The 56,512-nt window shown below is 62.0% G+C and carries 58 protein-coding genes; 44 read left to right on the top strand and 14 right to left on the bottom strand.

What is annotated here, in order from left to right; translation table 11 throughout:
* The first annotated feature begins 28 nt into the window (after window positions 1-28).
* From ICM05_RS06245 to miaA, 9 genes are all read left to right on the top strand, one after another.
* On the top strand, window positions 29-2,896 hold the full coding sequence (locus ICM05_RS06245) for a DNA translocase FtsK (protein WP_188023730.1): 2,868 nt from the start codon (window positions 29-31) through the stop codon (window positions 2,894-2,896).
* Between the two features lie 19 nt (window positions 2,897-2,915).
* Window positions 2,916-3,512 carry a CDP-diacylglycerol--glycerol-3-phosphate 3-phosphatidyltransferase gene (pgsA, locus tag ICM05_RS06240; RefSeq protein ID WP_188023729.1) on the top strand — a complete coding sequence of 199 codons (597 nt, stop codon included), beginning with the start codon at window positions 2,916-2,918 and terminating at the stop codon, window positions 3,510-3,512.
* 8 nt (window positions 3,513-3,520) lie between these two features.
* A complete protein-coding gene (locus ICM05_RS06235; protein WP_188023728.1) occupies window positions 3,521-4,027 on the top strand; it encodes a CinA family protein in 507 nt (168 codons plus the stop codon).
* A 184-nt stretch (window positions 4,028-4,211) separates the two neighbouring features.
* Window positions 4,212-4,535, top strand: a complete 324-nt coding sequence (locus ICM05_RS06230; RefSeq protein ID WP_188023727.1) for a helix-turn-helix domain-containing protein — start codon at window positions 4,212-4,214, stop codon at window positions 4,533-4,535.
* Between the two features lie 14 nt (window positions 4,536-4,549).
* A complete protein-coding gene (locus tag ICM05_RS06225; protein ID WP_353055834.1) occupies window positions 4,550-4,768 on the top strand; it encodes a DUF3046 domain-containing protein in 219 nt (72 codons plus the stop codon).
* Window positions 4,769-5,080: 312 nt separating this feature from the next.
* Window positions 5,081-6,211 (top strand): recombinase RecA, encoded by a 1,131-nt coding sequence (recA, locus tag ICM05_RS06220; protein WP_188023725.1) that lies wholly within the window; start codon window positions 5,081-5,083, stop codon window positions 6,209-6,211.
* A gap of 5 nt (window positions 6,212-6,216) precedes the next feature.
* Window positions 6,217-7,170: a regulatory protein RecX gene (locus ICM05_RS06215; protein ID WP_188023724.1), complete on the top strand. Its 954-nt coding sequence runs from the start codon at window positions 6,217-6,219 to the stop codon at window positions 7,168-7,170.
* Between the two features lie 24 nt (window positions 7,171-7,194).
* Entirely contained in the window at window positions 7,195-8,754 is a 1,560-nt protein-coding gene (gene miaB / locus ICM05_RS06210) for a tRNA (N6-isopentenyl adenosine(37)-C2)-methylthiotransferase MiaB (RefSeq protein ID WP_188023723.1), read from the top strand.
* 11 nt (window positions 8,755-8,765) lie between these two features.
* Window positions 8,766-9,686: a tRNA (adenosine(37)-N6)-dimethylallyltransferase MiaA gene (gene miaA / locus ICM05_RS06205; protein ID WP_188023722.1), complete on the top strand. Its 921-nt coding sequence runs from the start codon at window positions 8,766-8,768 to the stop codon at window positions 9,684-9,686.
* Window positions 9,687-9,697: 11 nt separating this feature from the next.
* Here the strand turns inward: miaA and ICM05_RS06200 are convergent, their stop codons facing one another.
* The 3 genes from ICM05_RS06200 to ICM05_RS06190 form a co-directional block, all read right to left on the bottom strand.
* Window positions 9,698-10,849: a permease prefix domain 1-containing protein gene (locus ICM05_RS06200; protein WP_188023721.1), complete on the bottom strand. Its 1,152-nt coding sequence runs from the start codon at window positions 10,847-10,849 to the stop codon at window positions 9,698-9,700.
* A complete protein-coding gene (locus tag ICM05_RS06195) occupies window positions 10,846-11,190 on the bottom strand; it encodes a PadR family transcriptional regulator (RefSeq protein WP_188023720.1) in 345 nt (114 codons plus the stop codon). Before ICM05_RS06195 ends, ICM05_RS06200 begins: the two co-directional genes overlap by 4 nt.
* Window positions 11,191-11,422: 232 nt before the next feature.
* Complete coding sequence (locus ICM05_RS06190; protein ID WP_188023719.1) at window positions 11,423-12,040, bottom strand: methyltransferase; 618 nt, start codon at window positions 12,038-12,040, stop codon at window positions 11,423-11,425.
* 83 nt (window positions 12,041-12,123) lie between these two features.
* Between ICM05_RS06190 and hflX the strand changes: the two genes are divergently transcribed.
* The 4 genes from hflX to ICM05_RS06170 all read left to right on the top strand — a co-directional run bounded on the left by hflX (window position 12,124) and on the right by ICM05_RS06170 (window position 18,392).
* The gene (gene hflX / locus ICM05_RS06185) at window positions 12,124-13,758 is read left to right on the top strand and encodes a GTPase HflX (RefSeq protein WP_188023718.1); all 1,635 of its coding nucleotides are present in this window, start codon (window positions 12,124-12,126) and stop codon (window positions 13,756-13,758) included.
* Between the two features lie 209 nt (window positions 13,759-13,967).
* On the top strand, window positions 13,968-16,283 hold the full coding sequence (gene metE / locus ICM05_RS06180) for a 5-methyltetrahydropteroyltriglutamate--homocysteine S-methyltransferase (protein WP_188023717.1): 2,316 nt from the start codon (window positions 13,968-13,970) through the stop codon (window positions 16,281-16,283).
* Between the two features lies 1 nt (window position 16,284).
* Window positions 16,285-17,481 carry a hypothetical protein gene (locus ICM05_RS06175; RefSeq protein ID WP_188023716.1) on the top strand — a complete coding sequence of 399 codons (1,197 nt, stop codon included), beginning with the start codon at window positions 16,285-16,287 and terminating at the stop codon, window positions 17,479-17,481.
* Entirely contained in the window at window positions 17,478-18,392 is a 915-nt protein-coding gene (locus ICM05_RS06170; protein ID WP_188023715.1) for a methylenetetrahydrofolate reductase, read from the top strand. The genes ICM05_RS06175 and ICM05_RS06170 overlap by 4 nt, the downstream gene beginning before the upstream one ends.
* Before the next feature lie 80 nt (window positions 18,393-18,472).
* Here the strand turns inward: ICM05_RS06170 and lexA are convergent, their stop codons facing one another.
* Window positions 18,473-19,132, bottom strand: a complete 660-nt coding sequence (gene lexA / locus ICM05_RS06165) for a transcriptional repressor LexA (RefSeq protein ID WP_188023714.1) — start codon at window positions 19,130-19,132, stop codon at window positions 18,473-18,475.
* 282 nt (window positions 19,133-19,414) lie between these two features.
* Here lexA and ICM05_RS06160 point away from each other — a divergent pair, with 282 nt between their 5' ends.
* From ICM05_RS06160 to ICM05_RS06115, 10 genes are all read left to right on the top strand, one after another.
* A complete protein-coding gene (locus tag ICM05_RS06160; RefSeq protein WP_353055833.1) occupies window positions 19,415-19,846 on the top strand; it encodes a LysM peptidoglycan-binding domain-containing protein in 432 nt (143 codons plus the stop codon).
* Window positions 19,847-19,904: 58 nt separating this feature from the next.
* A complete protein-coding gene (locus ICM05_RS06155; RefSeq protein WP_188023713.1) occupies window positions 19,905-20,996 on the top strand; it encodes a histidinol-phosphate transaminase in 1,092 nt (363 codons plus the stop codon).
* Window positions 20,996-21,760, top strand: a complete 765-nt coding sequence (locus tag ICM05_RS06150) for a DsbA family protein (protein WP_188023712.1) — start codon at window positions 20,996-20,998, stop codon at window positions 21,758-21,760. Before ICM05_RS06155 ends, ICM05_RS06150 begins: the two co-directional genes overlap by 1 nt.
* Before the next feature lie 6 nt (window positions 21,761-21,766).
* Window positions 21,767-22,609, top strand: a complete 843-nt coding sequence (locus ICM05_RS06145; protein ID WP_215401752.1) for a cytochrome c biogenesis CcdA family protein — start codon at window positions 21,767-21,769, stop codon at window positions 22,607-22,609.
* A gap of 18 nt (window positions 22,610-22,627) precedes the next feature.
* Window positions 22,628-23,239 (top strand): imidazoleglycerol-phosphate dehydratase HisB, encoded by a 612-nt coding sequence (gene hisB, locus ICM05_RS06140; RefSeq protein ID WP_188023711.1) that lies wholly within the window; start codon window positions 22,628-22,630, stop codon window positions 23,237-23,239.
* Window positions 23,236-23,874, top strand: coding sequence for an imidazole glycerol phosphate synthase subunit HisH (gene hisH / locus ICM05_RS06135; RefSeq protein WP_188023710.1), 639 nt, complete (start codon window positions 23,236-23,238; stop codon window positions 23,872-23,874). The genes hisB and hisH overlap by 4 nt, the downstream gene beginning before the upstream one ends.
* A 37-nt stretch (window positions 23,875-23,911) precedes the next feature.
* On the top strand, window positions 23,912-24,658 hold the full coding sequence (gene priA / locus ICM05_RS06130) for a bifunctional 1-(5-phosphoribosyl)-5-((5-phosphoribosylamino)methylideneamino)imidazole-4-carboxamide isomerase/phosphoribosylanthranilate isomerase PriA (protein ID WP_188023709.1): 747 nt from the start codon (window positions 23,912-23,914) through the stop codon (window positions 24,656-24,658).
* A gap of 55 nt (window positions 24,659-24,713) precedes the next feature.
* Entirely contained in the window at window positions 24,714-25,601 is an 888-nt protein-coding gene (locus ICM05_RS06125) for an SseB family protein (RefSeq protein WP_188023708.1), read from the top strand.
* An 88-nt stretch (window positions 25,602-25,689) separates the two neighbouring features.
* Entirely contained in the window at window positions 25,690-27,288 is a 1,599-nt protein-coding gene (locus ICM05_RS06120; RefSeq protein ID WP_188023707.1) for a sodium-dependent transporter, read from the top strand.
* On the top strand, window positions 27,285-27,461 hold the full coding sequence (locus ICM05_RS06115; RefSeq protein WP_188023706.1) for a MetS family NSS transporter small subunit: 177 nt from the start codon (window positions 27,285-27,287) through the stop codon (window positions 27,459-27,461). Before ICM05_RS06120 ends, ICM05_RS06115 begins: the two co-directional genes overlap by 4 nt.
* Window positions 27,462-27,512: 51 nt before the next feature.
* On the opposite strand, the gene ICM05_RS06110 is transcribed toward ICM05_RS06115, so the two are convergent.
* Complete coding sequence (locus ICM05_RS06110) at window positions 27,513-27,842, bottom strand: branched-chain amino acid transporter permease (protein WP_188023705.1); 330 nt, start codon at window positions 27,840-27,842, stop codon at window positions 27,513-27,515.
* Entirely contained in the window at window positions 27,839-28,669 is an 831-nt protein-coding gene (locus tag ICM05_RS06105; RefSeq protein WP_251364543.1) for an AzlC family ABC transporter permease, read from the bottom strand. Before ICM05_RS06105 ends, ICM05_RS06110 begins: the two co-directional genes overlap by 4 nt.
* Window positions 28,670-28,749: 80 nt before the next feature.
* Between ICM05_RS06105 and ICM05_RS06100 the strand changes: the two genes are divergently transcribed.
* A complete protein-coding gene (locus tag ICM05_RS06100) occupies window positions 28,750-29,205 on the top strand; it encodes an Lrp/AsnC family transcriptional regulator (protein WP_188023704.1) in 456 nt (151 codons plus the stop codon).
* Window positions 29,206-29,619: 414 nt separating this feature from the next.
* Here ICM05_RS06100 and ICM05_RS06095 read toward each other — a convergent pair whose 3' ends face one another.
* Window positions 29,620-29,994: a DUF1844 domain-containing protein gene (locus tag ICM05_RS06095; protein ID WP_188023703.1), complete on the bottom strand. Its 375-nt coding sequence runs from the start codon at window positions 29,992-29,994 to the stop codon at window positions 29,620-29,622.
* Window positions 29,995-30,244: 250 nt separating this feature from the next.
* Here ICM05_RS06095 and infC point away from each other — a divergent pair, with 250 nt between their 5' ends.
* From infC to ICM05_RS06075, 4 genes are all read left to right on the top strand, one after another.
* Window positions 30,245-30,850: a translation initiation factor IF-3 gene (infC, locus tag ICM05_RS06090; protein WP_188023961.1), complete on the top strand. Its 606-nt coding sequence runs from the start codon at window positions 30,245-30,247 to the stop codon at window positions 30,848-30,850.
* Between the two features lie 76 nt (window positions 30,851-30,926).
* Window positions 30,927-31,121 carry a 50S ribosomal protein L35 gene (gene rpmI / locus ICM05_RS06085; RefSeq protein WP_188023702.1) on the top strand — a complete coding sequence of 65 codons (195 nt, stop codon included), beginning with the start codon at window positions 30,927-30,929 and terminating at the stop codon, window positions 31,119-31,121.
* Between the two features lie 41 nt (window positions 31,122-31,162).
* Window positions 31,163-31,546: a 50S ribosomal protein L20 gene (gene rplT, locus ICM05_RS06080; RefSeq protein ID WP_188023701.1), complete on the top strand. Its 384-nt coding sequence runs from the start codon at window positions 31,163-31,165 to the stop codon at window positions 31,544-31,546.
* A gap of 76 nt (window positions 31,547-31,622) precedes the next feature.
* Entirely contained in the window at window positions 31,623-32,432 is an 810-nt protein-coding gene (locus tag ICM05_RS06075) for an RNA methyltransferase (RefSeq protein WP_188023700.1), read from the top strand.
* A gap of 84 nt (window positions 32,433-32,516) precedes the next feature.
* Here the strand turns inward: ICM05_RS06075 and ICM05_RS06070 are convergent, their stop codons facing one another.
* Window positions 32,517-33,824, bottom strand: a complete 1,308-nt coding sequence (locus tag ICM05_RS06070; protein WP_188023699.1) for a Dyp-type peroxidase — start codon at window positions 33,822-33,824, stop codon at window positions 32,517-32,519.
* Between the two features lie 6 nt (window positions 33,825-33,830).
* Entirely contained in the window at window positions 33,831-34,484 is a 654-nt protein-coding gene (locus ICM05_RS06065) for a copper resistance protein CopC (RefSeq protein ID WP_188023698.1), read from the bottom strand.
* A gap of 159 nt (window positions 34,485-34,643) precedes the next feature.
* Between ICM05_RS06065 and pheS the strand changes: the two genes are divergently transcribed.
* Window positions 34,644-35,684, top strand: coding sequence for a phenylalanine--tRNA ligase subunit alpha (gene pheS / locus ICM05_RS06060; protein WP_188023697.1), 1,041 nt, complete (start codon window positions 34,644-34,646; stop codon window positions 35,682-35,684).
* Complete coding sequence (pheT, locus tag ICM05_RS06055) at window positions 35,684-38,260, top strand: phenylalanine--tRNA ligase subunit beta (protein WP_188023696.1); 2,577 nt, start codon at window positions 35,684-35,686, stop codon at window positions 38,258-38,260. Before pheS ends, pheT begins: the two co-directional genes overlap by 1 nt.
* A gap of 60 nt (window positions 38,261-38,320) precedes the next feature.
* Here the strand turns inward: pheT and ICM05_RS06050 are convergent, their stop codons facing one another.
* Window positions 38,321-39,277, bottom strand: a complete 957-nt coding sequence (locus ICM05_RS06050; protein ID WP_188023695.1) for a LysR family transcriptional regulator — start codon at window positions 39,275-39,277, stop codon at window positions 38,321-38,323.
* Window positions 39,278-39,409: 132 nt separating this feature from the next.
* Here ICM05_RS06050 and ICM05_RS06045 point away from each other — a divergent pair, with 132 nt between their 5' ends.
* The 12 genes from ICM05_RS06045 to ICM05_RS05990 all read left to right on the top strand — a co-directional run bounded on the left by ICM05_RS06045 (window position 39,410) and on the right by ICM05_RS05990 (window position 51,359).
* On the top strand, window positions 39,410-40,744 hold the full coding sequence (locus ICM05_RS06045; protein WP_188023694.1) for an MFS transporter: 1,335 nt from the start codon (window positions 39,410-39,412) through the stop codon (window positions 40,742-40,744).
* Window positions 40,741-42,444: an FAD-dependent monooxygenase gene (locus ICM05_RS06040; protein WP_188023693.1), complete on the top strand. Its 1,704-nt coding sequence runs from the start codon at window positions 40,741-40,743 to the stop codon at window positions 42,442-42,444. Before ICM05_RS06045 ends, ICM05_RS06040 begins: the two co-directional genes overlap by 4 nt.
* A gap of 154 nt (window positions 42,445-42,598) precedes the next feature.
* Window positions 42,599-43,339 carry an SDR family oxidoreductase gene (locus ICM05_RS06035; protein WP_188023692.1) on the top strand — a complete coding sequence of 247 codons (741 nt, stop codon included), beginning with the start codon at window positions 42,599-42,601 and terminating at the stop codon, window positions 43,337-43,339.
* Between the two features lie 31 nt (window positions 43,340-43,370).
* Window positions 43,371-44,300: a VOC family protein gene (locus ICM05_RS06030; RefSeq protein ID WP_188023691.1), complete on the top strand. Its 930-nt coding sequence runs from the start codon at window positions 43,371-43,373 to the stop codon at window positions 44,298-44,300.
* An 18-nt stretch (window positions 44,301-44,318) separates the two neighbouring features.
* Window positions 44,319-45,095 (top strand): enoyl-CoA hydratase-related protein, encoded by a 777-nt coding sequence (locus tag ICM05_RS06025; protein WP_188023690.1) that lies wholly within the window; start codon window positions 44,319-44,321, stop codon window positions 45,093-45,095.
* A 98-nt stretch (window positions 45,096-45,193) separates the two neighbouring features.
* Window positions 45,194-46,246, top strand: a complete 1,053-nt coding sequence (argC, locus tag ICM05_RS06020; RefSeq protein WP_188023689.1) for an N-acetyl-gamma-glutamyl-phosphate reductase — start codon at window positions 45,194-45,196, stop codon at window positions 46,244-46,246.
* An 89-nt stretch (window positions 46,247-46,335) separates the two neighbouring features.
* A complete protein-coding gene (gene argJ / locus ICM05_RS06015; RefSeq protein ID WP_188023688.1) occupies window positions 46,336-47,499 on the top strand; it encodes a bifunctional glutamate N-acetyltransferase/amino-acid acetyltransferase ArgJ in 1,164 nt (387 codons plus the stop codon).
* A gap of 9 nt (window positions 47,500-47,508) precedes the next feature.
* Window positions 47,509-48,417 carry an acetylglutamate kinase gene (gene argB, locus ICM05_RS06010; RefSeq protein ID WP_188023687.1) on the top strand — a complete coding sequence of 303 codons (909 nt, stop codon included), beginning with the start codon at window positions 47,509-47,511 and terminating at the stop codon, window positions 48,415-48,417.
* Window positions 48,386-49,084, top strand: coding sequence for a prepilin peptidase (locus ICM05_RS06005; protein ID WP_188023686.1), 699 nt, complete (start codon window positions 48,386-48,388; stop codon window positions 49,082-49,084). The genes argB and ICM05_RS06005 overlap by 32 nt, the downstream gene beginning before the upstream one ends.
* A 37-nt stretch (window positions 49,085-49,121) precedes the next feature.
* Window positions 49,122-49,439: a ferredoxin gene (fdxA, locus tag ICM05_RS06000; RefSeq protein ID WP_188023685.1), complete on the top strand. Its 318-nt coding sequence runs from the start codon at window positions 49,122-49,124 to the stop codon at window positions 49,437-49,439.
* A gap of 283 nt (window positions 49,440-49,722) precedes the next feature.
* On the top strand, window positions 49,723-51,015 hold the full coding sequence (locus ICM05_RS05995; RefSeq protein ID WP_188023684.1) for a citrate synthase: 1,293 nt from the start codon (window positions 49,723-49,725) through the stop codon (window positions 51,013-51,015).
* A 173-nt stretch (window positions 51,016-51,188) separates the two neighbouring features.
* Window positions 51,189-51,359 carry a DUF3117 domain-containing protein gene (locus ICM05_RS05990; protein ID WP_188023683.1) on the top strand — a complete coding sequence of 57 codons (171 nt, stop codon included), beginning with the start codon at window positions 51,189-51,191 and terminating at the stop codon, window positions 51,357-51,359.
* A gap of 84 nt (window positions 51,360-51,443) precedes the next feature.
* On the opposite strand, the gene ICM05_RS05985 is transcribed toward ICM05_RS05990, so the two are convergent.
* Window positions 51,444-52,076, bottom strand: a complete 633-nt coding sequence (locus tag ICM05_RS05985) for an O-methyltransferase (protein ID WP_188023682.1) — start codon at window positions 52,074-52,076, stop codon at window positions 51,444-51,446.
* A 126-nt stretch (window positions 52,077-52,202) separates the two neighbouring features.
* On the opposite strand from ICM05_RS05985, the gene ICM05_RS05980 reads away from it, so the two are divergent.
* A complete protein-coding gene (locus tag ICM05_RS05980; protein WP_188023681.1) occupies window positions 52,203-52,559 on the top strand; it encodes a twin-arginine translocase TatA/TatE family subunit in 357 nt (118 codons plus the stop codon).
* Between the two features lie 29 nt (window positions 52,560-52,588).
* Here ICM05_RS05980 and ICM05_RS05975 read toward each other — a convergent pair whose 3' ends face one another.
* The 3 genes from ICM05_RS05975 to ICM05_RS05965 are packed head-to-tail and all read right to left on the bottom strand — an operon-like array spanning window position 52,589 to window position 55,642.
* On the bottom strand, window positions 52,589-53,758 hold the full coding sequence (locus ICM05_RS05975) for a P-loop NTPase (RefSeq protein ID WP_188023960.1): 1,170 nt from the start codon (window positions 53,756-53,758) through the stop codon (window positions 52,589-52,591).
* A gap of 25 nt (window positions 53,759-53,783) precedes the next feature.
* Window positions 53,784-54,356, bottom strand: a complete 573-nt coding sequence (locus ICM05_RS05970; RefSeq protein WP_188023680.1) for a DUF1003 domain-containing protein — start codon at window positions 54,354-54,356, stop codon at window positions 53,784-53,786.
* On the bottom strand, window positions 54,356-55,642 hold the full coding sequence (locus ICM05_RS05965; protein WP_188023679.1) for a magnesium transporter MgtE N-terminal domain-containing protein: 1,287 nt from the start codon (window positions 55,640-55,642) through the stop codon (window positions 54,356-54,358). The genes ICM05_RS05970 and ICM05_RS05965 overlap by 1 nt, the downstream gene beginning before the upstream one ends.
* Window positions 55,643-55,751: 109 nt before the next feature.
* On the opposite strand from ICM05_RS05965, the gene ICM05_RS05960 reads away from it, so the two are divergent.
* The gene (locus ICM05_RS05960; protein WP_188023678.1) at window positions 55,752-56,258 is read left to right on the top strand and encodes a general stress protein; all 507 of its coding nucleotides are present in this window, start codon (window positions 55,752-55,754) and stop codon (window positions 56,256-56,258) included.
* Window positions 56,259-56,512: the final 254 nt, after the last annotated feature.

The raw sequence follows: 56,512 nt of genomic DNA, 5'->3' as shown, positions 1-56,512 counted from the left end.
TGTCGGTGGTGCCTTGTACCGTATTCACATGGCCAAAAACTCGTCAGCGAACGGCAAAGCCGGGAAAACATCCGCGAAGAGTCGTAACTCTTCCGGGTCTCAGGCGACCGCGCGCACCCGAGTGCTCATGGAAGCTGAGCCAAGCTCCCCGTTCATTGTTCGTGTTTGGGAGAGCATTGCGCACGCAGTCGGTGGTGCTGCTCGCACATTCCGTGCGGAGCCGCTTGACGCGGCAGATCGTCGCGATGGTTTCCCGCTGTTCCTCGTCGTGCTTGCGCTCATAGGCGCGATCCTTGAATGGTTTGCAATTGGCAGTGATGTGGCGTCGCAGATCACTGCTTATACCTTTGGCGGCCTGGTTGGGCGTATCGCCTTCGGTCTTCCGATCATTATGTTCTGCTTTGCGTTGTGGCTGTTCAACCATCCACTGAGTGTGAATGACAATCGCCGCATCGCGATCGGACTCTTCCTCGCAGTTGCGAGTGCGTCTGGCCTCACCCATCTCTACGGCAACGAACCTCAGCCCAGCCAGGGAATGCCAGCGCTTTCTGCAGCCGGAGGCCTTCTGGGCTGGCTGGTTGGCACGCCGCTTGGCGCGTTGACCAAGTGGTTTGCTGTGCCTGTCCTCTCGCTCCTCCTGATTTTCGCGGTACTCATCGTGACGAAGACCCCGCCAGGCCGTATTGTGCGACGTATCCGTGAAGGGTACGCATATTTGTTCGGAGAACAGGTGCCCGCGGCGCCTGAGGCTGCACCGCGCAATTCGCGTGCGCGCGCTCAGAACGACGAATCTGATGCCGAACTCTTCGACCATGACTCTCCTGAATCGTTGCCCTGGTGGCGCCGTAACTCAACCGGGCGCGAGGAAGATCCTGACTTTGTACAGGCTGCAGAAGCGCTTGACGATGTGCTCCCAGCTGAAGATAGCGGGCGGGGCGCATTTGAGTCTGCGTTTGCTACCGATGACGCGGTCACCGCAGTTGTCGGCGCGTCTGACGAGACAGCGGCGATCGCTACCGGTGATCCGTTCGCTGATCTTGGTCTCGGTACTGACTTCCTGAGCGCAGAAGTGAGCGGAGCACGGGGCGGCTCTGGTCTTGGCGATGATTCGCCCGAAGTGGAAACCCGAATTCTCGACCTCGACGATTTTGGCGCCGATGACGGTGAAGCTCCGGCATTCGAGGTTGCGCCGCTGCACGACCCCGCAGCCGGCACGTCCTACGACCTCCCTGATGCGCGCATCCTGTCTGAGGGATCCACGCCGAAAACCCACACCGATGCGAATGACCAAATCATGGCAGCAATCGGTCGCGTGTTCGAAGAGTTTAAGGTTGATGCGCAGGTCACTGGCTTCTCCCGTGGCCCCACGGTGACGCAGTATGAAGTTGAGCTCGGTCCCGGCGTAAAGGTCGAGAAGGTTACTGCGCTTTCACGCAACCTGTCATACGCGGTCGCCTCAAACGAGGTGCGAATCCTCTCGCCAATCCCTGGCAAGAGTGCCATCGGTATCGAGATCCCGAATACGGACCGCGAGAATGTCGCGCTCGGTGACGTGCTTCGTTCTGCGAAGGCACAGCGATCGACGCACCCGATGACCATCGGCGTCGGTAAAGACGTCAAGGGTGGCTTCGTGATCGCCAACCTTGCAAAGATGCCTCACCTGCTGGTTGCCGGCGCAACCGGCTCAGGTAAATCGAGCTTTATCAACTCGATGATCACGAGCATTTTGATGCGCTCGAAGCCTGAAGAGGTGCGCATGGTGCTCGTCGATCCGAAACGTGTTGAGCTCACGGTGTACCAGGGTGTTCCTCACTTGATCACCCCCATCATCACTAACCCGAAGAAAGCTGCTGAAGCGCTCCAGTGGGTCGTGAAAGAGATGGACATGAGGTACGACGACCTCGCAAGCTTCGGCTTCCGACACATTGACGATTTCAATGCCGCGATTCGCGAGGGGAAAATCATCCTGCCCGAGGGCAGCGAACGGAAGCTCAAGCCGTATCCCTACCTGCTCGTTGTCGTCGATGAGCTCGCAGACCTCATGCTGGTTGCGCCGCGCGACGTTGAAGACTCAATTCAGCGCATCACGCAGCTCGCACGTGCCGCAGGCATTCATCTGGTGCTTGCGACTCAGCGGCCCTCGGTCAACGTGGTCACTGGCGTGATCAAGTCAAACGTTCCAAGTCGCTACGCGTTTGCCGTGGCATCGGGTACTGACTCTCGAGTCATCCTTGATGAGGTCGGCGCTGAGCGTCTGATCGGTCAGGGTGACGGCCTGCTGCTCTTGAACGGTGAATCCAGTCCGATGCGCGTGCAAGGCGCGTGGGTAAACGAGGCTGAGATTGCTCGTGTCGTCGAGCACGTAAAGACACAGGCGCTCCCTGAGTACCGTGCAGACGTTGCTCAGGTCGTCGAGAAGAAGGAAATCGACGCAGACATCGGCGACGACCTGGAAGTGCTTATCGCCGCAATCGACCTTGTGGTGACGTCACAGTTCGGGTCGACGTCCATGCTGCAGCGCAAGCTGCGTGTGGGCTTCGCAAAGGCCGGCCGTCTTATGGACCTGATGGAGTCGCGAGAAATCGTCGGCCCCTCTGAGGGATCAAAGGCTCGCGACGTGCTTGTCTCGCCTGAACAGCTTCCCGAGATTCTCGCGCGCATTAATGGCACGCCTACCCCGTCCGTTACTCCGGCAACACCGCCTGCGATGCCCGCAGCACCAGCGGCCGCAGCAGCGGTTTCCGAACCTGCTGATCAGTTCTCGAACAGCAGTCTGACGCCAGCTGCCGATGGGTACTCAGACGATCGCTACAACGATCCGCTGTTGAACTCGTCAGTTACTGATGACGACGATGAACCTGACGAAGATGCCTGGCAACTCACTGGCCGGGACTAACGAATACGAGATGAGTTCCATGACGAACGCACCCGCAGCACGCCAGAGTAACTGGAATGCGCCCAACATCATTACCGGCGCCCGCATTCTTGCGACTCCACTGTTTGTGTGGTTGATTCTCGCGAGTGGCGATTCAGCGGCCATGCGTTGGGGGGCAACGGCCTTCTTCGTAGTGGCAATCGCGACCGATGCGCTCGACGGTTACTTGGCTCGTTCGAAAGGTTTGATTACCGATCTCGGTAAGCTCCTAGACCCGATCGCAGACAAGGTACTGACTGGTGCGGCACTGGTCTGCCTCTCGATCATTGCTGAGCTGCCGTGGTGGGTGACCATCATTGTGCTCGTTCGTGAGGTTGGCATCACGATCCACCGCCTGATGATCGTCAGCGACGTTGTGGTTGCCGCGGCCTGGATGGGGAAGCTCAAGACCGTTGCACAGTCGATTGCGATCGCCCTCGCATTGACGCCGCTATCGCAGCTCGACGGGGTAGCCGGCACGATCTTCGAGTGGGTGAACATCATTACGATGAGTATTGCCGTGTTCCTCACTATCGCGAGTGGCATCGATTACATCATCGCGTACGTTCGTAGTCAGCGCGTTGCGCAGGGTAAGTAGCGGTCCCTATGAGCGACACCGCTGCAGTCATTGAACGCTGTGCGGAATTGGGCGTGCGGGTTGCGGTCGCTGAGTCTTTGACCGGCGGGATGCTCTGCGCCACGCTAGTGAGTGTTCCCGGTGCTTCTCGGGTGGTATCAGGGGGAGTAGTCGCCTACGACACTGCCATTAAGGCATCGCTGCTCGGTGTCTCCCAAGCGCGACTCGACGCTTATGGGCCTGTTGATGCTGAAGTGGCAAAGCAAATGGCTGCCGGCGTCCGGCGCGCATGCGCAGTGGCAGGAGTTCCAGCGCAGCTCGGCATCTCGACGACCGGGGTCGCTGGGCCTGATCCGGATCCGCAGACCGGCCAGCCGGTTGGCACCGTGTGGGTGGGGCTGAGCTATGGGGAGATAACGAAGGCAATTTTGCTTGATGTTACGCCCGGGAGTAGACAGCACATTCGTGAAGCAACGGTTCACGCTGCGATCAACGCGATCCAAGAGCTGCTCACAAGTCCCGACTTTTCTTCGTAATTGCTGGGAGAAAACCGAAAACCTGAGTGGAGTTCACTCAGGTTTGGAAAATTTTGGGAATAGATCAAGTAGGGTCGAAGTTGTATTCGATGACCGGCAATTGTGTCGAGGTGAGTGCGAGAATCGCATAAGCCGGATATTCTTACAAAAATGGCCGACGGCCACTGCGAAGGGGAGGTAACCGATGGTACTGATGCGTCAGGAGCTCGGAGACGTTCTGCGTGATTTCCGACAGCAGAAGGGTCGCACCCTGCGTCAGGTTGCGGGCGACGCGAGTGTTGCGCTTGGCTACCTGAGCGAAGTGGAACGCGGTCAGAAGGAAGCTTCGAGTGAGATTCTCGCGGCGGTTGCTGATGCGCTTGATACTCCGCTCTCGGTAATCCTCGGCGAAGTGAGCGAACGACTCGCGCTTGTTGAAGGAATTTCGATGCCGCTTTCGTCGCGCTTCCCGGACACTGTTCCCGATGAACTGGTGACTGACTTCAGCTCGTCGCTCGTCGCTGGCTAGACCACCCGATGCGCATGCGCGCGCTGCGAACCGCGGCCGCAGAAGAGTTTGGCGCTGCCCATGCGGGAGTGCTGTTCCGTGACTACTGGGTCACGAATCTGGCGGGAACGCCAGACGAAGCCCTAGCGCGCGGCGTGGAGCCGCGTGCCGTATGGGTTGCGCTCTGTGAGGAGTTTGACGTCCCGGAGTCACGGCGCCACGGTCGCGGCCTCGCGGATCCGCGTAAAGACTGATTTTCGAACAATGCCCCGTCAGAAATGACGGGGCATTGTTGTGTCCAGGGAGGGGCTGCGGGAGTTTTTGGCGACACGCCAAATCTTTGTTCGAATGTGTGTTCGAAGCTTGTTACTGTCGTTCTCGAAGGTCTGATCGGACAAATATCCACAACTCAACTGCTGAATCTTGAAATGTCAGTGGTTGGTTCTAGATTCTGAAGTGAAGACATTCAAGCCTTGTCGGCCCCACTCTGGGGTAGCGATAGTCGGTAGGCAGCAAATCAGCTGGCACTCACCTGAGTCCAGCCCGAGAACACCAGGAGCATGAACATGGCCGCACCCAAAGATCGTGAAAAAGCACTTGAATCTGCACTCGCGCAGATTGACCGTCAATTTGGTAAGGGCGCGATCATGCGCATGGGCAGCGAAGAGCGCCCTCCCGTAGAAGTCATCCCAACCGGTTCGGTTGCGCTTGACGTCGCGCTCGGAATTGGCGGCCTTCCCCGTGGCCGAATCGTGGAGATCTACGGCCCGGAGTCGTCGGGTAAGACAACGCTCACGCTGCACGCAATTGCCAATGCTCAGAAGCAGGGAGGCATCGCCGCCTTCATCGACGCTGAGCACGCACTCGATCCCGACTACGCACAGAAGCTGGGTGTTGACATTGACGCGCTACTGGTCGCGCAGCCCGACACCGGTGAGCAGGCGCTCGAGATCGCAGACATGCTGATCCGCTCCGGCTCGGTCGATCTCGTTGTCATTGACTCTGTTGCCGCACTTGTGCCGAAGGCCGAGATCGATGGCGAGATGGGTGACAGTCACGTGGGTCTTCAGGCCCGCCTTATGTCGCAGGCGCTCCGTAAGATCACGGGCAGCCTCAATGCGACGAAGACCACCGCAATCTTCATTAACCAGCTTCGTGAGAAGGTCGGCGTCTTCTTCGGCAGTCCGGAGACGACCTCAGGCGGTAAGGCGCTGAAGTTCTACGCCTCGGTTCGCCTCGATATTCGCCGTATCCAGACGCTGAAGGACGGCACCGACGCGGTTGGTAACCGTACTCGTGTGAAGGTCGTCAAGAACAAGATGGCTCCTCCCTTCAAGCAGGCAGAGTTCGACATTCTCTACGGCCACGGCATCTCGCGCGAGGGCTCGCTTATTGACTACGGTGTCGAGCACAACTTCATCAAGAAGAGTGGCGCTTGGTACACCTATGAGGGTGATCAGCTTGGCCAGGGCATGGAGAATGCTCGTCGCTTCCTTATTGAGCACGCTGATGTTGCGCTTGAGATCGAAGAGAAGATTCTCACCAAGCTTGGTGTGAATGGTCGTAAGGAAGAGCCTGCACCCGAGGCGAAGGCGGTTGATGCCGCTCCGGCCGCAGCAGACGCGACGAAGGGTGCCGCAACAAAGGCGCCAGCAGCCGCTGCGAAGACCCCCGCTGCTGCGAAGAAGAGCGCGTAAGTTCCATGGTCGTACGGTTTCTGCCGGTTCCCGATGGGGAACCGGCACCGGCGCGGCCAGACCGCGAAAACTTTGCTGAGGTAGTCGAGCTCCGCGCGCGCTTCAGCTCCAGCTGGGCCACCCCTGCACAGGATGATGATGCTTTCGGAGAATCATCAGTGGAAGACGCGGTTGACGCGCCTTCCATGCTCCAGGCAGGGCGCCTCGTATCGGCAGCTAGCCTGCGCGGTGATGCAAGTTCTCATCCAGCCGCTGAGCGGGAAGACGCAGACAACGGCGTGGTGTCGCTTGCCTCTCATCGGAAGCGTAAGTCTTCCCCTCACGCAGATGCAATGCCAGGGTCAGAGGCGAATGCATCTGTGGCTGCTACACCTGAGCCTGCGGCCCCAAAACGTCAACGTGCTGCAAGTCGTCGTGTTGCTGAGGACGAAACCGAAGACGTTGCAGAAGCGCCACTCAACGACATCGATGAAGACGTGGTCCGCCTCATGGCGAAGAAGGCACGTTCGAGCGGTGAGCTCCAACGAGAACTTGTGCTCCTCGGGCATCTCGAGTTCGACGCTGAAGACGCGGTGGCTCGTGCCGTAGAAGCGCTGTACGTCGATGATGAAGGCCTTGCGCGCGCGGTCTGTACGAAGCTTCGGGACGGCAAAGGCGCGAGTCGTAGCCAGATTCGTCAGAAGCTTCGCGACCGCAAGCTCCCAGACTCGGCGATCGAACTTGTCCTTGATGAGCTTGATGAAGAAGACGAAGACGCGCTGCTACGCGAGACCGCGTTTGAACGTGCCCGCAAGATGGGTTCGCTTGATCGTGCGACTGCAGAGCGACGCCTCCTCGGCTTCCTGGCGCGACGCGGTTGGGGCGGCGAAGCTGCTCGTCGTGCGGTACGTGACGCGCTCGACGGCGGTGTCCAACGCCGTGGTGGGAGTGGACGCTCGGGCGGTGTGCGCTTCCAGTAAGACTCCTCGGTAGAATTGTGAGTTATGACCGCACCAGTTTCTGACCCCGTAACGATCGAGCTGTCTCCGGCCGCGCTCCGCCCTGACGGCAGCGCCCGAAGCTACACCGTTCGAACGCTCGGGTGCCAGATGAACGTGCACGATTCAGAGCGCATGTCTGGCTCGCTCGAAGCAGCTGGATACGTTCCCGCAGAAGACCCGAATCTCGCGGACGTCGTGGTGATTAACACCTGCGCCGTCCGCGAGAACGCGGCGACCAAGCTCTATGGTCAGCTGGGCACACTGAATCGCACCAAACTCGGCCGTCAGGGCATGCAGATTGCCGTCGGCGGTTGCCTGGCGCAGAAAGACCAGAGCGCCATCGTCGAAACCGCACCCTGGGTCGATGTCGTGTTCGGTACCCACAATGTGGGTTCGCTTCCGCAGCTGCTTGAGCGAGCTCGGCACAACGCAGAAGCGCAGGTGGAGATTCTTGAATCCCTCGAACGTTTCCCATCGACGCTCCCCACGAAGCGTGACTCCGCCTCAAGCGGCTGGGTATCGATTTCCGTTGGCTGCAACAACACCTGCACCTTCTGCATCGTTCCCTCGCTCCGCGGGAAAGAGAAGGACCGCCGTCCAGGCGACATCCTTGCCGAGGTGCAGGCGCTCGTGGACGACGGCGCGATCGAGGTCACGCTCCTGGGTCAGAACGTGAACACCTACGGCGTTGAGTTCGGCGACCGGCAGGCATTTAGCAAGCTGCTCCGATCCATGGGGGAGATCGAAGGCCTTGAGCGCGTGCGCTTCACAAGCCCGCACCCGGCCGCGTTCACTGAAGACGTGATTGCCGCGATGGCGGAGACCCATAACGTCATGCCGCAACTGCACATGCCGCTACAGTCGGGGTCCGATACCGTGCTCAAAGCAATGCGACGCTCATACCGCTCGAAGAAGTTCCTTGGAATTCTTGATTCGGTACGCGAACAGATCCCCGGAGCGGCGATCACGACAGACCTCATCGTGGGCTTCCCCGGCGAAACCGAGGAAGATTTCGAAGATACGCTCCGCGTCGTCGAGGCTTCGCGCTTCTCAAACGCGTTCACCTTCCAGTACTCGATTCGCCCAGGTACGCCTGCCGCCGAGATGGAAGACCAGATTCCCAAAGAGATCGTGCAGGCACGTTACGAACGACTCATTGCTTTGCAAGATCGCGTTGCAGAAGAAGAGAACCGCAAACTCATCGGCACGTCCGTCGAGATTCTCGTTTCTGCCGGCGCGAGCCGAAAAGGAGAGGCGACGCACCGCCTCCACGGTCGCTCAGCAGACAACCGTCTCGTGCACTTCTCGGTCCCTGAGGGTGCAGAAACGCCACGTCCCGGAGACATGGTCACTGCGCGTGTGAGCGATGCCGCTCCGTACTTCCTCATCGCAGACGACACCGAAACCTACGCGGTCCGCCGCACTCGTGCCGGCGACGCATGGGACCGCCGGCAGGCTGACAGCTGCGGCGTGCCGGCGACCCCTGGTGCGTCTGCTTCGGCGGCAGGTGCTGCGGTGAATCTCGGTCTGCCGACCCTCCGCGTCGGCGCGCCAACGATGTGAACGAGCCTGAGATGACTGACTCCGCTGCCCCTGAACGCAAGCCCCACCTGTGGGCCGTCGTTGGTGCAACCGGCACGGGTAAAACCGCGCTGTCGCTCGACCTTGCGACCCGCCTCCAAGCTGAGCACGGAGTCGCCGCTGAGATCATCAACGTCGACGCGATGCAGTTCTATCGCGGAATGAACATTGGCACCGCAAAGCTGCCCGAAGCTGAACGACAGGGCATCCCGCACCACCTCTTCGAAGCGCTCGATCCGCGTGAGGAAGCGACCGTTGCCTGGTACCAGCCGACCGCGCGCGCACTCATCGAAGCGATTCACGCGCGCGGCAACGACGCGATTCTGATTGGCGGATCAGGCCTCTACGTTTCGAGCGTCATCTTTGATTTCCAGTTCCCGCCGCGAGATGAGGCGATCCGCGCCCGACTTGAAGCCGAGTGCGAACGGGATGGAATCCCGCCCCTGCTCGCAAGGCTTGCAGCGTTGTCGCCCGAGACGGCCGCGGCGGTGGACGCACGGAATCCGCGTCGAGTAATCCGTGCGCTCGAAGTTGCCGAAATGGGCGGAGACGCGCAGGTGACGTTGCCGACAGCGCCGGTGTACTGGTATCAGCCCACGCGCATCCTCGGCGTACACTGCGAGCGTGCGGAGCTCGTTGAACGGCTTGATCGCCGCGTCGAGCAGATGTGGGCTGACGGTCTCATTGCTGAGGTCGAGGCACTGCTCCCAAACGGCCTCGAAGAGGGGCCGACCGCGAGCCGTGCGATTGGGTATGCGCAGGCGATCGCACAGATTCGCGGGGAGAAAACGCAGGAAGAAGCGATTGCTGAAACGCAGTTCCTTACGCGGCGCTACGCCCGCCGCCAGGTGAGCTGGTTCAAGCGCTACGCCGACGTGACCTGGTTGTCGCCGGGGGAGCCGGCACCGCTGTAGCGCGGCGTAACCTAACGGTTTCGTGCCTTGCGGTAGGCAGTCACCGATCCGATGCCGGCAGCGATTGCGCCGAAGAGAAGTCCGGCAATCGGGAAGATCAGCCAAGAGATGTTCCACGCGTCGCCGATGAAGCTCCACAGCAGGTATGCGATCACAACGAACGGCCAGTAGAAGGACGCGATGACACCGACGATTCCACCGTCTGCCTGCTCGGTGCTCACGAGGTGAGTCGCCACCGGGCTGTGTGCGCTGAGAATCTGCGACACTGATCGAGCCCAAGAAGCCGAAACGAGGGTCGCAATGCCGATGGCGACCATGATCAGGGTGATCGCGACGCCGGCCAGTAGCCAGGCTCCGCGCGAGGGCTCCTGCGTCAGCAGTGCCAGCAGCACCAGTGGGAGTGGGGCGAACACCCAGCACATCACTGCGAGCTGTAGCGCGCGTACGCGGCGCTGTTCATGAGTCTCGGCAACCGCCTCGACCCAGACCGTTACGGAATGGTCGGGGGTGAACTGCAGTTCGCGGATCCGCCGATGCGGGCCCATCGTGCGCGTCACATCGATCATGAAGAACACCCCTACGGCGATGAATACGAACTGCGCAACGAGGCCGACCGCCAGTGCCGTACTTGTCGTGACGGTGTGCGGGGACGCGTTGTGCCACGCAAGCAGCAGAATCACGATCACGGGTGAGGTGACAAACAGGGCAACGGCGCTCGCGAGGCGGCCATTCACCTGGCGTCGTGCGTTCGAGTAGGCCTGTGCTTCTTCGAGGGTGACGGCAGGGTGCGACTGAGACACCCGTGCCGCGGCGAGGGACGCAGACGATGCGGGAGGGGTGGCCGGTGCGGCATAGGCGGCCGGTGCGCCGGATGTAGCCGATGCGCCAGCGGACTGGTCGGTGCCGTGGGGACCTGGGGCAGGCATCGCGTCGGCGCTCGACTGGATCTCGGCGGAGATGCCGAGCGTCGGAGCGATCTCGTCGATGTTGCCGAACTCGGAGATCACGCCTCCGATGGCTTCGTTCTCAGACATGCCGGCCGCGATGAAGCCCTGGTAGGCGTCCTCCATCATGGTGCGCAGCTCTGCTTTTGCCTCAAGAAGCTTGGGCGTCTGCGGGTAGGCGCCGAACATGGTTTCGAGGTAGGCGATGATCGTGTTCATGCTGCGGTTCCTTCGATGAATCGGTCGACGACGGTCTTGGTCTGTTGCCACTCCGCGACCTTTTCGCGGAGATGAGCTTCGCCCTCAGGCGTGATTTTGTAGTAGGTTCGCGCTTTGCCTGTCGCGGACTCGCCTGGATACGAACTCACCAGCGCCGCCTGTTCAAGCCGCTTCACCGCCGTGTAGAGCGTGGTCTGCTTGATGCTGTAGCTGCCAGCGCTCGTTTCGCCGATTCGCTGCACGAGCTCGTAGGCATATGACGGTCCAGAGCGCAGCAGTGAAAGCACCATGAGATCGACATATCCGCGGATCGCGTCAGCACTAATGAGCTGCTGGTTCATCGCGCCTCCTTATCTTCATTGCACTCACCGTACTACGACAGTCGTAGTACGTCAAGCGTGTGTGGCTCGCGAGATCTCGCGAGGCCTTCGCCAACCCCGCCAACCCCGCCAACCCTTCCCGCTGCGCGAAAAGGGCCCCTTCTCCCGAAGCGGATCGTTTCTTGCGTCAGAAACGAGCGTTTTCGAGAGAAGGGGCCCTTTTCGAGGGTTTGAGGGCTAGGAAGACAGGAACCTAGTCGCGCAGTGCCTCAATGATGTGGAAGCCCTTGCTTCGCGCGATGCGCTCAACGCTCAGGTCCGAGAACGAAGCGTCAATCCACTTTTGCAGTGAGTCTGCGCCGAGGTGCTTCGCGACGACAAGGTAGGCCGATCCGCCTGGCATGAGTCGGGGGAGCCACGTCGACAGAATCTCGTGCAGCACTTCTTTGCCCACGCGAATCGGCGGGTTTGAACGGATCTGTGCAAACTGCAGATCAGCAGGTGCCTCTTCTGGCGCGGCCACATGCACGTTGGTGAGGCCGAGTCGGGCTGCATTGGCGGCAGTGAGCTCGCGCGAGCGCGCATTGACATCGACGGCCCAGACGGGGATCGAAGGGTTTTCAAGTGCGGCATCGAGTGCGATGGGACCCCAACCGCACCCAATGTCGAGAATCGGGCCAGCGTCGCCGACGCCGTTGGCCTCAACGTCGATGAGGGTATCGAGCAAGATCTCCGTACCGCGGTCGAGGTGCTCGGGGCTGAAGACGCCACCGGCCGTTGACACGGTGCGCGGCTCGCCCGCAAGGACGACCTCGATGTCGCGCAGGCGCATCTCGCCGGCGGGGGTTTCGGAGAAGTAGTGCTGATTCACCCCTCAAGTATCTCAGGACAGGCGTGCGCTTGCGGTGAACAGGGCTGTCAGATCGCCCGCGCGCGGCGTAGACTGGAGGCCAGATGACGAAGAACAACGATTTCGATGCGCCCGAGTTTGACGAGTTCGAAGATGAGTTCGGCAGCGATGCGGCCGCAGACGACACCGGTTTTGATGCGGCGGATCCGCTCGCGCGCCTGCTTGCCCGCGCAGATCGCGAGCAGGCCCATGTGACCCGCGACCTTGGCGAGGAACCGCTGCGCCGTTTTGGCAGCGGCCAGGCTCAGGCGCTTGGCGATGATGCGCACGATGCTGAGCATGACGTGTACGACTCAATTCGCATGGAGCGTGATGACCGTGCGGCGCTCACGCGTATCTCTGGTCTCTCGACTGAGCTTGAGGATGTCACCGAGGTTGAGTACCGCCAGCTCCGCCTGGAGAATGTCATTCTCATTGGCATTTACTCGTCAAAGAGCTCGGAGGACGCGGAGAACTCGCTCCGCGAGCTCGCCGCGCTCGCGGAGACCGCCGGCGCAAACGTGCTTGACGGACTGCTGCAGCGCCGCCCGAACCCTGACCCCGCGACGTATCTCGGCAAGGGCAAGGCTCGCGAGCTGGCTGACTTGGTTGCCGCAACCGGCGCCGACACCGTTATCGCAGACACCGAACTCGCACCGAGCCAGCGCCGTGCGCTCGAGGACGTCGTCAAGGTGAAGGTCATTGACCGCACCACGGTGATTCTTGACATTTTCAGCCAGCATGCAAAGAGCCGTGAGGGCAAGGCGCAGGTTGAGCTTGCGCAGCTCGAATACCTCATGCCCCGCCTGCGTGGCTGGGGTGAATCGATGTCGCGCCAGGCTGGCGGTCAGGTCGGTGCCGGTGGCGCTGGCGGCGCGGGTATGGGCTCGCGTGGTCCCGGCGAGACGAAGATTGAGCTTGACCGCCGCCGGATTCGCACCCGCATGGCCAAGCTGCGTAAGCAGATCGCCGGTTTCGCGCCAGCGCGTGAGGCGAAGCGCGCGAACCGCAAGCGTGGCGAGGTACCGTCGGTCGCGATCGCTGGCTACACGAACGCTGGCAAGTCGAGCCTGGTCAACCGCCTGACCTCGACCCAGGAACTCGTGCAGAATCAGCTGTTTGCGACCCTGGATACGGCGGTGCGCGGATCGGAAACCACCGATGGTCGTACGTTCACGTACACCGATACCGTTGGCTTCGTACGAAACCTGCCGCATCAGCTCGTTGAGGCATTCCGCTCAACGTTTGAAGAGGTTGCAGACGCAGACGTGATTCTCCACGTCGTCGACGGTTCGCACCCTGACCCCGAAGCGCAGCTGAAGACCGTGCGCGATGTCATCGCAGAGGTGGACGCGCAGGACGTGACGGAGATTGTTGCCTTTAATAAGGCGGATCTCTTCGACGATGCGCAGCGCATGCTGCTCCACGGTCTGGTGCCCGATGCGGTATTTGTGTCGGCGCGCACCGGTGAAGGGCTTGAGGAACTCAAGTCTCGCGTGTATGCCGCGCTCCCGGTTTCTGACCGCGAGGTCATGGTCGTGGTGCCCTACGACCGTGGTGATCTGGTGGCTGAGATGCATGAGCGCAACCGCGTGCTTGAGACGGAGTATGTCGAGACTGGCACGCAGGTCCGCGCGCTCGTCAGCGATGAGATGTACTCGAAGCTCGAGCCGTACCTGGTTGAGGAAGTCTCGCTGTAGGGAGTATTCGGCCAGTGCCGACCCCATAAGCAGTCCGCAATAACCCCGTCACTCATAAGGCGGGGTTATTGCATAAGTTCACGTTATTCATATAACGAAATATTCGTGCGTCGTGTGACACCCCGAAGTTAGCGTGTAAGCGTTCCACGGGGAGGGCCTCGCGATGCAGCGGCGGTCCAATCCTTGAGTTCTACTTAAAGGAAGTCACCATGACTGCACACGCACTGCCCACCGCCACCATCCTCGGCTACCCCCGCATCGGCCGCGACCGCGAACTCAAGCGCGCTGTTGAGTCGTTCTGGAAGGGCGACATCGACCAGGCTGAGCTCCGCACCCGCGCGGCGGCCCTCCGCGCAACGACCCGCGCACGCCTGGTCGAGCTCGGTCTCCCCGCAACCGGCGGCGCTGTCCCCGAGAGCTTCAGCTTCTACGATCAGGTGCTCGACGCGACCCTCGCGCTGGGTGCTGTGCCTGCCCGCTTCGGCGCGATCGAGGGCAACGACCTCGACGTGTACTTCACCCTCGCTCGTGGTAACGCCGAGCACCAGCCGCTCGAGATGACCAAGTGGTTCGACACCAACTACCATTTCTCAGTCCCCGAGATCTCAGAGCACACCGCGTTTGCGGCGCACCCCGCTGCACTCGTCGAGCAGGTTCGCGAAGCACAGGAGCAGGGCATCGAAACCCGCCCTGTCCTCGTCGGCCCGGTTACTTACCTCCTCCTCGCGAAGGCCGCAGATGACGCGGCTGCAGGCTTCAACCCGGTCAGCCGCCTCGCTGACGTCGTCGCTGTCTACGCTGAGCTGCTTGAGGCGCTCGCCGCAGCCGGTGCGACCTGGGTGCAGTTCGATGAGCCTGCACTCGTCTCCGACTCGGTTCCCGGCGACCGCGCGGCAACCCTCGCACTCATCGAGCAGGCGTACGCGCAGCTTGGCGCAGTGGCGAACCGTCCGAGCATCCTCCTCACGACCCCCTACGGCAACGCGGCTGACGCGCTCGTTGCACTGGGCAAGCTCCCCGTCGAGGCAGTCCACGCTGACCTCGTCCGCGGATCCCTTCCCACCGCCGCACTCGCTGACGGCTCGTTCGCATCGGCGTTCGAGGGCAAGCAGTTCGTTGCCGGCGTCGTCGACGGCCGCAACATCTGGCGCACCGATCTTCGCGCAGCATTCGAGAAGGCTGAGACCGTGCAGCGCGCTGGCGTGAACACCGTCATCGGTACCTCGAACAACCTCCAGCACGTCCCGCACGACGTTGCCGCTGAGTCGAAGCTCGATGCACGCCTGAAGTCGTGGCTCGCATTCGCTGACCAGAAGGTCGAGCAGGTCGTTGTGCTCGCGAAGGGGCTCACCGATGGCGCAGCCGCAATCGAGGCTGAGCTTGCAGAGGTCGACCGCGTGCTCGCTGACCGCGCCTCGGCACCTGGTGTTCGTGTTGACGCGATTCGCGCCCGTACCGGTGCAGTCACCGCAGCAGACCGCGATCGCGCGTCGGAAGAAGATCGTCGTGCGGCGCAGCTCGCACTCGGCATCCCCGAGCTCGCAACGACCACGATCGGTTCGTTCCCGCAGACTACCGAGATTCGCAAGGCACGCGCATCGTTCAACCGCGGCGAGATCGATGGCGCTGCGTACGACGAGTTCCTGCGCGCTGAGATCGGCTCGGTCGTGAAGCTCCAGGAAGAGATTGGCCTGGACGTGCTCGTGCACGGCGAGGCTGAGCGCAACGACATGGTCCAGTACTTCGCTGAGAACCTCGACGGTTTCTCGGTGACTGAGAACGGCTGGGTACAGTCGTACGGCACCCGCGCGACCCGCCCCTCGATCCTCTGGGGTGACGTGTCACGTCCCGCACCCATCACCGTCGCATGGAGCAGCTACGCGCAGTCGCTCACCGATCACTTCGTGAAGGGCATGCTCACGGGTCCCGTGACGATCCTCGCGTGGTCGTTCGTGCGTGACGATCAGCCGCTCGCAGACACCGCGAACCAGGTTGCGCTCTCGCTGCGCGACGAGATCGACGACCTCGTTGCCGCCGGCATCAAGATTGTCCAGGTCGATGAGCCCGCACTGCGCGAGCTGCTTCCTTTGGACGCGGATCGCCAGGCTGCGTACCTTGACTGGTCGGTGGGCTCGTTCCGCCTGGCGACCGCTGGTGCGGCTCCCGAGGTGCAGATCCACACGCACCTCTGCTACTCGGAGTTCGGTGAGATCATCGACGCCGTTGACGGTCTCGACGCAGACGTCACCTCGATCGAGGCCGCGCGCAGCCGCATGGACGTCGTCGTGCCGCTCGGTGACCACGGCTACAGCCGCGGCATCGGCCCCGGTGTCTACGACATCCACTCGCCGCGCGTGCCGAGCATCGAGGAGCAGACCGAGCTCATCCGAATCGCTGCCGAGCACATCCCCGGCAAGCAGCTCTGGGTGAACCCCGACTGTGGCCTGAAGACCCGCGGTTACGATGAGACCGTTGCCAGCCTGAGCAACCTCGTCGCAGCTGCGAAGGCAGTGCGCGGAGCCTAAAATGAGCACCACCGATATTCCGGCCGGGGCAGTGGTTACCGCTGCCCCGGCCGGGCGTCCCTGGGAGGCGGGGACGCTCCCGACCGAACAGGTGGGCTCGTTGCCTCGCCCCGCGGCGCTCCAAGCTGCCGTCCTCGATCTCGAGATCGGTGTGCTTGCGCGCGATGAATTTGCGCGGATCCAAGACGCCGCAGTCCGAGACACCCTCGACCGGCTCATCGCGACGGGCTCGCCCATCGTGAGCGATGGCGAACAGCGTCGGCAGAGCTTTGCGAGCTACCCGCTCGGCGCGGACGATCTGGATGAGGGTCCGGTGTTTGCCGTGTTTGCAGATGGTCACCACCGCGTGGTGCCGTCGATTTCGGCGCCGCCGTTCCGATTCCAGGGGTGGGCCGCAGACGACGTGTCGGCGATCCGCCCTCTCACTGACCTGCCCCTGAAGCAGGCCGTGATCTCGCCGTCGATGCTCTCCCTCATGGTGCCGGCTGAGCAGGCGGGCAGTTCGGTTCGTGCGGAACTCATTGAGGACATCGTGGCTGGCTGTGCCGAAGATATTCAGCGCTGTTTTGTCGCTGGTGCGAGCCGGGTGTCGATCGACTTCACCGAGGGGCGCCTCGCGCTCCGCCAGGATCTCCGCGCGCCGTGGGCCGGCCCCGCAGCGCTCGGCGGATTTATCGAACTCATGAATGCCGTGCTTGACCGTCTCACGCCGGAACAGCGTGCGGCAACGGGGGTGCACACCTGCCCCGGAAATGCGAACGATTCAGCGCACAGCGCCGACATCGACTACGCGGCACTCATTCCCGAGCTGTTCCAGATTGAGGCGGGCTACTTCCTCATGCAAGCGGCGAGCGAGAAGGATCCGGGTCGCGTTGCGCGCCTCGTCGGTCGCGAACTCACCGCGCTCGCAGGCGCCGGTCGTGAGCAGCCGCGCGTACTGCTCGGTGTGACCGACCCGACGAGTCCGCGCCTGGAGACCGCGGAGCACGTGCGCGACCAGCTCGTGAACGCTGCCCGGTTCATTCCTGCCGAACTCCTCGGTTCCACCGATGACTGTGGCTTCTCGCCGTACCTCATCGATGAAAAGCCCCGTCACGGTTCGCCTGATTACGCCCGTGACGTCGCATTCGCCAAGATTGCTGCCCGCGTGCGCGGGACGCAGCTGGCGAGTGACCACCTGTCGGGAGGCACACAATGACCGTGCATCACACGACCCTGCTGACGGGATCCGCGCCCACCCAAACGCGGTTCTCGTTCGAGGTCTTCCCTGCGCGCACGGGAGCGGCAGCGCTCGCGCTCGGGCATGCGGTGCAGCACCTCGCAGCAGCGAATCCGGACTTCGTCTCCGTCACGTACGGTGCGAACGGATCGCACCGAGATGAGTCTGTTGACTTGCTGAAGTACCTCCGTACCCACACGGACGTGCTGCCCCTGGCTCATCTCACGACGGTTCGCGAGAACCGTGATTCGCTGCTGAAGATCATTCACGACCTCATGGATGCCGGCATTCATGACTTCTTGGCGCTGCGTGGGGATCCGCCGCGTGGGATGACGGAGGAGTCACCCGAGGTCGCTGGTTCGCTGTCGGCGCGCGACCTCGTGGAGCTTGCTGCTGAGGCACGTGCTGCGCGGCCCGCGTTCACGAGCGTCGGTCGTACCGCGGTTGCGGTGTACCCGAACGGGCATCCGCAGTCGCGTGGGCGCAACGCCGACATCGAATGGCTGCTCGCGAAGCAGGAGTCTGGAGCGTCGCTCGGCATCACCCAGCTGTTCTTCCACGCGGAGGAATACCTGAGCTTCGTCGCCGACGCCCGCGCGCAGGGGCTGAAGTTGCCGGTCTTGCCCGGGTTGATGCCGGTATCGACGAGCGCCCAGCTGCGCAAGGTTGCCGAGCTCGCTGGGCAGCCCGCGCCTGCAGCGCTTGAGCAGGCGATGCAGGATGCTGGCGGCTTCGCACCCGAACTGGGCGTGGAGCACACGGTCGAACTCGCACGTGAACTCATTGCTGGTGGCGCACCGTCAATTCACCTGTATACGTTCAACCGCCACGAGCAGGTGCTCACGGTGCTGCGCGAGCTTGGTCTGCTCGTGCGGGATCCGCTCGCCTAGATCGCAACGAAAAAGCGCGACGCTGCTGATGCAGTGTCGCGCTTTTTGTTGTTGTGGCGTGCGGGCTTGTGTTTGGCGGATCAGACCGAACGGAAAACGGAAACCACCTTGCCGAGCACCTCAGCGTGATCGCCAAGGATTGGCTCGAACGCGCTGTTGCGGGGGAGTAGCCACGTGTGGCCGTCACGGCGGCGGAAGACCTTCACTGTCGCTTCGCCGTCGAGCATCGCCGCGACCATATCGCCGTTCTCTGCCTCGCGCTGCTGGCGGACGACAACGAAGTCGCCGTCGCAGATCGCGGCATCAATCATGGAGTCGCCCACGACCTTCAGCATGAACAGGTTGCCGTCACCCACGAGCTGGCGGGGGAGGGGGAAGACTTCTTCGACCTGCTGGTCGGCAGTAATTGGGACACCCGCCGCAATCTGACCCACGAGGGGGACAAAGCTCGTCTCAGCGACCTCGGTCTGCTGGCCGTCGCCAATTGCGCCTCGCGTTTCAGCGAGCTCGATGAGGATCTCGAGTGCGCGGGGACGGTTGGGGTCGCGACGAATGTAGCCTGCGACCTCGAGGCGGCTGAGCTGGTGCGTCACACTCGAAAGCGAGGAGAGACCGACAGCGTCGCCAATCTCACGCATGCTCGGCGGATAACCGCGGCTCTCCACCGAACGGCAAATGAACTCGAGGATGGCACGCTGCTTCTCCGTGAGGGGCTTCGTGCGTGCTGTGCCGTCGACCATTGTGCTTCCGTTCGTAACCACCTTTTCCTTGCATTCACTGCGCTCTGGCGAGCAAATCTTGGAATGTCAGTGGTCGGTGTTTGGGTGGGGGTGTTGTTTCGAAACCCTAACTCCCAAATACATATCTGACAAACATGTGTTCGAGTGTCGTTTGAAAGATGTCGAAAACGAGAGTTGTGAAATCGAAGCTTCGAAGATATATTCGAAAGAGATGTTCGAACGCGCTTCGTGAAGATTCGAAAAGAGGCGCTCCTGAACTCCCGATTTTTGGAGGAAGAGCTCGTGACTACCAACACCATGACTCCCGCAGTGACGTTCATGAATGAGCAGTTCGACGCAATGCAGCGTCTGGCTCCGGCCGCAGTGGTTGCGCAGCGCGCAAACGCACGTGGTTCGATGAAGATTCGCCTGACGCGACGCGGTCGCGTCGTATTCGGTGTGCTCGGCACCATGCTGTTCGCGGTCGCGCTTGCGGTTGCCGCGCTGATGTCGGCCCCGAGTGCGCAGGCAACGCTCGCAAATAGCGAGCAGGAGTTCACCTATGTGGTGGCTGCCCCCGGTGCTTCACTCTGGTCGATTGCCGAAAAGGTTGACCCGACCGCTGACCCCCGCGACCTTGTCGCAGAGATCGCTCGTCTGAACCAGCTCCCCACCGCCGACATCCAGGTCGGTGACGAGATCGCGATCCCGCTTCGTTACAGCGCTGGTGAATAGTACTCAGTTCTCGTAACACCCGGGCGGGCGCTCCTGCGCCGTCGCTAGACTGAGTGACGTGGCTAAATTGAGCGATCTCCCTCTCCGATCAAACCTCGTGGGCAAGGCACCCTACGGTGCGCCCCAGGACCCGGTTCCCGTGAGCCTGAACGTGAACGAGAACACCCATCCGATTTCGGAGGAGGTGCTCGCAGACATCGTTGCTTCGCTCGCTGAAGCAGTGCGCGGCGTGAACCGTTACCCCGATCGCGAGGCGACCGAGCTTCGTACCGAGCTCGCGAACTACCTCGGTCACGACCTGACCTTCGAACAGGTTTGGGCGGCAAACGGCTCGAACGAGGTGCTACAGCAGGTGCTGCAGGCCTTCGGTGGTCCAGGCCGTACGCTTCTGAGCTTCACTCCGACCTACTCCATGTACCCCCTGCTCGCTGACGGCACCGACACCGGTTGGGTCGCAGTGACGCGCCCCGCCGACTACTCGCTCACCCCCGAGTTCGTCGCGGCTGCGCTCGCAGAGCACAACCCCGACATTGCCATCATCTGTGGTCCGAACAATCCGACCGGTACGCCGCTCACCCGCGAGACGATTCTCGCCGCGTATGACGCGTTCGACGGCATCCTCATCGTTGACGAGGCGTACCACGAGTTTGACGACGAGAACGCGACCGCTGTTGAACTGCTTCCCGGCCGTCACCGCATGCTCGTCTCACGCACCATGAGCAAGGCCTTCGCCTTCGCCGGTGTGCGCCTCGGCTACCTCGCTGCGGACCCCGCGGTCATCGACGCGCTCCGCCTCGTGCGACTTCCGTACCACCTGTCGGCGCTGACTCAGGCGGCTGCCACGACCGCCCTGCGTCACGCATCGACGATGCTCTCGACGGTCGACGCGATCCGCGACGAGCGCAACCGGCTCGAGGTCGAACTCACCGCGATGGGCTACCGAGTGCACAAATCTGGCGCGAACTTCGTGCTCGTCGGTGGCTTCGTCGACCCGGCAGCGATGTTCGAGGCGCTCTTCGCGCGCGGCATCCTCGTCCGTAACCTCGGTATCGACGGCCACCTCCGTATTACGGCAGGCACCCCTGACGAGACCACGCAGGTGATCGAAGCAATCCGTGAGATCACGGCAGAGGTTGGAGGGGCTGCGTAATGGGAACCCCGATCGCGGCGATGTCGCGTGCCGAGCTCGAGTTTCGTTACCGCCGCACGCGGCTGTTCAGCATTGTCGTTGGCATTCTCTTCGTCATTGCCGCCGTCATGATCGGCTGGATGTGGCCTGGCGATACCGGTGCGACCAACAACGCCGGCGCAAACACCGCCGTGGCTGAGACAAAGGAAGAAGCGTCGAGCTGCCCCGTGCAGGACCGCCGCGACCCCAACGATTTCATGGCGATCGGTGACGTTGATGCGCCCGTCGTAATGCACGAGTGGACAGACTTCCGGTGCCCGTGGTGTGGCAAGTACACCCGCGAAACGATGCCCGAACTCATTAAGGAATACGTTGACACCGGCAAGGTGCGCATCGAGATCCACGATGCTGCGCTTGTGGGCGGTGATGAGTCGGTGAAGATTGCTGGCGCTGCACGTGCGGCTGGCGAGCAAGGCAAGTACTTTGAGTTCCTCGATGGTGTGTACGCGCACCAGGGTGAGACGGACAACGCATCGCTTAGCGATGCTGACCTCACCGCGCTCGCGAAGGCGGCAGGCGTCGCTGATCTCGCAGCGTTCGACCAGGCAGTCGCGTCAGGCGTGCACGAAGATGCAGTACGCAAATCGACGTCCGAGTCCCAGTCGCTCGGAGTCTCTGGCGTTCCCTTCTTCGTACTGAGTGACTGCGATAGTCCGCTCAGCGGTGCACAGCCGCTCGACACCTTCCGTGCCGCGATCGACGCAAAACTCGAAGAAGTGCAGTAACGCTTCGTGGGTTCCATCAACCTGTTCGGTGCCTTCCTTGGAGGCATGCTTGCAATTCTGAGTCCGTGCTCGGTGATGCTGTTGCCAGCGTTCTTCGCGTACGCCTTCCCGAACACGGGCCGGCTGGTGAGCCGTACGGGTGTCTTCCTTGCCGGTCTTGTGGTCACGCTCGTGCCCATCGGCGCGCTCGCTGGCACGCTCGGCGGCTGGATTAACCTCCATCGCGGATCGTTGCTCACCTGGTTCGCGGTCATCGTCATCGTTTTTGGCGTGGTGATGCTGTTCGGGATCCGCGTCCCCGGCCTCACGAAAACTCAGGGCGCTTCGAGCGCATCTGCGCTCTCAGTATTCTCACTTGGCGCGGTCTACGGTCTCGCTGGTGGCTGCGCAGGACCGATCTTCGGCGCGATCCTGGCGCTTTCCGCGTTCGGTGGAAGCGCGCTGACTGGCGCGCTCACCATGTTTGTCTATGCGGTAGGCATGGTGGTGCCAATGCTCCTGCTTGCGCTGCTGTGGGACAGACTGCCGATCATTCGGCGGATCGTGCGCCCGCGCGAACTCGTGATCGGAAAGTGGCGCAACTCCTGGACCTTCATCATCGGCGGTCTCATTACGATCGCTGTCGGCATTCTGCTCATCGTGACCGACGGCACCGAGGCCCTGTCTGGCGTACTCGGCGTCGACCAGCAGGCCGTGCTTGAGAACGGCGCACTGCGCGCAGGTGCCGCCGTTCCCGACTGGGTGGTGCTCCTTGTGCTCGTCGCCTGTGCGTTGTTGATCTGGTGGTTTGCGAGGCGTGCCCGTGAATCCCGTCCAGAATCGGTGGCCAGCTCCAAAGCACGTGAGTGAACGGGATAGACTCATCACATGACTGCAACCGGGCGCACTGCCGCACTTGAGCGCGTGACAAGCGAATCCTCCATCAAGCTGAGCATCGATCTCGACGGAACCGGTAAGGCTGATATCGCCACCGGCGTTCCGTTCTTCGACCATATGCTGACGGCATTCGCCAAGCACTCCGCTTCGGACCTCACGGTTCGTGCCGAGGGGGACGTGCACATCGACGTGCATCACACCGTCGAAGACACCGGCATTCTGCTCGGCCAGGCAATCCTTGAGGCGCTCGGCGATAAGCGCGGCATCACTCGGTACGGCGACGCGTATTGCCCCCTTGACGAGTCGCTCGCGCACGCGGTCGTCGACATCTCGGGACGCCCGTACCTCGTGCACTCGGGTGAGCCTGCTGGCTTCGAGTTCCACCTCATCGGCGGTCACTTCACCGGTTCGATGGTGCGTCACTTCTTTGAGGCAATCGTCCTCAACGCGCGCCTGACCGCGCACATTAAGCTCGTCGAAGGTCGCGATCCGCACCACATCGCCGAGGCAGAATTCAAGGCGTTTGCGCGAGCATTCCGCCAGGCGAAGTCGGCTGACGCAGTCATGGCCGGCATCATCCCGTCGACGAAGGGTGCACTGTGAACGAAGCACGACCCAAGGTTGTAGTTCTGGCCTATGGTTCGGGCAATGTCCACTCGGCCATTACCGCGCTTGAGCACGCCGGCGCTGACGTTGAATTGACGGCGGATCCCGCGGCAGTCGCCGCGGCCGACGGCCTCTTCGTCCCCGGCGTTGGTGCGTACGATGCCGTCATGAAGCAGCTGCTTGCGGTGCGTGGTGATGAACTCATTGACCGTCGCCTTGCCGGCGGCCGTCCAGTGCTTGGCATCTGCGTCGGCCACCAGATCATGTTCGATCAGGGCATTGAGCGCGGCGTGACCGCAGAGGGTCTTGGCCAGTGGCCAGGTACCGTTCGCCAGCTCGAGGCGCCGCGCCTGCCCAACATGGGCTGGAGCAAGGTCGAGACGCCCGCTGGTTCGAAGCTTTTCGCAGGCATCGAAGACGAATACTTCTACTTTGTGCACAGTAACGCTGCGACGGAGTGGACCATCGAAGGTCGCACGGAGGCTACCCGCCCCCTCGTGACCTGGAGCGAGGCTGGCGAGCGCTTCATCGCCGCGGTCGAGAACGGCCCGCTCACGGCAACCCAGTTCCATCCTGAGAAGTCCGGTGAAGCCGGACTGCAGCTGCTGCGCAACTGGATTTCTACGCTCTAATTCGCGGGACGATCCGCGACAAATCAAGGAACATTGAATGTCACACCTCAACAGCACGCCGGCGCTTACACTGCTCCCCGCGATTGACATGGTCAATGGTCAGGCCGTGCGCCTGACTCAGGGTGAAGCAGGTACCGAAACCGGGTACGGTGACCCCGTAGACGCAGCACTCGACTGGATCGAGCAGGGCGCGGAGTGGATTCACCTCGTCGACCTCGACGCAGCCTTTGGCCGTGGCAGCAACGTTGGCGTTGCAAAGAAGATCATGGCTCGCTCTGGGAAGACGAACATCGAGTTCTCCGGCGGCATCCGCGATGACCGCAGCCTTGAAGCAGCGATTGAGATGGGTGCGGCTCGCGTCAACCTCGGTACGGCTGCGCTTGAGAACCCCGAATGGACTCGATCGGCGATCGCGCGCTACGGCGAGAAGATCGCTGTTGGCCTCGATGTGCGTGGCGAAACCCTCGCTGGCCGTGGCTGGACCGAAGAAGGCGGCAACCTCTGGGAGGTGCTCGAGCGCCTCGAAGACGCGAATTGCCCCCGCTACGTCGTGACCGACGTGACCAAGGACGGCACGATGCGCGGCCCGAACATCGAGCTGCTGCTCGAGGTATGCCGCCACACGTCGCGCCCGGTTGTTGCTTCTGGCGGCATCTCGAGCCTCGATGATCTTGCTGCCCTGCGCGAGCAGGTGCCTGCCGGCATCGAAGGCGCAATCATCGGCAAGGCACTCTACGACGGTGCATTTACTCTGCAAGCGGCACTCGACGTCGCATCGAACTAACCCTGGTGCCCCGCGCGAATAGCGCGGGGTTCCTCGCGTAATAGGCGGTTTCACTATGGCGATCAAGAAGCTTCCCTCGACCGGCGATATGCCGCGCACGACTGGCGTACCCGAATCTCTCGTGGCTGGCGGCGACGCCGACTCAGCTGGCTTCCCCTGGGAAGGGCGCACGTTTGAGCACCACGAGACCGCATTTGCCGACGATGATGGCTCCACTCCCGAGTCATACCTCGTCGCGCTCGGTGCGATGCGCGAGGCCGCAGCTGGGCTCGCAGGGGCGGCGGATCAGGCAGCAGCATTTGCACTGCTCGGCCAGCGTCGCGCTGAACTCATCGTTGCGCTGTCGGGGATCCGCCTCCTTATTCCGTTGGTTGCAGAGGCCGGTGACATCGGTGAAACGCCTGACGGTCGCATCGTAGAGAAGTCGCAGGAACTGTCAATCGTGACGGTTGCTGCGCCAGACGGTCGTCGAGTCATGCCCGTGTTTACGTCAGCTGAAGCGATGCGCGCGTGGAACGCTGAGGCGCGTCCGATTCCGGTGCCTGCACCGCAGGCGGCCGTTGCTGCCGCTCAGGAAGAAACCGACCTGCTCATCATTGATCCCGCAACCGGCGATTCGCGGGTGGGTATCCGCCGCCCAGAGCTACAGGCACTCGCGCTCGGTGAAGCTCAGCTCCCAGCGTGGGCTGATGTGCGTGTGCGAAACGCCTTCCTCGAGTCGAGCGCGGGGGATCCGCGCCTCCAGGCACTCGCGGTGATTCCCGGCGATCCGACCGGTGAGCTGTTGTCTGCTGAGACTGAGGTGCGGTTGCTCGTTGAATCGGGGCTGTCGCGTGAGGAACTCGCTGATCTCGTGACGTCACTGCAGCAGCGCTGGGCGGCGAATGCGGTCATTGCAGAACGCGTCGACTCGCTCAAGGTTGTGCCTCAGATGCCCGCATAGCCTTGCCTCAGCGTTGAGTGCTGGTGGTACGCTAGCTCGGTTATTAACCGTCTGCGCCGCTGAGGCGGCGCTTGAGAAAGGCTGACGCATGTCATCTGCAAAGGTCACTGGCGCGCCGAAACGAGAACAGTGGACAGGCCAACTCGGCTTTATCTTCGCTGCGATCGGTTCGGCTGTCGGACTTGGCAACATTTGGCGTTTTCCTGGCGTCGCATACGAAAACGGTGGCGGAGCATTCCTCATTCCGTATTTCGTCGCGCTCTTGACTGCCGGCATCCCCATCCTGCTCTTTGACTACGCAATTGGTCATCGCTTCCGTGGCTCTGCGCCGCTCGCGTTCCGACGCGCTGCTGGCAAGGGCGGCGAGGCGATTGGCTGGTTCCAGGTCATGATCAACGTCTTCATTGCCACCTACTACGCAGTCGTGGTCGCGTGGGCAGTGAGCTACTTCGTGTTCTCGTTCGACCTGAAGTGGGGCGATGACGCCGCAGGCTACTTCATCGGAGAGTTCCTCCAGACCTCGGAAGCGCCATTCACGATGGACTTCGTTCCCGCGCTGCTGATCCCGGTCGCTGCAATTTGGGCTGTCGTGCTCATCGTGCAGGCGACCGGTGTCGCGAAGGGTATCGAGAAGATGAACGTGGTCTTCCTGCCGCTTCTTGTCATCACGTTCCTCGCGCTCGTGATTGGCGCACTGACGCTGCCTGGCGCGCTCGAGGGTGTCAGCACCTTCTTCACGCCCGACTTCGCAGCACTCGCCCAGCCAAAGGTGTGGATCGCAGCCTACGGCCAGGTCTTCTTCTCGCTCTCGGTCGCATTCGGCATTATGGTGACGTACTCGTCGTACCGGAAGCGCCGTTCGAACCTGTCGGCTCCCGGCCTGGTAGTCGCGTTCGCGAACTCGTCATTCGAGCTGCTTGCCGGTGTTGGTGTCTTCGCAGCGCTCGGCTTCTTTGCTGCACAGCAGGGCATTGGCGTGAGCGATATTGAAGGCATTGCTGGTGTGAGCCTCGCGTTCATCACCTTCCCGGCAATCGTTGCTGAGATGCCCATGAGTCAACTCTTCGGCATCCTGTTCTTCGGTTCGATCTTCCTCGCGGGCATCACCTCGCTCATTTCTGTGCTCGAGGTCATCATCTCAGCAGTGATGGACAAGTTCGGTCTTTCGCGCAAGCAGTCGGTGTGGGGCGTTGGTGGTCTGCTGGCCATCGTGTCGCTCCTGCTGTACACGACGACATCCGGTCTGAACACCCTCGACGTCATCGACAACTGGGTGAACAACTTCGGCATCGTCTTCGCTGCAGTCGTCTCGACCGTTGTCGTGATGTGGATCTACAAGCGCGGGCCAGAGCTGTCGTACCACGTATCGTCGCTGTCGACCTTCAAGCTCGGACGTACGTGGCGCTTCTTCGTGGGCATCCTGAGCCCCGTCGTGATCGGTGTCATGCTGGTGCAGGTCGTTGTGTCGCTCGTGAAGGACGGCTATGGCACCTACCCGAGCTGGTACACCAACCTCTTCGGCTGGGGCTGTGTCGCCATCATGGTGCTTGCGGCGCTGATCCTCACGTTCGTGCCATGGAAGCGTAGCCCGGACCAGTTCGTGCCGTACCCCGCGTTTAACGCAAAGCAGGGCAAACGCCTCGTCGGCGCACCGCTGAACGCTACTCCCGAAGGGAACGAGTCATGACCCCGATTTCCATCACCTTCATGGTGTTGTCGTTCGTGCTCCTGTGGGGCGGGCTTATCGCGAGCTCGATCTTCCTGACGAAGCGACCTGAGCTCGACGAGTCTGAGTACCCAGAGGGTGGTTCAGACGATGTTGATGAGGCGCTGCACAAGGTCAGTAAGTCCTACGAGTAATGTCGTCGGGCGATGTCTCTGAGGCTTTCCTCTGGGACATCGCCCGTCACATTAGCCAAAGACCGACAGCAGCGCGACATAGCTCGCGGTGCCGACGGCAATACTCACGAGCGCTTTGCGTTTTGTGAGGAGGTGGGTGACGACCGTCACGCCGGAAGCAGCGGCGACGATCCACCAGTTGCCGGGATCCGCCGCGATAGATTCCTGGAGAACAACTACAGCGAGCATGAGCAAGATCCCTGCAGGCATCCACTGCCCAAGCAGCTGCACGAACTTGCTCTTGCGCAGTGGCTTCAGAATGGCGAAGGGCAGCGCACGCAACGCGAACGTGATGAGTCCCGCGAGCAGCACGGCGCTCAGCAGGTAGACCGTCTGGTTCATGCTGCTTCTCCCTGCTGCGTCGGCTTGAGCTGTTGCGCGCCGGTGGCGGTCGGTTCGTGCGCTGCGGGTTGCGCAGCTGGTTGATCAGCGGTCGGCGCTTCGTCAGTCTCCGGGAGACCACCGCGTGTGCGCACCCAGAAGTACCTGGCTACGAGCGAAGCGGTGAATAGTACAAGGGCCGCGAGCAATGCCTGGTCGGGCATCGCGACCATTGCAACCGTCACTGAGAGGCACGCGAGTACCGCTGAGGGGATCTCCCGCTTGCCGCGAATGGAATCCATCGTCATCACGATAAACAGTGCCGTGAGCGCGAATTCGAAGCCGGCGATAGGGCCAGGCAACGCGTTTGCCACGAGCACGCCAAGCAGGCCACCAGCTATCCAGTATCCCTGCATGCACAGCTGGCCAGTGACCATGCGCGCAGACGTGACCTTGTGTGCCGGCATGGTCGTGTAGGTCGCGTATGCCTCGTCGATCATTGCGTACATCGAGTACCACCGCGGCCAACCTTTGCGCACCTTGTGCAGCGGGAAGGAGAACGGGTAGAACACATGACGGAAGTTCAGCGCGAACACCGTGACGGCAATCGTGATGAGTGGGGCGTATGCCGCAAGCAAGCTCACAAGGAACAGCTCGACTGAACCGGCAAAGATGCCGATCGAAAGCGCGGGCGTGAGCCACCAGGGGAGACCCGCCTGAATGACCAGCATGCCGAGCGCAAAGCCGAGCGGGAAGATACCCAGGCCAACGCCGAGCGAATCTTTCATTCCCGCGCGGATCTCTGAGCTGCGAGTTGCTGCTGCGTACTGCGCGGGTGCGGATTCCATGGGAGTATCTTCTCGCAAAAGTGATGCAATGTGTGTGCGTTGTTATCGTACAAACGCGTGAGAACGTGCAATATATATGCATGGATGAATTAGATCGTGCAATTATTGAGATCCTTGAACGCGAGGGGCGTCTGAATAATGTCGATTTGGCCGCGCGGATCGGGCTCACGCCGGGTCCCTGCCTGCGTCGAGTGCAGCGCCTCGAGCGCGACGGCATTATTCGTGGCTATCACGCGGAGGTTGACCCGGCCTCGGTAGGGCGGGCGTTTGAGGTCATCCTCCTGTTTGAACTCGCCGCGCACGACGCTGCAACGATTGAGTCGTTTGAACGAGAGCTCTCGGCATTGCCGGAGGTGCTTGAGCTTCGCCGCCTGTTTGGCAGCCCTGACTACTTTGCGCGCGTTGGCGTTGAGAACTTGGAAGCGTATGAAGACTTTCACACCCACCGTGTGAGCGCGGTGACCGGCGTCGCGCGCTTCACCTCGCACATTGCGATCAAGAATGTGATGACCGGGCGGCCAGGTGGGCCGAGGTAAGGAAAGCGGCGCTTGCGCCACGAATCTCTCGCCAACCCCGTGAAATGGGCCATTTTCTGCGAGATGACCCCTTGCTTGCGCAAGAATCTAGGGTTTTCGGCAGAAACGGGTGGTTTCGTCGGTTTGAGGCAGGGTTTTAGGGCCCGCGCGGCGTCATTGGTTCACCCCGCCGGGCTTCTGCCTGGGGAGAGGGGAGAATGGTCCGGCCGCCGGCCGGGCTGTCTTTGGGGGAGTAAACCCGCCGAAACGGGGTCTTTCTCTCGAAATGGACACTTATTCGCGCAAGAAACGCACCTTCTCGCAAGAAACAGCCAATCTCGAGGGAGCAGCGCCAGAAAGTCGGCGCTCAAGCAAAGCAAAAGGGGCGGGTGGCAACCGCCATCCGCCCCAGCTCACAACGTGAGAAGCCGAAGCCTAGATCACCGAACCGGTGTACTTCTCGCCGGGGCCAGCGCCGGGAGCATCGGGCACCTGTGACGCCTCGCGGAACGCGAGCTGTACGGAACGCAGGCCGTCGCGGAGGCTACGTGCGTGCATATCGCTCACCTCGGGTGCGCCTGCGGTGATGAGGCCAGCCAGCGCGTTGATGAGCTTGCGTGCCTCGTCAAGGTCGATCTGGTTCTCGGGATCATCAGCAAGGCCAACCTTGACGGCAGCTGCGCTGAGCAGGTGAACCGCAGCGGTGGTGATGATCTCTACGGCAGCGACGTCAGCGATATCGCGAGCCGCATCTGCAACGCTCTCGGGAGCGCCATTGGGAGTCTGCTGATCTTCTGCGTTTTCGCTCACAGTTGTCCTGTTCTTCTCGTGGCATTCGCTTACGACGAATGTTGTGCTAAGCTTGCTGAGGTTCTCGGCAAGCCGCCGGGAGCTACGGAAGAGGAGATTCTCCCACCCGGCACCTCTAATAGGTTACCGGGTAGTTGGTACCCCGTCGCATCGCGACAGCTGAAGGGTATGTGACGCGCGAGTCGTGTGTCATTTCTCTGAATCCGTTACACCCTAAGGGTGGATCATTACGAGATCAGAGGAGTCGGCAATCAGCGAGCCCCGTACTAACGACCGCATCCGTGCGACCGAACTGCGCCTGGTAGGCCCAGGTGGCGAGCAGGTAGGTGTGGTGTCAATCGACGTTGCCCTCCGCATGGCAGCTGAGGCAGAGCTCGACCTTGTTGAGGTTGCGCCTAACTCGAAGCCTCCCGTTGCGAAGATCATGGACTACGGCAAGTTCAAGTACGAAGCTGCGCAGAAGGCTAAGGAAGCTCGTCGTAACCAGGCCAACACGGTCCTCAAGGAAGTTCGCTTCCGCCTGAAGATCGATAAGCATGACTACGAGACCAAGCTCAAGCGCGCTATCGGCTTCCTGTCGCAGGGCGACAAGGTCAAGGCAATGATCCTCTTCCGTGGCCGCGAGCAGTCGCGTCCCGAGCAGGGTGTACGACTCCTCCAGCAGTTCGCTGAGGACATCGTGGAATACGGCTCGGTAGAGTCGTCGCCGCGCATTGACGGCCGCAACATGGTTATGGTCATCGCGCCCGTCAAGAACAAGTCCGAGGCAAAGGCAGAGCTGAACGCTCGCCGCGCTGAGGAGAAGGCAACCCGCCGCGCTGAAAAGAATGTTGATTCGGAAGCGGCTGCCGAATAAGACCTGCGACGATCGTTGATCGTTTCGCGCTAGACGCAGTCGCTCAGGCGGCGCGCACCACAACAAGGAGAAATCGATGCCTAAGCAGAAGACCCACTCGGGTGCTAAGAAGCGCTTCAAGCTCACCGGTAGCGGCAAGTTGATGAAGCAGCGGGCCGGCATGCGCCACAACCTCGAGGTGAAGTCCTCGAAGCGCAAGCGTGCCCTCAACGCTGAGCAGGTGCTCAGCAAGGGTGACGCCAAGCAGGCGATGAAGCTCCTCGGCCACTAATTCGGCCCACCGATCTCATAACTCAGTAAGGAAACACTGAAATGGCAAGAGTCAAGCGGGCCGTCAATGCCCACAAGAAGCGTCGCGTTGTTCTTGAGCGCGCATCGGGCTACCGCGGACAGCGTTCGCGCCTGTACCGTAAGGCGAAGGAGCAGCTGCTCCACTCGCACGTTTACGCATACAACGACCGTCGCAAGAACAAGGGCAACTTCCGTCGCCTCTGGATCCAGCGCATCAACGCAGGCGCACGTGCAAACGGCCTGACCTACAACCGTTTCATCCAGGGTCTCGCGATCGCTGGTGTTGAGGTTGACCGCCGCATGCTCTCGGAGCTTGCTACCAACGAGCCCACCGCATTCGCGACGCTCGTTGAGGTTGCAAAGAACGCACTGCCAGCCGACACCTCGGCACCCAAGGCAGCGTAAGCTCTTCACAGCTGTATGAAAATGCCCCGGCTTCTGCCGGGGCATTTTTGTTTTCTCGACAAGTTAGGCTTGAACCGTGAACGATGCCATTCTTGAAAACCCGAAGGCTACGCGTGTGAAGCGTGCGGCTGCGCTTGCCCGCAAGAAGGAACGCCGCGAACAGCAGCGCTTCCTCGTAGAGGGGCCGCAGGCAGTTCGTGAGCTTCTGGTGCACCGTCCAGAGCTCGCAGAGGTCGTCTACGCGACGATTGGCAACGAGCCATGGCAGCGCGAAATGGACCAGCTCGCGAACGACGCTGGCATCCGTATCGAGCGCGCCACCCCCGAGGTGCTCGCTACGCTCGCAGAGACCGTCCAGCCGCAGGGCGTGATCGCGGTCGCGCGCCTGGAGAACGCGTCGGTTGAGACCATGCTTGAGTCGGCACGCCTCATCGCAGTGCTGCACGAGGTCCGCGACCCCGGCAACGCTGGCGCGGTCCTCCGTGCGGCAGACGCTGCGGGCGCTGACGGCGTGATCTTCACTGGCGACGCTGTCGACCCGTGGCACCCGAAGGTCGTGCGCTCCACGACCGGTTCGATTTTCCATCTCCCTGTCGCGGTCGTGCCCGAACTCGGTGACGCGGTGCAATCCGCTCGCTCAGCCGGCCTCGAGATCATCGCTGCTGACGTGCGTGGTATGGATCTGTCTCAGGCGCGCGCACACGGCGACCTCAATGGCAGTATCGCGTGGGTCTTCGGCAACGAAGCACGCGGCCTCACCGAGGAGGAACGCGAGACGATCGGGCGCGCTCTCAAGCTCCCCATCTACGGCGCCGCAGAGTCGCTCAACCTCGCGACCGCGGCAAGCGTGCTGCTGTACGAAACTGCGTTCGCGCAGCGCGGCTAGCCGCGGCGACGCGCCAGCACAACACAGCGGGCGGATCGGTACACCGTAGGTACCGATCCGCCCGCTGTTGTCTGTGCGAGTCCGTTAGGCGAACAGCGAGGCGCCGATGATGTCGCCGCTTTCGAAACCAGGGAGCATCGCGAACACGGCAGAGCCCGTGTGCGTCACCCACTCGTTGAGCATGTCAAGCTCGTCGAGGCGTTCCTGAATGGGAATGAACTGTTTGCGGGGGTCGCGCTGATAACAGACGAACACCAGACCAGCCTCGGTGCCCTCGTCGTAGTTGATCGCGCGGCGATAGATGCGCTCGTTCGGGTCCGTCGAATGCGCACGTCGTGAGTGCGCCGTGAGCGGGATTGCGGGAAGACCGAGTGCGTTCTTTGCGTCGAAGTCCATCGGGGTGGACTCGTCGCCGCCGGTGATCGGGCCACCGGTGTCGAGGGTGCGGCCAATGGTGTCCTCACGACCGGGGCGGTCGACCTGGTCCCAGGTGTCAAGCTCCATACGGATACGCCTGAACACCAGTGCAGACCCGTTCTTGAGCCACTGCTCGTTGGGGGCCTTGCCGTCGATCCAGACGAGGCCAGCGAAATCTTCTTCCTCGGGAGCGGGGTTAATGGTGCCGTCAACCTGGCCCATGAGGTTACGCATGGTCTTTCCTGGCGCCTCTGCACCACGTGCCTGGCGGAAGCCCTGCTGGAACCACGACAGCTCAGCAAAGCTCGCGAGATCGCGATGCATCATGCGTGCGGCATGAGAGATCGGCATTTGGCTGTCTGCCTGCAACACGATCAACAGGTCGCCACCGGTGTACGCGGGCGTCAGTTCGTCGAGCTTAAACGCGGGAAGCGGCGCGAGCCACTTCGGCACCTTCGTTGGATCGACACGCTTCACCAGCTCTGAGCCGACGCCGACTGTGATGGACAGCCGCGATGGGCGGCTCGCGAGCTCGGGTTCGGGATCGGCGAGCGGGCCAGCCCCAGACACGAGTCCCTCGATGTCGTCGGTGAGGATTCGTAGCATGCGCGAAATCGCATCTCGGTCGGTTCCCGGCTTCAGCGTGAACGAGAGATAGCGTGCGTGTGCCGCTGGGAGCGTCGTGATGCCAGCCTGGTGCGCGCCGTGGCAGGGGAGTGACTCGCCACCGTATCCGGGCTCGGTGCCTGCTGCGCCGAGCGACGGTTCGACCGTCGGCTCAGCGTATCCGTCATGCGCGTTCTGGGCGCGGATCGCGGCAACCGTCGCTGTGCCACCTGCTCCGAGGGCAAGCCCGACGCCTGCGCCAACCGCACTGCCGGTGATGAGGGCGCGGCGGCTGAAGTGGCCGTTCGTCTGCTTGGCGCGGTCCTTCGTGCCTGCCGACTGTGTGGCAGGATCCGTACTGTTGGTCATCGCGAGTTACTCGATGTCAGTGGTGTCTTCGTCAGTTGCCGCAGCCTGACGCTTTGCCTTCATCGCGAATGCCGCGACGCCACCGCCAATGACGAGGACGCCAGCGATTGCGATGCCGATCCACAGCCAAACCTTGCCGCCGTTCGTGCCGGCATCGTCTGCGGGCGCATCAGCGAGCTCTTCTGCGCCAGCGACGGAGGTGATGGTGCGGATCGCAGGGGGCTCAGTCGAACCCTCGACGACGTCGAACTCGAAGCCGCCCTCAATGCGGTGTCCGTCACTCGAGACCACGCTCCATACGGCCTGGTATACGCCCGGCTCAAGCGGTTGCAGCTGCTGCTTCACGTCAAAGCCATCAATGACTGCATCGCCATTGGTCACGGTTTCACCTGCGGCATTGGTGACGTTGACTATTGTTGCGCCGTCCATGATGTTGTTCGTGTAGCTCAACGTAATCGACGAAGCCTCGCCCGAGGCGCCAACGATGACCTCGGTATTTGCGAGCTCATCATGAGCGAGTGCGGGGGAGGTCGGCCCGATAAGCAGTGCAAAGAATGCAACCAGGCCAACAACCATCACGCGAAGCCATGACTTGGTCGCGTTGCGCTCGGAATTTCCGTCAAGCGTCTGAGTTGCGGCGAGATTGAAAGGGTTACCCACTGAAAGGCCTCCATCGTTGGTTCCATCGCGAGATGAAATGGTGTGTCCTAAGACGAAGCTTAGAGAAAGTCACTGGCTGGAAGCTGGATACGCCTCGGACTGTCGCTCACCGAAAGTCGCGCAGCCGGCTGTCACCCGGGCAAGGTAAGATTGACCACCGTGTCAGACATCAATCCGATCACCCAGGAAGCCGTCGATGCGGCTGTTGCAGATGCGCTCGCCGCGTTTGATGCAGCAGAGACCCTCGCCGAGCTGAAGACCGCCCGTACCGCGCACGTTGGTGACGCTTCTGCAATTGCAAAGTTGAACTCGCTCATGCGCGAGGTACCGAAGGAAGCAAAGGCCGAAACCGGCAAGATCATGGGCCAGGCCCGCGGTCGTGTCGAGGGCAGCTTTAAGGCGCGCGAAACCGCGCTTGCCGAGGCTGAGGCTGCAGCACGTCTCATTGCTGAGACTGTTGACGTTACCGAGGCGCCCGTCCGCCGCAAGGCCGGCTCGCGCCACCCGCTCGCGCAGCTGCAGGACGAAGCGTCCGACATCTTTATCGGCATGGGTTGGGAGATCGCAGAGGGCCCCGAACTCGAGCACGAGTGGTTCAACTTCGACGCGCTCGGCTTCGATCCCGACCACCCCGCACGCGCAATGCAGGACACGTTCTTCGTTGATCCCGCCGACCGCCACCTCCTGCTTCGCACCCACACGTCGCCGGTGCAGGTTCGTTCGCTCCTCGAGCGCGACCTTCCCTTGTACGTCGTGTGCCCGGGCCGCGTGTACCGCACCGACGAGCTCGACGCGACACACACCCCCGTGTTCCAGCAGATCGAGGGCCTCGCCATCGACAAGGGCCTGACGATGGCTCACCTGCGTGGCACGCTTGAGCACTTCGCGCGCCAGATGTTTGGCGAAGAGGCAAAGATCCGCCTCCGCCCGAACTTCTTCCCGTTCACCGAGCCGTCCGCTGAGATGGACGTGTGGCAGCCCAACGCAAAGGGCGGCGCACGCTGGGTAGAGTGGGGCGGCTGCGGCATGGTCGATCCCAAGGTACTGATGGCTGCTGGCCTCGACCCCGAGGAATACCAGGGCTTCGCCTTCGGTATGGGAATCGAGCGCACCCTGCAGTTCCGCAACGACCTTAATGACATGCGTGACATGGTCGAAGGCGATGTCCGTTTCAACCAGCAGTTCGGAGGACTGGTCTGATGCGTATCCCACTGAGCTGGCTCGGCGAGCTTGTCGCTCTCCCCGCTGACGTCACCCCTGAAACCGTGCACGCCGATCTCGTGCGTGTGGGGTTTGAAGAAGAGTCGATCCGCCGCTTTGAGGTGACCGGTCCGGTCGTCGTTGGTCAGGTCATCTCGCGCGAGCCCGAAGAGCACTCGAACGGCAAGACCGTGAACTGGTGCCAGGTGCGCGTTGCGCCCGAGGGCGAACTCGCAGCCGATGGCGGTGCCGACGTGCGCGGCATCGTCTGTGGCGCTCACAACTTTGTTGAGGGCGACAAGGTTATTGCCTGCCTCCCCGGTGCGGTACTGCCCGGCGGCTTCGCAATCGCTGCCCGCAAGACCTACGGTCATGTCTCTGACGGCATGATGGCCTCGGCGCGCGAGCTGTCGCTCGGCGACGAACACAACGGCATCATCGTGCTCAAAGACTACGATCTTGATCCCGAAGTTGGCACTGACGCGAAGGCGCTCCTCGGCATCGATGACACCGCCGTCGAGATCAACGTCACCCCCGACCGCGGCTACGCGTTCTCGGTTCGTGGCGTTGCACGCGAGTACTCGCACTCGACCGGCGCTGCGTTCACCGATCCCGCTTCGACCATCGAGGTCACGCCAGCATCGGGCTTCAACGTCACGATTGCTGACGAGGCTCCGATCCGCGGCAAGCAGGGTGCAACCGGCTTCGTGACCCGCGTCGTGCGCGGTATCGACGCAACGATCCCGACCCCGCCGTGGATGGTCGCGCGCCTGCAGCTCGCTGGCGTTCGCTCGCTGTCGCTGCCCGTTGACATCTCGAACTACGTCATGCTCGAGCTCGGTAACCCGCTGCACTCTTACGACCTCGCAAAGCTGCAGGGCGGCATCACCGTCCGTCGCGCGAAGGAAGGCGAGACCCTGGTCACGCTCGACGAGCAGACCCGCACGCTGCACCCCGAAGACCTCCTCATTACTGATGAGTCCGGCGTCATCGGTCTCGCAGGCGTGATGGGTGGCGAGTCGACCAAGACTGACGATTCGACGACCGACATCCTCGTTGAGGCTGCGACCTTCGACCCCGTTTCGATCGCGCGTACGTCACGCCGACACAAGCTGCCGAGCGAAGCGTCGAAGCGCTTCGAGCGTGGCGTGGACCCCCGCGTCGCACAGGCAGCAGCGCAGCGCATGGTTGATCTGCTTGTTGAGCTTGCTGGTGGTACCGCTGATGCACTCGGCACCGACATGGTTGCTCCGTGGGAGCCGACCGAGGTCGTTCTTCCGATCGCTCGGGTGAACGGTCTGCTCGGCACTGACTACACCGACGCTGAAGTTCGTTCGGCGATCGAACTCATCGGCTGCACCGTCGCCGACGGCGCAGCTGGCACGCTTGTCGTGACCGCTCCGAGCTGGCGTTCGGACCTTACCCGTCCCGCTGACCTGGTTGAAGAGGTTGCGCGCATCGTCGGGTACGATCGCATTCCCTCGGTGCTCCCGGTTGCTCCGGCTGGTCGCGGACTGACCCGCGCGCAGCGCCTGCGTCGCCGCGCCGCGAGCATCGTGACCGCTGCTGGCCTGGATGAGATCCAGAGCTACCCGTTCATGTCGCGTGAGCAGCTCAATGCGTTCGGTGCAGGTGCAGAAGAGGCGGCTGACGCTGCTACTGAGCCTGTCCACGCGATCCGCCTCGCAAACGCGCTCGACGCGAGCTCGCCGTTCATGCGCCGTTCGCTGCTTCCCGGTCTCGTGACCGCGGCGCAGCGCAACGTATCGCGCGGCCTGACCGATCTCGCACTCGTCGAGTTTGGTTCGGTGTTCGAGCCGCTCACTGGTAAGCCGCTCGGTACCGACTTCGTTCCGCCGCTCGCTGAGCGCCCGTCGGACGAGGTCCTTGCTGAGCTCAACGCATCGATCCCGAAGCAGCCTGTGCGCACCGCAGGCCTGCTGCTCGGCGATGCGTCGACGAAGCAGCCGGGTGAGGCAGCGCGTGAGTATGACTGGGCCGACGCTCTGGAGTACGCACGCACCGTTGCTTCGGCTGTGTCGATCGAGCTCGTTGTGCTCCAGGGCTCGCACCGTGCGTTCCACCCCGGTCGCACCGCGACGCTCGCAGTGCGCGTTGCGAACGATATCGATGGCGATGAAGGCGGCCTTGAGGTTGTTGGTGTTGCAGGCGAGCTCCTTCCCGAGCTTGTTGCTGCGAATCACCTTCCCGGTCGCGTTGCTGCGTTCGAGCTCGACCTCGAGCGCCTCATCGAATTGGCGCCGCGCGAGGCGACGACCTCGTCGCTGTCGGGCTACCCCGCAGCAACGCAGGACCTCACCCTCGTGGTTGCTGCTGACGTCCCCGCTGGCGATGTGCTGACGGTTGTGGTTGCTGGCGCAGGTGAGCTGCTCGAATCGGCTCACGTAGTCGACGACTACCGTGGCCAGGGCATTGATGCTGGCGAGAAGGCACTGACCTTCGCGCTCCGTTTCCGCGCTGAGGACCGCACGCTGAAGGCAGAAGAAGCGAGCGAGGCAAAGCTCGCTGGTGTTGCCGCTGCTGAGCTCGCATTTGGAGCGAAGCTGCGCGACTAATTCGCCTGCTGCTCAATGGGCCGGTGTGACAGCTGATGCTGTTACACCGGCCCATTGCGTTTAGGAGAGTTCGCCCATGTGGTGCTGCCAGGTATGGCGCGTCGCAGGTGGGTCGGGGCGGAACGCGCTGCTCGCGAAGTCGAGGAGTGCCTGCGTCTTTGCTGTTGGTCGGGCACCGTGCGCGAAGGCGAGCACGACGGAGTTGTCTGGAATGGGATCTGAGATCGCCCGGTACACGAGCGGGAGCCCGTCGTAGCTCGTATCACCGTACGGTCGCCCCATGATGATGGTGTACGCGAGGCCTCGTGCGACGAGCGAACGCAGTGTTTCGACATTGGCGCTTCGCCACTTGACTCGCGGCGTGAGTCCAGCCTGTTCGAGAATCGCCTCGACGTGATCGGTCGCTGGCCGCAACGACAGCAATGCGGCCGGTTCTTCTTCGAGGAGATGGAGCGGAATAGCATCGAGCTGCGCGAGGGGATGCGACGGGGCAAGCGCGATTTGGAGTCGCACGGGAGTGACAGGGAACGACCGAGCGCCGGGCAACACGTGGTTGTGATACAAAAGTGCGGCATCGATTTTTCCCGCAAGTAGCATGGCCTGGAGCTCTGCAGATCCGCCCTCGACGAGCTCAAGGTTCACCTGTGGGTGCGTGTCGCTGAAGTGCTCTGCGATCCGGGGGAATAGCCACGGTGAGAGCGTGGTGAATATCCCGAGCGTCAACGTGCCGGTGAGTTCACCGCGCATGGCGGCTGCGACATCTTGGATGCCGTGCAAGCCGTCAGTAACGGCACGTGCGAGCTCTGCGACGGTCTGCCCGGCCGAGGTGATTTCGACCCCTCGACCACGGGTTCGTAGGGTGAGTTGTACGCCCAGCTGCTCCTCGAGCTGGGTAATTGCCTGCGATACCCCGGCAGGTGACACATGCAGCCGGTCAGCGGCGGCGGTGAGTGAGCCAGTTTCTGCCGTTGCGCAAAAGCTTTCCAGCTGGCGGATCGTGATCTTCGAGGTGCCCATTTAACTAATACTAAACAATCTCTCAAGATTCTTATTCTTGTCTTGCTTGCTGGCTGACAGCAGGATTGAACCTCGTGCGGCATGCTTATGCTCGCGCGCCGAATTTTGGCCATACCCCACAGGAGTTCAACGATGAGCACCCCGTCCATCTCCGACGCTGCGTCAGCAGCGCCGACCCAATACGAGCAGGAATCGCTTCGTACGCCACAGATGCGTCGGATCCTTGCATCTAGCTTCCTTGGGAGCGCAATCGAGTTCTACGACTTCATGCTGTACGCGAGCGCGGCAGCGCTCGTGTTCGGTCCAGTCTTCTTCTCCCAGCTTGATCCCGCGCTCGCCGCAATCGCATCATTTGCGACGCTCGCTGCTGGCTATGTTGCACGCCCGCTCGGCGGCATCGTGTTCGGCCACTTTGGTGACCGCCTCGGCCGGAAGGGCGTCCTCGTCTTCACGATGGTGCTGATGGGCGTTGCCACGGCGCTCATTGGCCTGTTGCCAACCTACGATCAGATCGGTGTTGCTGCGCCGATGCTGCTCGTGACCCTGCGCATTATCCAGGGCTTCGCCGTCGGTGGTGAATGGGGTGGCGCAATGCTGATTGCCCTCGAGCAAGCGCCTGGTGGGAAGCGTGGCTTCGCTGCTGCGTTTGCAAACCTGGGCGCCCCCGCTGGTTCGGTGCTCTCCGCCGGCATTCTCGGCCTGTTCACCCTCATGCCACACGAGCAGTTCCTTGCCTGGGGTTGGCGCGTGCCGTTCCTCTTGAGCGTCGTGCTGGTTGCGATCGGCATGGTCGTGCGTTTGAAAGTGGTTGAAAGCCCGCTCTTCGTGAACTTCAATAATGAAGCCGAGAAGCGCAAGGTTCCCTTCATTGAGGTCTTCAAGAACTCGCCGTGGGTCCTGCTGCTTGGCACGCTCGTCGCGATGAGTCAGCTCACGATCTCCGGAATGGCGAGCGTGTGGGGGCTCGGCTTTGCGACTTCGCATGGCACTGATCCGACCTTTGCGCTCAACTCGAAGGTGGCGTCTGCCATCGCGATGTTCATCACCACGATTATTGCGGCGCGCTTGAGCGATCGCTACGGACGTCGTCCGGTCATCGCCGTCGGTATTGTCGCAGCTGCGGTGTTTGCGTTCCCGCTCATTCAGCTCGTCAGCATGGGTGAGAACTGGGCGTTTGCGGTCGCCGTGATCGTCGGACAGGGCATCCAGGGCATCATCCTTGGCCCATTGGCTGCGTTCCTTGCTGAGCTCTTCCCCACGGAAACGCGTTTCACCGGTGCGTCGATCGCGTTCCAGGGCGCTTCGGCGATCGGGGCTGGCTTCACCCCAATTATTGCGAGTTCGCTGATGGGATCTGGTGGCCCTGTGGTGCTCGGCGTCGTCTGGATTGCGGTGCTGCTCGTCTGCCTCGTCGCAGTGTTTATCTCTCCTGAAGGCTCAAAGCGGAATCTGGCGGAAGTCAAGTGAACTACGAATACGATGCAGAAGTCCTCGTTGTTGGTGGTGGCCCAGTAGGCCTACTCGCTGCGATGACGCTTGAGAGTCACGGCGCGACAGCGATCGTACTTGAACAGGACCCGTTCCTGCAGCCGCCGAATGTGAAGTGCAATCACGTTTCATCGCGGACGATGGAAGTCTTCCGCAGACACGGAATCGCCGACGACGTGCGGAGCGCCGGGTTGCCGGCTGAACACCCACAGGACGTAGCCTTTCGCACGTCGTTTGTTGGGCAGGAGTTTGGCAGGATCCGCATCCCCTCTGCCGAGGAACGGCGAAATGGCGGCGGATCGGGCCCAGACGTCTCGTGGGCGACCCCAGAACACCCGCACCGTGTGAACCAGACGTACCTTGAGCCAATTTTGGAGCGTCACGTCGCGTCCCGCGCCGGAATTGACCTCCGGAATGGTGTTCGCGTTGATGCCGTTTCGCAAGATGACTCCGGTGTCACTGCTGCGGTCACCGATGTGGTCACCGGCGCACAGTCAACGGTGCGAGCGAAATACTTGATTGGGGCTGATGGTGGGCGTTCGCTCGTGCGGAAGGCTATCGGCGCGAAGTTCAGCGGCGACCCTGTGCTCCAGCACGTGCAGTCGACGTGGATTCGATCCACGGCACTTGCGGCGGCGCGTGAGGCCATCCCTTCTTGGGGGACCTACGTGTACAACACGCGCCGAAACGGACACATCTATGCGATCAACGGTGTGGACGAGTTCCTAGTGCACACGTACCTCACCGCGGAAGAAGCTGAGCTTGGATCAGTGGATCGTCATCAAGCGCTCCGTGACATCCTCGGGGTAGACGTGCTTTTCCCGTATGCAGTGCTTTCAGAGGAAGACTGGGTTGCGCGCAGACTTGTCGCTGACAAGTTCCGTGACCGCCGGTTCTTTATCGCTGGTGACGCGGCACACCTGTGGGTGCCGATGGGTGGGTACGGCATGAACGCCGGAATCGCTGACGGTGTCAACCTCGCCTGGACGATTGCTGCGGTGCTCGACGGCTGGGCAGGCGAACACATGCTTGATGCTTATGCGGCTGAGCGGCAGCCGATTACCGAACAGGTGTCAAGGTTCGCAATGGGGCACCTGCAAAAACTCGATGCTGCCGATATGCCGGCGAACATCGAGTTGCCTGGGGAGGAGGCGGATCTCGCGCGTGCGCGATTTGGTGCGCTCGCGGAACAGCTGAACACCCAGCAATTTGCGGCTGCCGGTCTGAACTATGGGTACAGCTATCACGGCTCCCCAATTATTGTTGCCGATGGCGCAGCACCCGAGTACACGATGGGAACGTATACCCCGTCGACCGTGCCAGGGTGTCGCATGCCGCACGTCTGGCTGCGCGACGGCTCGTCTGCGTATGACGGACTGGGGAAGTGGTACACGTTGGTGAACGCTGCGGGGGACGCGGACGCTGGCGCTGCCTGGGCTGCAGCAGCCACGGCTGCTGGGTTGCCGACCGCATTCCTCGATCTCGCTGAACTCGAGCTGCCCGCTGCCTTCAGCACGGAGTATCTCATTGTGCGCGAGGACCAGCATGTGGCCTGGCGAGGTGACGAGCTGCCCGCGAACATCACTGCGTTTGTGCAGCGGCTTGGCGCTCGCCCTGATGCGACACAAATTGCTCGGGGAGCTGCGCCGACAGCGGCGCAGCCACGGCTCGCGGCGTAATCCGAGTACTGCACATGCCCCGGTTCGTTCTGCAAGGAGCGAGCCGGGGCATGTGTGTGTCTGCGAGGTGCACGAGGTGCAGAGAAAAGTATCCCTGGTGCCTGGGTTGACCTGGGCATATGGTTAGCGCACGGGCAAACCAAAGGAGGTGGGCATGCGTATTGCGGTGGTTGGGGGAACCGGGCTTATCGGTGCGCATGCGGTGCAGCTTGCTCGTGCGGCAGGGCACGACGTACTCGTGCTTGCGCGATCAACGGGATGCGACGTGTATGACGGTGCCGGCCTGGATCTGAGCGGCGTCGAAGCCGTCATCGACGTTGTAGATCCCGGGAATGAGTATGAGCGAGTGACGTTCTTCGAGCTCGCCTCGCGGCATTTGCAGTCTGCGGCACAGGCTGGCGGGGTGCGCCACTATGTTCTGCTCTCGACGATCGGTGCCGCGGCGCATCCGTACGGGCGCTTCGCGGGAAAGGCGGTCCAAGAGCACTGCCTCGCGGAAGGGAAGATCCCGTGGACCATTCTGCCGACCGCACCCTCTTACGAATTCGCGGAGCAGCATGGGAAAACCATAGGTGGATGGGTGTTCGTGCCCCAGGTGCTCGCGCAGCCGCTTCCGGCGAGAGCAATCGCCGAACGACTGCTGTGGGCAGCAGAGAGTGTGCCAGTCGGATACGCCAGGGAGTTTTCTGGACCGGATCGATTGCGACTCGCCGAAATCACTCGAATGGTCTTTCAAGCGCGCGAGGATCCGCGCCCAGTGATTGAGCTGCCGTACTGGGGCCGATACGGAAAATCCTTGCGTGACGGCACGTTATTGCCGCAAGAAAACGCAGAAATTGGTACGGTGGGCTATGTAAATTGGCTCGCTGAATACTCACAATTGCACCGGCATTGATGCTCCATTAGAGAAAGTAACACTGAGTCTTATGACGCAACAGATTGTTCCCAAAATTTGGTGTGACGGGAACGCCGAGGAGATGGCTTCCTTCTACGAGAGTGCCTTCCGAGGGTCAGGCCGTGAGATCCACATTGCAGTGGACGGACGATACCCCGAGACCGGCCTGGCTGACTTCCAACAGGCGTTCGCAGGCAAAGCGTTGTCGGTGACGATGACGATTGAGGGATATCGCATCGGCCTCATTAATGGCGGCCCAGAATTTGCTCCCAACGCATCGGTGTCGTTTGCGTTGAACTTCGACGCAGCAATCATCAGCGGTGGCGCAACCTGCGCCCGCGAAACGCTCGACCTGCTGTGGGATGCGCTGCTCGTGGGTGGTACTGAGGTTATTCCGCTGGGGGAGTCCCCGCTTTCTGACAAATACGGCTGGGTACGTGACCGATTTGGCGTGCACTGGCAGCTGGTCCTCGCGAGCCCGAATCGTTCACCACGGCCGTTCGTGTTGCCGGCATTGACCTTTGCCTGCGCAGCGCAGAACCGCGCATCAGAGGCGCTTGCGTTGTACACAAGCGTGTTTGAAAAACTTCCCGGCGGAGCTGGCGTGACGCATACGCAGACCTACGGTGCGCAGGTGGGGCGGGCCACTGCCGATGCGCTCATCTTTGGTGAGTTCCACCTCGGCGACGACTGGTTTATTGCGATCGATAACCCGCTAGACGAGGAGCACTGCTTCTCCTGCGGTGTCTCCTTTGAGGTGCAGTGTGCTGACCAGGATGAAATCGATCTGGTGTGGGACGCATTATCTGCATCGCCTGAAGCAGAACAGTGTGGCTGGCTCGCAGACGAATTCGGCGTGAGCTGGCAGGTGGTTCCGAAAAATATGGGTGAGCTTATGGCGCGACCGAATGCGTTCGCGCACATGATGGGCATGAAGAAACTCGTCATCAACGACTTCTAAGCCGGTAACGTGTGGGGCATGACTGACTACACGCGTATTCTCACTGCCGCGAACAACCGTGTCGCAACGATCACTCTGAACCGACCCGAGGCGTTAAACGCGCTCGACTCAACGCTCGTGCGTGAGCTGATTGACGCAGCGACGACGTTCGATGCTGACCCGGAAATCGGCGCAATCGTGATCACCGGGTCTGCGAAGGCGTTTGCTGCAGGCGCAGACATCAAAGAGATGACCGAGCAGGGTTACGTTGAGATGTATTTGCGCGCGCCCTTCCCGGGCTGGGCGCCGTTTGAACAGATCCGCACCCCGCTCATCGCGGCAGTATCTGGCTTCGCGCTCGGTGGCGGCTGCGAGCTTGCGATGATGTGCGACATCATCCTTGCTGCTGACTCGGCTCGCTTCGGCCAGCCCGAAATCAACCTCGGCATCATTCCCGGCTTTGGCGGATCGCAGCGTCTGCCGCGCGCGATCGGCAAGTACAAGGCCGCTGAACTCGTATTGACTGGGCGACATATGCGGGCTGACGAGGCCGAACGGAGTGGCCTGGTGTCGCGCGTGGTGCCGCAGGATGAGCTGCTCGAGGAAGCGCAGAAGCTTGCCGAGACGATCGCGTCAAAGTCGCTGCCAGCGGTCTATGCCGCGAAAGAGGCGCTGCAGGTCGCGCAGGAGTCTTCGCTCACAGAAGGCCTGCGGTTCGAGCGCTTGGCCTTTGCTGCGCAGTTCGCGACGGCTGACCAGAAGGAAGGCATGCGTGCCTTCAGCGAGAAGCGCCAGCCGAACTTTTCACACGAGTAACTGATGCATAAAGTTCAGTCTGTTGCGGCAGAAATCGAAGGATTTGCTGTGAAGTGCGAGAATAGAGAGCATCGGTGTGCAGAGATGAAGGAGCGTCGATGACTTTCAGTGTGGCAGTAGCTGGTGCGAGTGGCTACGCCGGGGGTGAGCTGTTGCGTCTGCTCGCAGGCCATCCCGAGTTCGAGATTCGTACAGTGACCGGGCATTCCTCGGCGGGACGTCCGCTGATCGAATCGCAGCCGCACCTACGCTCACTGGCGCATCTCACGCTCCGAGAGACCACTCCAGAGGTGCTCGACGGCCACGACATCGTCTTCTTCGCGCTGCCGCACGGTGCGTCGGGTGCACTCACTGCGCAGCTCACGAACGTTCGCCTCGCGGTCGATTGTGGCGCGGATCACCGCCTGGCTGACCCCGCTGATTGGGAAGCGTTTTACGGTGGCGAGTACCACGATGCGTGGACCTATGGTGTGCCGGAGCTCCTCATCGACGGGGGTGCTCGCCGGCAGCGTGAGGCGCTCGTTGGCGCAACTCGTATTGCGGCTCCCGGCTGCAACGCTTCGACGGTCGGGCTTTCACTCGCGCCTGGCATTGCTGCCGGCGTCATTCAAGCTGACGATATCGTCACCGTGCTTGCGGTTGGCCCCTCTGGCGCAGGCAAGGCTGCGAAGACCCACCTGCTGGGGGCAGAGCTCATGGGCACCGCGAACCCGTATGCGGTCGGTGGTACCCACCGCCACATCCCAGAGATCAAGCAGTCCCTGCGTCGGGCTGGTGCGACGATCGAGCCGACACTGAGCTTCACCCCGGTGCTGGTGCCGATGGCACGTGGCATTCTCGCAACGACGACCGCGAAGCTCACGCCAGGCACCAGCGCTGCTGAGGTGCGCGCGGCGTGGGAATCGGCATACGCTGACGAAGCGTTCGTGCACCTGTTGCCAGAGGGCGTATTTCCGCGCACCGCAGATACCCTCGGCGCAAACACCTGCCTGATGGGCATCGCAATTGATGAGGCGGCACACCGCGTCGTCATCGTTGCGGCACTTGATAACTTGGCCAAGGGCACCGCAGGCGCGGCTATTCAGTCCGCCAACATTGCGCTTGGGCTCGCTGAGGACACCGGTCTCTCAGTGAACGGGCTGGCCCCCTAAGCGCGAGTCACTCTCACTCACGTCAGAACAGCGCCCGTGTAGCCGCGGGCTGATCGCGTCGGTATGCCGACGCATGAAAAGGAGTAGCGATGAGCGTCACCGCACCCCAGGGGTTCCGATCTGCGGGCATCGCAGTCGGCCTCAAGTCCACAGGCAAGCCTGACCTTGCTCTCGTCGTCAATGACGGCCCGAAGCCAGAGTCGGCTGTGGTCTTTACGACGAACCGAGCACAGGCAAACCCCATTCTGTGGAGCCGCAAGGTGATCCAGAACGGTCCCGCACGTGCGGTTGTGCTGAATTCAGGTGGCGCGAACTGCTTCACCGGCGACTTTGGCTATGAGACGACGAAGCTCACTGCAGAGGCTGTTGCCTCGGCGCTCGACGGCGAAGCTGGCGACGCAGAGAATATCCTCGTTTGCTCGACCGGCCTGATTGGCGCTGGCGACCAGACGTTCCGTGACAAGATCGTGCTGAACATCCCGGCGCTTGTTGAGCAGCTCGCGGCAGATGACACCACTGCACCCGCAGCGATCCTGACGACCGACTCGGTAGAGAAGGTTGCCACCCACACGGGCGCTGGCTGGACCATTGGCGCGATGGCAAAGGGTGCTGGCATGCTGGCTCCTGGCCTCGCGACCATGCTCGTGGTCATCACCACTGACGCGGTCCTCGAAGAAGAAGTACTTGATCGTGCGCTTCGTGCGGCAACCAAGGTGAGCTTCGACCGCCTGGACTCTGACGGCTGCATGTCAACCAACGACCAGGTGACGCTCCTGTCGTCGGGTGCCTCTGCTGTCACCCCTGACGAAGCTGAGTTCACTGCGGCACTCATCGCGATCTGCGATAGCCTCGCGGCGCAGCTCCAGCGCGATGCTGAGGGTGCAACCCACAACATTGATATTGAGGTTCTCGGCGCAGCAACCGAAGAAGACGCCGTTGAGGTTGGCCGTGCGCTGGCACGAAACAACCTGTTCAAGGCTGCGATCTTCGGCAACGACCCGAACTGGGGTCGCGTACTCGCCGCGATCGGCACCACCGAGGCTGCATTCGACCCGTACCAGGTCGACGTGAGCTTTAACGGAATCCGCCTCTGCCACGCGGGTGCTCCTGATCGTCCCGTCACCGACTGCGACCTGACCCCGCGTCAGACCCATGTGCGCATCGAGCTGTTCGCGGGTGACGCGCAGGCGCTGATCCGCACCAACGATCTCACGCACGACTACGTGCACGAGAACAGCGCGTACTCGAGCTAGGACGAAGGATTGGCTACGACTACGAAGGAAGCGCTCGACCACGCGCAGGCTTCAGCGAAGGCGCAGGTACTCATTGAGTCACTGCCGTGGCTGAAGAAGTTCCGGGACACGATCATGGTCATCAAGTTTGGCGGCAACGCCATGGTTGATGAGGAGCTGCTTGCAGCGTTTGCGGAAGACATTGTCTACCTGCACCACGCGGGCATTCGCCCGGTCGTTGTGCACGGCGGCGGCCCCCAGATCAACCGCATGCTTGCGCGCCTGGGCATTGAGAGCGAGTTCCGCGGTGGATACCGTGTGACGACCCCTGAAACCATGGATGTCGTGCGCATGGTGCTCACCGGCAAGGTGAACCCGGAGCTCATCGAATCGATCAACGCGCACGGTCCCTTCGCGTCGGGAACGACAGGCGAAGACGGTGGTCTGTTTATCGGCAAGCGTCGTCCTCCGATTGAGGTTGATGGCGAGTCCGTCGACCTTGGCCGCGTTGGTGACATTGTTGGCGTGCGCACGGAGCCGATCCTTGCGCTGCTTGAAGCCGGCATGATTCCGGTGGTCTCCTCGATCGCGCCGGATGCAGACCACCCAGGCGAGTCACTCAACGTCAACGCAGATGCTGCGGCTTCGGCCCTCGCGTCGGCGCTCGAGGCTGAAAAGCTCGTCATCCTCACGGATGTTGCCGGCCTCTATGCGAACTGGCCAGACAAGAGCTCGCTCGTCTCCACGATCAGCATCTCTGATCTCGAGAAGATGCTGCCCTCGCTGGAATCGGGAATGATCCCCAAGATGCGTGCCTGCCTCGATGCGGTTCGCGGCGGGGTATCAAAGGCCGCAATCATCGACGGTCGAGAGCCGCACTCGGTGCTGCTTGAGATTTTCACCGAGCATGGCATCGGTACAGAGGTTGTCCCCGACTAAGACGACCGGAACGCCGGCGGAGAAGCGCACAGCTTACTCCGCCGGCGTTCTTGTTCTTGCCCTCTGCGGGGGAGCGCTCGCCGCAACGCTGTACCTCTTGCTCGGTCGCGAGCACAGTGACACCGGTGGCATCGGTGCGATGCCGATCCGCACCCTGTGTGTCCCCACCGTGGCAGTCGGTGTCCTTGCGGTCGTGAGTGTGTTGATCTCGGCGTGCGATCGTGCGTCCCTCCGCATTCCGAACTGGCTGCTTGCCTGCGCCGCGTGCACCGTGCTGTTCGCGGCTGGTGCGGCCAAGAGCGTGGCTGGGATGGGTGGGGGCGGATCCGCGCCCCTGTTCGAACGGCTCAGCGCAGTGGGCCTGCCCTGCCTGCTGCTCGTTGCCGTGTGGTGGGTGGTTCCGGCGGGAATTGGGGCTGGCGATGTGAAGCTCGGAGCAGTCGCCGCTGCGGCCCTGGTTGGGTTTGGTGAAGCGCCATGGCTGCGAGCTGGGGTGCTCCTGTGCTGCTTTGCCTGTGCGCTCGCGCTGCAGAATCTTCACCGAAGGCGGATTCGGGCGCAGATAACTGCGGCGGGACCGTGGCTGGTCTGTGCGGCATGGGTGGCAGCGTTGCTCATGTCACCTGGACTTGGCGCGCTCGCAGCTACTGGCTCCGTGACCGGATAGGATAGAAGCATTGTTTGACGAGTGAAAGGCGTGGATCATGACCTATGTGATCGCTCTTCCCTGCGTGGACGTGAAAGATCGCGCCTGCGTCGACGAGTGCCCCGTTGACTGCATTTACGAGGGTGAACGCTCGCTCTACATCCATCCGGATGAGTGCGTTGACTGCGGAGCCTGCGAACCCGTATGCCCCGTCGAGGCTATCTACTATGAAGATGACCTGCCGGGTGAATGGTCTGATTACTACCGTGCGAACGTCGAATTCTTCGATGAAATTGGTTCGCCAGGTGGAGCAGCGAAGGTTGGCATGTACAACTTCGACCATCCCGTGGTGGCGGCGCTTCCGCCTCAGGGCTAAAAGCCGCACGAGATGCATCGGCCGCTGTTTCTTCGGAAGAAACAGCGGCTTTTGTGTGTTTGCACCTTAGAAGCTTCGGAAGCCAGTAGTCTGAACATGTTGCATAACGGCACAATCTCGTTGTGTGCATTGCGTCGCATTTCGCTCGACATCAAGATAGTCTGGGTGTAGGGGCGTAACGAATCTACGGCCTGGCCGTGGACTCCCATAGGAGCCGATAGGCTGAAAGCAATGGCAGTGTTAAACAGACGCTCGCCAGCATGAGATCTCACGAGGAGATGACATGACCGACTCGACACAGAGCCCCAATACAGCGAAGCTGATCCTGCCCGAGGGTTCGGCAGAATTTCCGATTCTCTCAGCAGTGGACGGCAATTCGGCAATTGATCTGAGCACGCTGACGCGACAGAGCGGCTACACCGCGCTCGATTATGGTTTCGTGAACACCGCATCGACGAAGTCGTCGATCACCTACATCGATGGCGATGAGGGCGTTCTCCGTTACCGGGGCTACCCAATCGAAGAGCTCGCAAAGGGATCAACCTTCCTGGAGGTTGCATACCTGCTGATCTACGGTGAGCTGCCGACCCCGGACCAGCTTGCTGAGTTCGATAGCGAGATCCGTCGCCACACACTTCTGCACGAAGACATGGCGTACTACTTCGAAGCAGTGCCGCACACGGCGCACCCGATGGCGATGCTCTCTGGCGGCCTGCAGACGATGTCGACCTACTACGAGAACTCGTTGGATACTTCGGTGCCCGAGTTCGTTGAGGTCAATACGATTCGCCTGCTTGCGAAGCTTCCCGTGCTTGCGGCATACGCGCACAAGAAGTCAATCGGTCAGGCAACGCTGTACCCGAAGAACAGCCTGGGCTTCGTTGAGAACTTCCTGCGTCTCAACTTCGGCAACAAGGCTGAGGACTACATCATGAACCCGGTGCTCGTCGACGCGCTCGACAAGCTCCTGATTCTGCACGCAGACCACGAGCAGAACGCGTCGACGTCGACGGTGCGTCTCGTCGGCTCGACCGGTGCGAACCTCTTCTCGTCGGTCTCGGCCGGTATCAACGCGCTCTCGGGCCCCCTCCACGGCGGTGCGAACGAGGCAGTGCTCGACATGCTCGCGCAGATCCGCGATTCCGGTCAGAGCGTCCAGGCGTTCGTTGAGAAGGTCAAGCGCAAGGAAGACGGCGTGAAGCTCATGGGCTTCGGTCACCGCGTCTACAAGAACTACGATCCGCGTGCGCGTATCGTCAAGGACAGCGCGGCCAAGGTGCTCGAGGAGCTCGGGGTCAATGACCCGCTGCTCGCACTCGCACAGGAGCTTGAGCAGATCGCGCTCGAAGACGACTACTTCAAGGAGCGCAAGCTCTACCCGAACGTCGACTTCTACACCGGCGTCATTTACAAGGCGATGGGCTTCCCGACACGCATGTTCACCGTGCTGTTCGCGATTGGCCGACTTCCGGGCTGGATTGCACAGTGGCGCGAGGCGCGGACCGATCCGCAGACCAAGATCGGTCGCCCGCAGCAGTTGTACACGGGGGCGGCAGAACGACATCTGAACCGCTAACACGGTCAATATTTGGGGCGAGGCGCACTTGCGCTTCGCCCCTGCTTTGTGCCCATTCCCCAGAACTGGCCAAGAAAGCGCCTCGATTCTCGAATATGACGCTCCGATTTCGTGCGTCTGGTGTTTCCGGGGGATAATGGGTGTTGGAAGTATCTAGCTTGCAAGGAGGCGTCATGGCGGCAATGAAACCGAGGACCGGAGACGGGCCCATGGAAGCGGTTCGTGAGAGCCGGGTGATCGTGGTTCGCGTGCCTCTCGAAGGCGGCGGTCGACTCGTCGTTTCGGTCAATGATGAAGAAGCAGCTGAGCTGCGTAATGTTCTCGCAGGTGTGCTCGACGGCTGAGTGCTCCGCGTAGTAATCAAAGAACCCCATCTCGGTTGAGATGGGGTTCTTTGTATGTCTGGGGTGCGCGCGGGCGCTCTGACGCTATGCGGCGAGCTTCACGACGGTGAGGAGGCCGCCGCCCGAGGCTGACAGCGACGCAGCAGTTGCGGGCGACTCTGCGACGACCGCGAGGAGGTCGCGGAGTGACTGGGTCTGTGAGTCGCGGACAGCCGGGTCTGCGACCTGACCGTGTGCGAGCGCATTCGGGATGATGATGGTGCCACCCTGGCGGACGATGCCGAGGGCGTACTCGAAGAGCTCCAGGAGAATCTCTGGCTCAGCATCGAGCAGGACGATGTCATAGGAGCTGAGGTTCAAGCGCGGCATGATGTGGAGCGCATCGCCCTCGACGAAGCGCACCCGCGATGAGGGGATACCCGCCTCAGTGAAGATGGGGCGCGCCTCACGCACGTACTCTGACTCCCGTTCGATGGTCGTCAACGTGGCGTTCGGAGCGTGACGCAGCAGCGCAAGACCGCTGACACCGAGGCCAGTACCGATTTCGCAGATGGTGCGTGCGTTCGACACCGCAGCGAGGAGCGAGAGCTCCGATGCGACAGACGGTGAGACGGGCTCGACGCCGTGCTCGGTGGAAAGGCGGCGTGCACGCACGAGCGAGTCGGGCTCGTTCGGGTACTGTTCGACGAACTGCCAGTTACGTTCGACCTTGCTCACTTTGCCTCCAATATCGCGACTCAACACGCGTACTTCCTAAGCGTAGAGGTTCGGCGCGCTGCACTGAGGCTATACACGCGCGTCATCGTGAGGTTTCCCAGGGCAGTGCGATGTACGATAACGGGTATGGGCCTGACTTTCGACAAGATCTTGGTGATTCTCGTGATCGCGATGATCATCGTTGGACCTACCCGCCTCCCCGAATACGCCAAGAAGCTTGGTGAATTCGTGAAGATGATCAAGGGCATGGCCGACGGCGCAAAGGGTCGACTCAAAGACGAGATGGGCCCAGAATACGAAAACGTCGACTGGAAGCAGCTTGATCCGCGCCAGTACGATCCGCGCCGCATCATCCGCGATGCGCTGACTGAGGACGAGCGTGAGGCGCGCCTTGCTGAGCGGCGAGAACGCCTCGACAACGCCCGCAAGGAGCGCGAGGCAAAGCTCTCGGGCATGATGCGCTACGACGACGAGGCGACCTAAGCGACCTCGGCCACTCCGTACCCACAGTGTTAGCTGAGGCTGATGCCGAGGGATCGGCCAGCGAGGCCGCGACCGAGGCCGATGATGCGGTCTGCGACGCGCAGTACCTCGGCGCCAGCCGGATCCGCCCCCGCAATCAGGGACTGCGGTGTGCCAGTGTCCCCGGCCGCACGGAAGTCCGGGCTCAGCGGCACGCTGCCAAGGAGCGGAACCGTGCCGTGTTCGTCGTCTGAGAGGCGTTCTGCGACGGCCTTGCCGCCACCCGAACCAAACAGGTCAAGGACAGTGCCATCGGGCTGCACCAGGCCGGCCATGTTTTCGATGACGCCGATGACTTTCTGACCGGTCTGGCGGGCGACGAGGGCGCTGCGCACGGCGACGTCGGCCGCAGCCTCCTGCGGGGTCGTGATGACGAGCACCTCGGCCTGGGGGAGCAGCTGTCCGACACTGATCGCGACGTCACCCGTTCCTGGCGGTAGGTCGAGGAGCAGCACGTCGAGGTCGCCGAACCAGACGTCGCGCAAGAACTGCTCAATCGTGCGGTGCAGCATGGGGCCGCGCCAAGATACGGCAGTATTGCGCGGATCGGCATCGCCCAAGAACATGCCGATTGAGATCGCCTGCACACCGTCGACGGACGGTGGGATGATCATTTCGCCAACGCGGGTCGGCTGTTCGACCTGGCCGTCGCGGCTGAGACCGAGCACGCTCGGAATCGAGAAGCCAAAGATGTCGGCGTCGATCACGCCAACGGAGAGCCCACGCTTCGCGAACGCCATTGCCAACGCAGAGGTGAGCGAAGACTTGCCGACGCCGCCCTTGCCGCTCGTCACGGCGATGACACGCGTGAGCGAGTCTGGACCGAACTGGCGGGGACGCGATCCGCGCACGCGTTCGACGAACGCCTGACGCTCGCTCGGCGTCATCACGCCGACTGCGACGTCGCCGGAGGCGATGCCTGCGACCGACTCGATCGCGCTGTGCACATCGGCCTCGATCTGGCGAGCCGCCGGGCAGCCAGCGATCGTGAGCTGGATGCTCACAGCGGCGCGCTGGGCACCGGTCTCGTCAGAGCTGACCGTGACCTCGCGCACCATGCCGAGCTCAGTGAGCGGACGACGAATGTCGGGGTCTTGCACGCGGTCAAGCGCGGTCCACAGGGTGAGTTCGAGTGCGGACGCTGTGTCGCGACCTGGCATCGTGTGCTCTGCGGTCATTGCGCGCTTAATCCTCCTGGGTGCGGGGCGGGGCGTTGCCTGCTGGCGTGGCCGGGTCTGCTGGTGCGGCTGACGCTGCCGATTCGGGCTCTGATTCTTCTTCGAGCTCCTCCAGAAGAGAACGCAGCTCCTGGCGAATGAATTCCCGGTCGGGAAGATCTTTCATCATGATGCGCAGCGAGACGACCTCGCGCGCAAGGAACTCGATGTCTGCGACGTTACGTTCGGCACGCTGACGGTCTTGCTCAATCTGCACGCGGTCGCGGTCATCTTGACGGTTCTGCGCGAGCAGAATCATCGGCGCCGCGTACGATGCCTGCAGCGACAGGATGAGTGTGAGGGCGGTGAAGCCGAGCGCTGCCGAGTCAAAACGGAGGTGCTGCGGGCCCCAGGTGTTCCACGCGAGCCACGCGAGACAGAAGGCCGTCAGAATGAGCAGGAACCACGGGGTGCCCATGCCGCGCGCGATGCTCTCGGTCCAGCGACCAAAGCGTTCGTTGCCGCCGGTGCGAGTCTCTTGCGGTCCACGCATGCCCGAGGCACGCGGTGCGTCGAGTGACGCGTTCTTGCCCCAGCGCATCACGCCCCCATTCCAGTTCTGTGAGCGGTTGGGGTGGCGTTGCCTGTCTCGTCATCGTCGCCAGCGTGGCGCCAATCGTCTGGCAGGAGATGGTCGAGCACGTCATCGACGGTGACAACGCCGACGAGGCGCTGCTGATCGTCAACGACGGGGATCGCCACGAGATCGTAGCTCGCGAGCTGACGCGCGACCTCTGCCGCATCGGCGTCAACGTGCACCGGCTCGATCTCGCTATCGAGCAGTGCCGACAGGCGCTCGTGCGGCGGGAAACGCAGCATGCGCTGGAAGTGTGCAATGCCGAGAAACTCGCCGGTGGGAGTCTCAAACGGCGGATGGGTGACATAGACCGCGGACGCCATCGCCGGTGAGATCTCAGCGCGGCGGATCATCGCGAGGCCCTCCGCAATGCTTGCCTCGCCAGACAGAATGATCGCGGACGGGCTCATGAGGCCACCCGCGGTGTCTGGTGCATAGCCGAGGAGCTTACGGACCTCTGCCTCTTCCTCATCTTCCATGAGGTCGAGCAACTCTTCACGCTTGGCATCTGGCAGCGCTGACACGAGGTCGGCGGCGTCATCAGGCTCCATGTGATCGAGTACATCGGCCGCACGCTTTTCAGGGATGTGGGCGAGCAGCGACAGCTGATCCGCCTCAGTCATCTCCTCGAGCGCGTCGGCAACGCGATCATCTGACATCTCGGCCATGACCTCGGTCATGCGTTCGAACGGCAGCTCAAGCAGCTGCTCTGCGAGGTCGGCAGGCTTGAGGTCGAGGAAGGTCTGAATTAGACGCTCAGCCGACTGCGCCTCTGACTTCTCTTGCGGCAGACGCATGTCGGTCCACGCGACGATGCGCGATTCGGGGCGGCTGAACGCGCGCACCTCGGCGCGCAGCACGTGCACGAAGACCTCTGACAGCACCCATTCTCCGGAACGCGTACGTTCAATCGCGGCGTCTTCAATACGCACACGGGTTGAATCAGCAAGCTGCGCTGGGAGGCCGATGAGCTGCGCCAGGACGCGGATCTCGCCACTTCGCTGCTCGAAGCGGCGAATGTTGATGAGGCCAGTGGTGATGACCTGACCTGAGCCAATCGAGGTCACACGACTGATCGGGACGAAGACGCGACGCTTGCCGGGAATCTCAACAATGAGACCGACAACGCGCGGCTGAGACTGGTGTCGGTACACGACGAGCACGTCGCGTACCTTTCCGATGCGATCACCGGCAGGGTCAAAAACACCCCGCCCCGCAAGGCGGCCGACAAAGACCCTCGAATTGCTCACACCCCTACGCTACCGTCTACCGCTGACAATCGTGCACGTCGAGAGCCGTACGTTCGCAACGCTAAGGAAAACACTGGGTTCTGCGCAGCCTGAGCCGTACAATCAGGGTATGAGTTTCACAGGTCAGCCCGGAGCGCCTCGCACGCCACTGTCACTTGAGTTGCCGACAGGCGACATCATCTCGACGTACGATCGCTACGAAGATGCTCGTACCGCGGTCGACACCCTCGCAAAGAGTGGGTTCCCTGTCCGCGAGGTCAGCATCGTCGGTAACCACGTGCGTAGCGTTGAGCGCATCACCGGCAAGCTCACCTACGGCCGCGTCGCTCTCATGGGTGCGCTGTCTGGCGCGTACCTCGGTTTGTTCCTTGGCGTGCTGCTGTTCCTGTTCCAGCCTGACAACACGGGCATTCTCGGCGTCTTCATCGCCGCACTCGTGATTGGCGCCGGCTTCGGCATGCTGTTCAGTGTGGTCTCGTACTCGATGACGCGCAACCGCCGCGGCTTCTCGTCGGTGACGCAGATGATCGCCGTGCGGTACGAGCTGTACACCTCGCCCGAACTCGTGCACGACGCGCGTCGCGTGCTGATGGGTGAGGTTCCGCCGGCCCAGTAGTGTGAGCCTGGCATAGGGCTGGCATGGCGCTGGCATGGCGCTGGCATGGCGCTGGCCATTGGCCTCGGCCAACCCCGCAAGAAGGGCCCTTTCTCTCGAGAAAGGGCCCTTCTTGCGTAGGCAAGGGGGCGGTCTCAGACGGTGAGTGCAACACCTGCGAGATACTCACTCAGTGTCTCAGCAGGTGTTGCAAACTCCAAAGTCTGCCGAGGGCGACGATTGAGCTGGTTCTGCATAAACAGAATCTCAGCCTC

It is taken from the genome of Leucobacter sp. cx-42, assembly GCF_014529985.1.
In the GTDB taxonomy this organism is placed as follows: domain Bacteria; phylum Actinomycetota; class Actinomycetes; order Actinomycetales; family Microbacteriaceae; genus Leucobacter.
This window is presented reverse-complemented; position numbering and strand designations above follow the sequence as displayed.

Coding starts and splice junctions, on each gene's coding strand:
- ICM05_RS06245 (WP_188023730.1), top strand. CDS start 29: ATGGCCAAAAACTCGTCAGCGAACGGCAAAGCCGGGAAAACATCCGCG.
- pgsA (WP_188023729.1), top strand. CDS start 2,916: ATGACGAACGCACCCGCAGCACGCCAGAGTAACTGGAATGCGCCCAAC.
- ICM05_RS06235 (WP_188023728.1), top strand. CDS start 3,521: ATGAGCGACACCGCTGCAGTCATTGAACGCTGTGCGGAATTGGGCGTG.
- ICM05_RS06230 (WP_188023727.1), top strand. CDS start 4,212: ATGGTACTGATGCGTCAGGAGCTCGGAGACGTTCTGCGTGATTTCCGA.
- ICM05_RS06225 (WP_353055834.1), top strand. CDS start 4,550: ATGCGCGCGCTGCGAACCGCGGCCGCAGAAGAGTTTGGCGCTGCCCAT.
- recA (WP_188023725.1), top strand. CDS start 5,081: ATGGCCGCACCCAAAGATCGTGAAAAAGCACTTGAATCTGCACTCGCG.
- ICM05_RS06215 (WP_188023724.1), top strand. CDS start 6,217: ATGGTCGTACGGTTTCTGCCGGTTCCCGATGGGGAACCGGCACCGGCG.
- miaB (WP_188023723.1), top strand. CDS start 7,195: ATGACCGCACCAGTTTCTGACCCCGTAACGATCGAGCTGTCTCCGGCC.
- miaA (WP_188023722.1), top strand. CDS start 8,766: ATGACTGACTCCGCTGCCCCTGAACGCAAGCCCCACCTGTGGGCCGTC.
- ICM05_RS06200 (WP_188023721.1), bottom strand. CDS start 10,849: ATGAACACGATCATCGCCTACCTCGAAACCATGTTCGGCGCCTACCCG.
- ICM05_RS06195 (WP_188023720.1), bottom strand. CDS start 11,190: ATGAACCAGCAGCTCATTAGTGCTGACGCGATCCGCGGATATGTCGAT.
- hflX (WP_188023718.1), top strand. CDS start 12,124: ATGACGAAGAACAACGATTTCGATGCGCCCGAGTTTGACGAGTTCGAA.
- metE (WP_188023717.1), top strand. CDS start 13,968: ATGACTGCACACGCACTGCCCACCGCCACCATCCTCGGCTACCCCCGC.
- ICM05_RS06175 (WP_188023716.1), top strand. CDS start 16,285: ATGAGCACCACCGATATTCCGGCCGGGGCAGTGGTTACCGCTGCCCCG.
- ICM05_RS06170 (WP_188023715.1), top strand. CDS start 17,478: ATGACCGTGCATCACACGACCCTGCTGACGGGATCCGCGCCCACCCAA.
- lexA (WP_188023714.1), bottom strand. CDS start 19,132: ATGGTCGACGGCACAGCACGCACGAAGCCCCTCACGGAGAAGCAGCGT.
- ICM05_RS06150 (WP_188023712.1), top strand. CDS start 20,996: ATGGGAACCCCGATCGCGGCGATGTCGCGTGCCGAGCTCGAGTTTCGT.
- hisB (WP_188023711.1), top strand. CDS start 22,628: ATGACTGCAACCGGGCGCACTGCCGCACTTGAGCGCGTGACAAGCGAA.
- priA (WP_188023709.1), top strand. CDS start 23,912: ATGTCACACCTCAACAGCACGCCGGCGCTTACACTGCTCCCCGCGATT.
- ICM05_RS06125 (WP_188023708.1), top strand. CDS start 24,714: ATGGCGATCAAGAAGCTTCCCTCGACCGGCGATATGCCGCGCACGACT.
- ICM05_RS06120 (WP_188023707.1), top strand. CDS start 25,690: ATGTCATCTGCAAAGGTCACTGGCGCGCCGAAACGAGAACAGTGGACA.
- ICM05_RS06115 (WP_188023706.1), top strand. CDS start 27,285: ATGACCCCGATTTCCATCACCTTCATGGTGTTGTCGTTCGTGCTCCTG.
- ICM05_RS06110 (WP_188023705.1), bottom strand. CDS start 27,842: ATGAACCAGACGGTCTACCTGCTGAGCGCCGTGCTGCTCGCGGGACTC.
- ICM05_RS06105 (WP_251364543.1), bottom strand. CDS start 28,669: ATGGAATCCGCACCCGCGCAGTACGCAGCAGCAACTCGCAGCTCAGAG.
- ICM05_RS06100 (WP_188023704.1), top strand. CDS start 28,750: ATGGATGAATTAGATCGTGCAATTATTGAGATCCTTGAACGCGAGGGG.
- rpmI (WP_188023702.1), top strand. CDS start 30,927: ATGCCTAAGCAGAAGACCCACTCGGGTGCTAAGAAGCGCTTCAAGCTC.
- rplT (WP_188023701.1), top strand. CDS start 31,163: ATGGCAAGAGTCAAGCGGGCCGTCAATGCCCACAAGAAGCGTCGCGTT.
- ICM05_RS06070 (WP_188023699.1), bottom strand. CDS start 33,824: ATGACCAACAGTACGGATCCTGCCACACAGTCGGCAGGCACGAAGGAC.
- pheT (WP_188023696.1), top strand. CDS start 35,684: ATGCGTATCCCACTGAGCTGGCTCGGCGAGCTTGTCGCTCTCCCCGCT.
- ICM05_RS06050 (WP_188023695.1), bottom strand. CDS start 39,277: ATGGGCACCTCGAAGATCACGATCCGCCAGCTGGAAAGCTTTTGCGCA.
- ICM05_RS06045 (WP_188023694.1), top strand. CDS start 39,410: ATGAGCACCCCGTCCATCTCCGACGCTGCGTCAGCAGCGCCGACCCAA.
- ICM05_RS06035 (WP_188023692.1), top strand. CDS start 42,599: ATGCGTATTGCGGTGGTTGGGGGAACCGGGCTTATCGGTGCGCATGCG.
- ICM05_RS06030 (WP_188023691.1), top strand. CDS start 43,371: ATGACGCAACAGATTGTTCCCAAAATTTGGTGTGACGGGAACGCCGAG.
- ICM05_RS06025 (WP_188023690.1), top strand. CDS start 44,319: ATGACTGACTACACGCGTATTCTCACTGCCGCGAACAACCGTGTCGCA.
- argC (WP_188023689.1), top strand. CDS start 45,194: ATGACTTTCAGTGTGGCAGTAGCTGGTGCGAGTGGCTACGCCGGGGGT.
- argJ (WP_188023688.1), top strand. CDS start 46,336: ATGAGCGTCACCGCACCCCAGGGGTTCCGATCTGCGGGCATCGCAGTC.
- ICM05_RS06005 (WP_188023686.1), top strand. CDS start 48,386: ATGGCATCGGTACAGAGGTTGTCCCCGACTAAGACGACCGGAACGCCG.
- fdxA (WP_188023685.1), top strand. CDS start 49,122: ATGACCTATGTGATCGCTCTTCCCTGCGTGGACGTGAAAGATCGCGCC.
- ICM05_RS05995 (WP_188023684.1), top strand. CDS start 49,723: ATGACCGACTCGACACAGAGCCCCAATACAGCGAAGCTGATCCTGCCC.
- ICM05_RS05990 (WP_188023683.1), top strand. CDS start 51,189: ATGGCGGCAATGAAACCGAGGACCGGAGACGGGCCCATGGAAGCGGTT.
- ICM05_RS05980 (WP_188023681.1), top strand. CDS start 52,203: ATGGGCCTGACTTTCGACAAGATCTTGGTGATTCTCGTGATCGCGATG.
- ICM05_RS05975 (WP_188023960.1), bottom strand. CDS start 53,758: ATGCCAGGTCGCGACACAGCGTCCGCACTCGAACTCACCCTGTGGACC.
- ICM05_RS05970 (WP_188023680.1), bottom strand. CDS start 54,356: ATGCGCTGGGGCAAGAACGCGTCACTCGACGCACCGCGTGCCTCGGGC.
- ICM05_RS05960 (WP_188023678.1), top strand. CDS start 55,752: ATGAGTTTCACAGGTCAGCCCGGAGCGCCTCGCACGCCACTGTCACTT.